At 61.7% G+C, this 56,013-nt stretch carries 55 protein-coding genes; 25 read left to right on the forward strand and 30 right to left on the reverse strand.

Features of this window, described 5'->3' with window-relative positions:
- Positions 1-140: 140 nt before the first annotated feature.
- Positions 141-2,975: an excinuclease ABC subunit UvrA gene (uvrA, locus tag CKW07_RS13455; RefSeq protein WP_095145342.1), complete on the reverse strand. Its 2,835-nt coding sequence runs from the start codon at positions 2,973-2,975 to the stop codon at positions 141-143.
- A gap of 191 nt (positions 2,976-3,166) precedes the next feature.
- Between uvrA and CKW07_RS13460 the strand changes: the two genes are divergently transcribed.
- Positions 3,167-4,564: an MFS transporter gene (locus tag CKW07_RS13460; RefSeq protein WP_095145343.1), complete on the forward strand. Its 1,398-nt coding sequence runs from the start codon at positions 3,167-3,169 to the stop codon at positions 4,562-4,564.
- 9 nt (positions 4,565-4,573) lie between these two features.
- The gene (locus CKW07_RS13465; RefSeq protein ID WP_095080439.1) at positions 4,574-5,101 is read left to right on the forward strand and encodes a single-stranded DNA-binding protein; all 528 of its coding nucleotides are present in this window, start codon (positions 4,574-4,576) and stop codon (positions 5,099-5,101) included.
- A gap of 104 nt (positions 5,102-5,205) precedes the next feature.
- Here the strand turns inward: CKW07_RS13465 and CKW07_RS13470 are convergent, their stop codons facing one another.
- Both CKW07_RS13470 and CKW07_RS13475 read right to left on the reverse strand, forming a co-directional pair.
- Positions 5,206-6,030 carry an alpha/beta fold hydrolase gene (locus CKW07_RS13470; protein WP_095145344.1) on the reverse strand — a complete coding sequence of 275 codons (825 nt, stop codon included), beginning with the start codon at positions 6,028-6,030 and terminating at the stop codon, positions 5,206-5,208.
- A gap of 37 nt (positions 6,031-6,067) precedes the next feature.
- Positions 6,068-6,622, reverse strand: coding sequence for a cysteine hydrolase family protein (locus CKW07_RS13475; protein WP_095145345.1), 555 nt, complete (start codon positions 6,620-6,622; stop codon positions 6,068-6,070).
- 98 nt (positions 6,623-6,720) lie between these two features.
- Between CKW07_RS13475 and CKW07_RS13480 the strand changes: the two genes are divergently transcribed.
- From CKW07_RS13480 to CKW07_RS13490, 3 genes are all read left to right on the forward strand, one after another.
- Entirely contained in the window at positions 6,721-7,716 is a 996-nt protein-coding gene (locus CKW07_RS13480; RefSeq protein ID WP_095145346.1) for a GlxA family transcriptional regulator, read from the forward strand.
- Between the two features lie 184 nt (positions 7,717-7,900).
- On the forward strand, positions 7,901-9,016 hold the full coding sequence (locus CKW07_RS13485; protein ID WP_095145347.1) for a DUF3182 family protein: 1,116 nt from the start codon (positions 7,901-7,903) through the stop codon (positions 9,014-9,016).
- Positions 9,000-9,758, forward strand: coding sequence for a S9 family peptidase (locus CKW07_RS13490; protein ID WP_095145348.1), 759 nt, complete (start codon positions 9,000-9,002; stop codon positions 9,756-9,758). The genes CKW07_RS13485 and CKW07_RS13490 overlap by 17 nt, the downstream gene beginning before the upstream one ends.
- Before the next feature lie 36 nt (positions 9,759-9,794).
- Here CKW07_RS13490 and CKW07_RS13495 read toward each other — a convergent pair whose 3' ends face one another.
- The 3 genes from CKW07_RS13495 to CKW07_RS13505 are packed head-to-tail and all read right to left on the reverse strand — an operon-like array spanning position 9,795 to position 12,869.
- Positions 9,795-10,766, reverse strand: a complete 972-nt coding sequence (locus CKW07_RS13495) for a lysylphosphatidylglycerol synthase domain-containing protein (protein ID WP_095145349.1) — start codon at positions 10,764-10,766, stop codon at positions 9,795-9,797.
- On the reverse strand, positions 10,753-12,060 hold the full coding sequence (gene clsB / locus CKW07_RS13500; protein ID WP_095145350.1) for a cardiolipin synthase ClsB: 1,308 nt from the start codon (positions 12,058-12,060) through the stop codon (positions 10,753-10,755). The genes CKW07_RS13495 and clsB overlap by 14 nt, the downstream gene beginning before the upstream one ends.
- Positions 12,057-12,869, reverse strand: coding sequence for an endonuclease/exonuclease/phosphatase family protein (locus CKW07_RS13505; RefSeq protein ID WP_095145351.1), 813 nt, complete (start codon positions 12,867-12,869; stop codon positions 12,057-12,059). Before CKW07_RS13505 ends, clsB begins: the two co-directional genes overlap by 4 nt.
- A gap of 204 nt (positions 12,870-13,073) precedes the next feature.
- Here CKW07_RS13505 and CKW07_RS13510 point away from each other — a divergent pair, with 204 nt between their 5' ends.
- The 3 genes from CKW07_RS13510 (at position 13,074) to CKW07_RS13520 (ending at position 17,202) form a co-directional block, all read left to right on the forward strand.
- Complete coding sequence (locus CKW07_RS13510) at positions 13,074-15,212, forward strand: mechanosensitive ion channel family protein (protein WP_095145352.1); 2,139 nt, start codon at positions 13,074-13,076, stop codon at positions 15,210-15,212.
- Positions 15,213-15,395: 183 nt separating this feature from the next.
- On the forward strand, positions 15,396-16,280 hold the full coding sequence (locus CKW07_RS13515) for a sugar nucleotide-binding protein (protein WP_095145353.1): 885 nt from the start codon (positions 15,396-15,398) through the stop codon (positions 16,278-16,280).
- A complete protein-coding gene (locus CKW07_RS13520) occupies positions 16,273-17,202 on the forward strand; it encodes an NAD-dependent epimerase/dehydratase family protein (protein WP_095145354.1) in 930 nt (309 codons plus the stop codon). Before CKW07_RS13515 ends, CKW07_RS13520 begins: the two co-directional genes overlap by 8 nt.
- 85 nt (positions 17,203-17,287) lie before the next feature.
- Here the strand turns inward: CKW07_RS13520 and CKW07_RS13525 are convergent, their stop codons facing one another.
- From CKW07_RS13525 to CKW07_RS13545, 5 genes are all read right to left on the reverse strand, one after another.
- Positions 17,288-17,986, reverse strand: a complete 699-nt coding sequence (locus CKW07_RS13525) for an OmpW family protein (RefSeq protein WP_095145355.1) — start codon at positions 17,984-17,986, stop codon at positions 17,288-17,290.
- A 178-nt stretch (positions 17,987-18,164) separates the two neighbouring features.
- Entirely contained in the window at positions 18,165-18,683 is a 519-nt protein-coding gene (locus tag CKW07_RS13530; RefSeq protein ID WP_095145530.1) for a DUF3299 domain-containing protein, read from the reverse strand.
- An 11-nt stretch (positions 18,684-18,694) separates the two neighbouring features.
- Positions 18,695-19,960 carry an ABC transporter permease gene (locus tag CKW07_RS13535; protein ID WP_095145356.1) on the reverse strand — a complete coding sequence of 422 codons (1,266 nt, stop codon included), beginning with the start codon at positions 19,958-19,960 and terminating at the stop codon, positions 18,695-18,697.
- Position 19,961: 1 nt separating this feature from the next.
- Positions 19,962-20,672, reverse strand: coding sequence for an ABC transporter ATP-binding protein (locus tag CKW07_RS13540; RefSeq protein WP_095145357.1), 711 nt, complete (start codon positions 20,670-20,672; stop codon positions 19,962-19,964).
- Positions 20,673-20,719: 47 nt separating this feature from the next.
- Entirely contained in the window at positions 20,720-21,328 is a 609-nt protein-coding gene (locus CKW07_RS13545; protein ID WP_095145358.1) for a DUF2796 domain-containing protein, read from the reverse strand.
- Between the two features lie 128 nt (positions 21,329-21,456).
- Here CKW07_RS13545 and CKW07_RS13550 point away from each other — a divergent pair, with 128 nt between their 5' ends.
- Positions 21,457-21,816 carry a hypothetical protein gene (locus tag CKW07_RS13550; RefSeq protein ID WP_095145359.1) on the forward strand — a complete coding sequence of 120 codons (360 nt, stop codon included), beginning with the start codon at positions 21,457-21,459 and terminating at the stop codon, positions 21,814-21,816.
- Here CKW07_RS13550 and trxA read toward each other — a convergent pair.
- The 3 genes from trxA to CKW07_RS13565 all read right to left on the reverse strand — a co-directional run bounded on the left by trxA (position 21,813) and on the right by CKW07_RS13565 (position 23,927).
- Positions 21,813-22,685 (reverse strand): thioredoxin, encoded by an 873-nt coding sequence (gene trxA / locus CKW07_RS13555; RefSeq protein WP_095145360.1) that lies wholly within the window; start codon positions 22,683-22,685, stop codon positions 21,813-21,815. The genes CKW07_RS13550 and trxA overlap by 4 nt on opposite strands.
- 124 nt (positions 22,686-22,809) lie before the next feature.
- Positions 22,810-23,466, reverse strand: a complete 657-nt coding sequence (locus CKW07_RS13560; RefSeq protein WP_095145361.1) for a methyltransferase — start codon at positions 23,464-23,466, stop codon at positions 22,810-22,812.
- Positions 23,463-23,927 carry a YbaY family lipoprotein gene (locus CKW07_RS13565; protein ID WP_095145362.1) on the reverse strand — a complete coding sequence of 155 codons (465 nt, stop codon included), beginning with the start codon at positions 23,925-23,927 and terminating at the stop codon, positions 23,463-23,465. Before CKW07_RS13565 ends, CKW07_RS13560 begins: the two co-directional genes overlap by 4 nt.
- Before the next feature lie 128 nt (positions 23,928-24,055).
- On the opposite strand from CKW07_RS13565, the gene nrdR reads away from it, so the two are divergent.
- From nrdR to CKW07_RS13625, 12 genes are all read left to right on the forward strand, one after another.
- A complete protein-coding gene (gene nrdR, locus CKW07_RS13570; RefSeq protein WP_166590477.1) occupies positions 24,056-24,520 on the forward strand; it encodes a transcriptional regulator NrdR in 465 nt (154 codons plus the stop codon).
- On the forward strand, positions 24,517-25,650 hold the full coding sequence (ribD, locus tag CKW07_RS13575) for a bifunctional diaminohydroxyphosphoribosylaminopyrimidine deaminase/5-amino-6-(5-phosphoribosylamino)uracil reductase RibD (protein WP_095145363.1): 1,134 nt from the start codon (positions 24,517-24,519) through the stop codon (positions 25,648-25,650). Before nrdR ends, ribD begins: the two co-directional genes overlap by 4 nt.
- 44 nt (positions 25,651-25,694) lie before the next feature.
- On the forward strand, positions 25,695-26,360 hold the full coding sequence (locus tag CKW07_RS13580; RefSeq protein ID WP_095145364.1) for a riboflavin synthase: 666 nt from the start codon (positions 25,695-25,697) through the stop codon (positions 26,358-26,360).
- Positions 26,361-26,391: 31 nt separating this feature from the next.
- Complete coding sequence (gene ribBA / locus CKW07_RS13585; protein WP_095080500.1) at positions 26,392-27,483, forward strand: bifunctional 3,4-dihydroxy-2-butanone-4-phosphate synthase/GTP cyclohydrolase II; 1,092 nt, start codon at positions 26,392-26,394, stop codon at positions 27,481-27,483.
- A gap of 91 nt (positions 27,484-27,574) precedes the next feature.
- Entirely contained in the window at positions 27,575-28,051 is a 477-nt protein-coding gene (gene ribE / locus CKW07_RS13590) for a 6,7-dimethyl-8-ribityllumazine synthase (RefSeq protein ID WP_003228649.1), read from the forward strand.
- On the forward strand, positions 28,048-28,548 hold the full coding sequence (nusB, locus tag CKW07_RS13595) for a transcription antitermination factor NusB (protein WP_095145365.1): 501 nt from the start codon (positions 28,048-28,050) through the stop codon (positions 28,546-28,548). The genes ribE and nusB overlap by 4 nt, the downstream gene beginning before the upstream one ends.
- A 17-nt stretch (positions 28,549-28,565) precedes the next feature.
- Positions 28,566-29,531, forward strand: coding sequence for a thiamine-phosphate kinase (gene thiL / locus CKW07_RS13600; protein WP_095145366.1), 966 nt, complete (start codon positions 28,566-28,568; stop codon positions 29,529-29,531).
- Positions 29,528-30,031 carry a phosphatidylglycerophosphatase A gene (locus tag CKW07_RS13605; RefSeq protein ID WP_095145367.1) on the forward strand — a complete coding sequence of 168 codons (504 nt, stop codon included), beginning with the start codon at positions 29,528-29,530 and terminating at the stop codon, positions 30,029-30,031. The genes thiL and CKW07_RS13605 overlap by 4 nt, the downstream gene beginning before the upstream one ends.
- A gap of 18 nt (positions 30,032-30,049) precedes the next feature.
- Complete coding sequence (locus CKW07_RS13610; RefSeq protein WP_095145368.1) at positions 30,050-30,778, forward strand: ABC transporter substrate-binding protein; 729 nt, start codon at positions 30,050-30,052, stop codon at positions 30,776-30,778.
- A gap of 155 nt (positions 30,779-30,933) precedes the next feature.
- The gene (gene ribA, locus CKW07_RS13615) at positions 30,934-31,551 is read left to right on the forward strand and encodes a GTP cyclohydrolase II (protein WP_095145369.1); all 618 of its coding nucleotides are present in this window, start codon (positions 30,934-30,936) and stop codon (positions 31,549-31,551) included.
- Positions 31,548-31,967 (forward strand): MFS transporter, encoded by a 420-nt coding sequence (locus tag CKW07_RS13620; RefSeq protein WP_095145370.1) that lies wholly within the window; start codon positions 31,548-31,550, stop codon positions 31,965-31,967. Before ribA ends, CKW07_RS13620 begins: the two co-directional genes overlap by 4 nt.
- Positions 31,967-32,764, forward strand: a complete 798-nt coding sequence (locus tag CKW07_RS13625) for a cobalamin-binding protein (protein WP_095145371.1) — start codon at positions 31,967-31,969, stop codon at positions 32,762-32,764. The genes CKW07_RS13620 and CKW07_RS13625 overlap by 1 nt, the downstream gene beginning before the upstream one ends.
- Positions 32,765-32,800: 36 nt before the next feature.
- Here the strand turns inward: CKW07_RS13625 and CKW07_RS13630 are convergent, their stop codons facing one another.
- From CKW07_RS13630 to CKW07_RS13695, 14 genes are all read right to left on the reverse strand, one after another.
- The gene (locus CKW07_RS13630) at positions 32,801-34,684 is read right to left on the reverse strand and encodes a TonB-dependent receptor domain-containing protein (protein WP_095145372.1); all 1,884 of its coding nucleotides are present in this window, start codon (positions 34,682-34,684) and stop codon (positions 32,801-32,803) included.
- Between the two features lie 211 nt (positions 34,685-34,895).
- Positions 34,896-36,794 (reverse strand): 1-deoxy-D-xylulose-5-phosphate synthase, encoded by a 1,899-nt coding sequence (gene dxs, locus CKW07_RS13635; RefSeq protein ID WP_095145373.1) that lies wholly within the window; start codon positions 36,792-36,794, stop codon positions 34,896-34,898.
- 110 nt (positions 36,795-36,904) lie between these two features.
- Positions 36,905-37,792 (reverse strand): (2E,6E)-farnesyl diphosphate synthase, encoded by an 888-nt coding sequence (gene ispA / locus CKW07_RS13640; protein WP_095145374.1) that lies wholly within the window; start codon positions 37,790-37,792, stop codon positions 36,905-36,907.
- Positions 37,789-38,031 carry an exodeoxyribonuclease VII small subunit gene (locus CKW07_RS13645; RefSeq protein WP_095145375.1) on the reverse strand — a complete coding sequence of 81 codons (243 nt, stop codon included), beginning with the start codon at positions 38,029-38,031 and terminating at the stop codon, positions 37,789-37,791. Before CKW07_RS13645 ends, ispA begins: the two co-directional genes overlap by 4 nt.
- Positions 38,032-38,146: 115 nt before the next feature.
- Entirely contained in the window at positions 38,147-39,373 is a 1,227-nt protein-coding gene (locus CKW07_RS13650) for a diguanylate cyclase (RefSeq protein WP_095145531.1), read from the reverse strand.
- Positions 39,374-40,085: 712 nt separating this feature from the next.
- Positions 40,086-40,832: a helix-turn-helix transcriptional regulator gene (locus CKW07_RS13655; RefSeq protein ID WP_095145376.1), complete on the reverse strand. Its 747-nt coding sequence runs from the start codon at positions 40,830-40,832 to the stop codon at positions 40,086-40,088.
- Between the two features lie 228 nt (positions 40,833-41,060).
- A complete protein-coding gene (gene ppa, locus CKW07_RS13660; RefSeq protein WP_095145377.1) occupies positions 41,061-41,588 on the reverse strand; it encodes an inorganic diphosphatase in 528 nt (175 codons plus the stop codon).
- Between the two features lie 149 nt (positions 41,589-41,737).
- Positions 41,738-42,550 carry a zinc-dependent peptidase gene (locus CKW07_RS13665; RefSeq protein WP_095145378.1) on the reverse strand — a complete coding sequence of 271 codons (813 nt, stop codon included), beginning with the start codon at positions 42,548-42,550 and terminating at the stop codon, positions 41,738-41,740.
- Positions 42,551-42,556: 6 nt separating this feature from the next.
- Positions 42,557-43,213 carry a DedA family protein gene (locus tag CKW07_RS13670; RefSeq protein ID WP_095145379.1) on the reverse strand — a complete coding sequence of 219 codons (657 nt, stop codon included), beginning with the start codon at positions 43,211-43,213 and terminating at the stop codon, positions 42,557-42,559.
- Between the two features lie 250 nt (positions 43,214-43,463).
- Complete coding sequence (locus CKW07_RS13675) at positions 43,464-43,925, reverse strand: N-acetyltransferase (protein WP_095080534.1); 462 nt, start codon at positions 43,923-43,925, stop codon at positions 43,464-43,466.
- 129 nt (positions 43,926-44,054) lie between these two features.
- Complete coding sequence (gene eutC, locus CKW07_RS13680) at positions 44,055-44,879, reverse strand: ethanolamine ammonia-lyase subunit EutC (protein ID WP_095145380.1); 825 nt, start codon at positions 44,877-44,879, stop codon at positions 44,055-44,057.
- 11 nt (positions 44,880-44,890) lie between these two features.
- Entirely contained in the window at positions 44,891-46,285 is a 1,395-nt protein-coding gene (locus CKW07_RS13685; RefSeq protein ID WP_095145381.1) for an ethanolamine ammonia-lyase subunit EutB, read from the reverse strand.
- A gap of 99 nt (positions 46,286-46,384) precedes the next feature.
- Complete coding sequence (eutH, locus tag CKW07_RS13690; protein WP_095145382.1) at positions 46,385-47,665, reverse strand: ethanolamine utilization protein EutH; 1,281 nt, start codon at positions 47,663-47,665, stop codon at positions 46,385-46,387.
- A gap of 189 nt (positions 47,666-47,854) precedes the next feature.
- Complete coding sequence (locus tag CKW07_RS13695; RefSeq protein ID WP_095145383.1) at positions 47,855-49,375, reverse strand: aldehyde dehydrogenase family protein; 1,521 nt, start codon at positions 49,373-49,375, stop codon at positions 47,855-47,857.
- Between the two features lie 302 nt (positions 49,376-49,677).
- On the opposite strand from CKW07_RS13695, the gene CKW07_RS13700 reads away from it, so the two are divergent.
- A complete protein-coding gene (locus tag CKW07_RS13700; RefSeq protein ID WP_095145384.1) occupies positions 49,678-51,591 on the forward strand; it encodes a sigma-54-dependent Fis family transcriptional regulator in 1,914 nt (637 codons plus the stop codon).
- Positions 51,592-51,627: 36 nt separating this feature from the next.
- Here the strand turns inward: CKW07_RS13700 and CKW07_RS13705 are convergent, their stop codons facing one another.
- Positions 51,628-52,755: a molecular chaperone DnaJ gene (locus tag CKW07_RS13705; RefSeq protein ID WP_095145385.1), complete on the reverse strand. Its 1,128-nt coding sequence runs from the start codon at positions 52,753-52,755 to the stop codon at positions 51,628-51,630.
- 200 nt (positions 52,756-52,955) lie between these two features.
- On the opposite strand from CKW07_RS13705, the gene mpl reads away from it, so the two are divergent.
- Genes mpl through CKW07_RS13720 form a run of 3 tightly spaced genes read left to right on the forward strand, consistent with a single transcriptional unit; the run spans position 52,956 to position 55,211 of the window.
- Positions 52,956-54,305, forward strand: a complete 1,350-nt coding sequence (gene mpl, locus CKW07_RS13710) for a UDP-N-acetylmuramate:L-alanyl-gamma-D-glutamyl-meso-diaminopimelate ligase (protein ID WP_095145386.1) — start codon at positions 52,956-52,958, stop codon at positions 54,303-54,305.
- Positions 54,302-54,934, forward strand: coding sequence for a flavin prenyltransferase UbiX (ubiX, locus tag CKW07_RS13715; protein ID WP_095145387.1), 633 nt, complete (start codon positions 54,302-54,304; stop codon positions 54,932-54,934). Before mpl ends, ubiX begins: the two co-directional genes overlap by 4 nt.
- The gene (locus tag CKW07_RS13720) at positions 54,927-55,211 is read left to right on the forward strand and encodes a YceK/YidQ family lipoprotein (RefSeq protein WP_095145388.1); all 285 of its coding nucleotides are present in this window, start codon (positions 54,927-54,929) and stop codon (positions 55,209-55,211) included. Before ubiX ends, CKW07_RS13720 begins: the two co-directional genes overlap by 8 nt.
- A 137-nt stretch (positions 55,212-55,348) precedes the next feature.
- Here the strand turns inward: CKW07_RS13720 and CKW07_RS13725 are convergent, their stop codons facing one another.
- Positions 55,349-55,990 (reverse strand): oxidoreductase, encoded by a 642-nt coding sequence (locus CKW07_RS13725; RefSeq protein ID WP_095080567.1) that lies wholly within the window; start codon positions 55,988-55,990, stop codon positions 55,349-55,351.
- Positions 55,991-56,013 lie beyond the last annotated feature (23 nt).

The raw sequence follows: 56,013 nt of genomic DNA on the forward strand, positions 1-56,013 counted from the left end.
GCGGCTACTCATCGAGGGCCGAGCGCTGTTGCCACAGCGCTCACCATGAGCCCGGATACATTAGCGCAAGCCAGCTTTACCGAAAACAGCCAAAGAGGTTGCAGGAGATGGGCTGACCATACATTTTTCATGAGGCAGTGTTAAGCCCGATCACGTTCCAGCAGCGGCTTGAGGTAGTACCCGGTATGGGACTGCTTCATCTCCGCCACTTCTTCAGGCGTGCCCACGGCAATGATCTGGCCGCCCTTGGAACCGCCTTCCGGACCCAGGTCCACCAGCCAGTCGGCAGTCTTGATCACATCCAGGTTGTGTTCGATCACCACCACGGTATTACCGTGGTCGCGCAGGCGATGCAGGACGTCGAGCAGTTGCTGGATGTCCGCGAAGTGCAGGCCGGTGGTCGGCTCATCAAGGATGTACAGGGTCTTGCCGGTGTCGCGTTTGGACAGCTCGCGGGACAGCTTCACCCGTTGTGCCTCACCCCCCGACAGCGTTGTCGCCGATTGCCCCAGCTTGATGTATGACAGGCCGACATCCATCAACGTCTGGAGCTTGCGCGCCAGGGCTGGAACCGCATCGAAGAACACCCGCGCCTCTTCAATGGTCATCTCCAGGGTTTCGTGGATGCTCTTGCCCTTGTACTTGATCTCCAGGGTTTCACGGTTATAGCGCTTGCTCTTGCAGACGTCGCACGGGACATAGATGTCCGGCAGGAAGTGCATCTCGACCTTGATCAGGCCATCGCCTTGGCACGCTTCGCAGCGTCCCCCCTTCACGTTGAACGAGAAGCGCCCCGGGCCATAACCCCGGGAACGGGATTCCGGAACGCCGGCAAACAGTTCGCGAATCGGCGTGAACAACCCGGTGTAGGTGGCGGGGTTGGAGCGTGGCGTACGGCCGATCGGGCTTTGGTCGATGTCGACCACCTTGTCCAGGTGTTCCAGGCCCTTGATGCCGTCGTGAGCGGCGGCTTCCAGAGTGGTCGCGCCATTCAGTGCCGTGGCGCTAAGAGGGAACAGGGTGTTGTTGATCAGCGTCGACTTGCCGGAACCGGATACGCCGGTCACGCAGGTCAGCAGGCCAATCGGGATATCCAGGTCGACATTGCGCAGGTTGTTGCCCCGGGCACCCTTGAGCGACAGCGAGAGCTTCTTGTTGCGTGGCGTACGCTTGGCCGGCACTTCGATCTTGACCCGGCCGGACAGGTACTTGCCGGTCAGCGAGTCCGGGTGGGCCATGACTTCGGCGGGTGTGCCTTCGGCGACGATATGCCCGCCATGCACGCCCGCGCCCGGGCCGATATCCACCACGTAGTCGGCCAGGCGAATGGCGTCTTCGTCGTGCTCGACCACGATCACGGTGTTGCCGATGTCGCGCAGATGCTTGAGGGTCCCCAGCAAGCGGTCGTTGTCCCGCTGGTGCAGGCCAATCGACGGTTCGTCGAGGATGTACAGCACGCCCACCAGCCCGGCGCCGATCTGGCTGGCCAGGCGAATGCGTTGTGCTTCGCCGCCTGACAGGGTGTCGGCGCTGCGGTCCAGCGACAGGTAGTCGAGGCCGACGTTGACCAGGAACTGCAAGCGCTCGCGGATTTCCTTGAGGATCTTGTCGGCGATTTCGCCGCGGCGACCGGGCAGGCTCAGCGTGCCGAAGTAGTCGCACGCATCACCGATCGGCAGATTGGTCACGGCCGGCAACGTTTTTTCGCCCACCCATACGTGCCGCGCTTCGCGACGCAGGCGGGTGCCACGGCAGTCCGGGCACGGCTGGGTGCTGAGGAACTTGGCCAGCTCTTCGCGTACCGAAGCGGATTCAGTTTCGCGGTAGCGACGGTCCAGGTTCGGCACGATGCCTTCGAACGGGTGTGAGCGTTTGACGATGTCGCCACGGTCGTTCAGGTATTTGAAGTCGACGTTCTGCGTACCGCTGCCATGCAGGATGACTTTTTGCTGGTCCGCCGGCAGTTGGCCGAACGGCACTTCCAGGCTGAAGCCGTAATGCGAGGCCAGTGAGCCGAGCATCTGGAAGTAATAGACGTTACGCCTGTCCCAGCCGCGTATCGCGCCTTCGGCCAGGGTCAGTTCGCTGTTGACCAGGCGCTTGATGTCGAAGAACTGCTTGACCCCCAGGCCGTCACAGGTCGGGCAGGCGCCGGCCGGGTTGTTGAAGGAGAACAGCTTGGGCTCCAGCTCGCTGATGGCGTGGCCGCAGATCGGGCAGGCGAAGCGCGCGGAGAAGATCATCTCCTCGCCTGGCTCGTCGTCCATCGGAGCGACCAGGGCAATGCCATCGGCCAGCTTCAACGCCGTTTCGAAGGATTCGGCCAAGCGCTGTTGCAGGTCGTCGCGCACCTTGAAGCGGTCGACCACGACGTCGATCGAGTGCTTCTTCTGTTTATCCAGCTTGGGCAGTTCGTCCAGCTCGCAGAGCCTGCCGTTGACCCGGGCCCGGACAAAGCCCTGGGCGCGCAGTTCTTCGAAGACCGACAGGTGTTCGCCTTTTCGCTCGCGGATCACCGGGGCCAGCAGCATCAGCTTGCTGCCTTCGGGTTGGGCCAGGACCAGGTCGACCATCTGACTGACGGTCTGGGCTTCCAGTGGAATATCGTGATCCGGGCAGCGCGGAATACCGGCGCGGGCGTAAAGCAGGCGCAGATAGTCGTAGATTTCGGTGATGGTGCCGACGGTGGAGCGCGGGTTGTGCGAGGTTGATTTCTGTTCGATGGAAATCGCGGGCGACAGGCCTTCGATGGTGTCGACGTCAGGCTTTTCCATCATCGACAGGAACTGTCGGGCGTAGGCCGACAGCGATTCGACATAGCGTCGCTGGCCTTCGGCGTACAGCGTGTCGAATGCCAGGGAAGACTTGCCGGACCCGGACAAGCCGGTGATGACGATCAGCTTGTCCCGTGGCAGGGTCAGGTCGATGTTCTTCAGGTTGTGGGTTCGAGCCCCACGAATCAGGATCTTGTCCAAGATGGCCTCGCTTGGCGGGCGTCGAAAACCCAAGAGTATACGGCCAAATACTGGATGGATGCACACTGTCAAATGAGCTCGGCGCAGCCTTACATGAAGAGTCTGTCATCCGTGCGCGTCAAAGCGTCACCCTATACCCCGTCAACCGATGGGACTGGTAGAATCGCCGCCGGTTCACATGAGGTAATTCCATGCACGATCCCCACAGCGAACGCATGAGTGGTAGCGAGACCCGCGCGGCAAGCGGTCTGGCCCTGGTGTTCGCGTTCCGTATGCTTGGCATGTTCATGGTGTTGCCGGTACTGGCGACCTACGGCATGGACCTGGCAGGCGCGACCCCGGCCCTGATCGGCCTGGCGATTGGTGCCTATGGCCTGACACAGGCACTGTTCCAGATTCCGTTCGGGGTGATTTCCGACCGTATCGGTCGGCGCCCGGTGATTTACCTGGGGCTGATCGTCTTCGCCCTGGGCAGTGTGCTGGCTGCCAATGCCGATTCGATCTGGGGCGTGATCGCCGGACGCATCCTGCAAGGCGCCGGGGCGATCTCCGCCGCGGTCATGGCCTTGCTGTCCGACCTGACTCGCGAACAACACCGCACCAAGGCCATGGCCATGATCGGCATGACCATCGGCCTGTCGTTTGCCGTGGCCATGGTGGTCGGGCCGTTGCTGACCCGCGCATTTGGGCTGTCCGGGCTGTTCCTGGCGACGGGTGGCATGGCGCTGATCGGCATCCTGATCGTGATGTTCATGGTGCCGCGCTCCACCGGCCCCCTGCAGCACCGCGAATCCGGCGTGGCCCGCCAGGCCCTGATGCCGACGCTCAAGCACCCGGACCTGCTGCGCCTGGACCTGGGTATTTTTGTGTTGCACGCGATGTTGATGTCGAGCTTCGTCGCCTTGCCGCTGGCGCTGGTCGAGAAGGCCGGGCTGCCCAAGGAGCAGCACTGGTGGGTGTACCTGACCGCGCTGCTGATTTCCTTCTTCGCCATGATCCCGTTCATTATCTACGGCGAGAAGAAACGCAAAATGAAACGAGTTTTACTCGGTGCCGTCGTGACGCTGATGCTCACTGAGCTATTCTTCTGGCAGTTCGGCGACAGCTTGCGGGCTCTGGTGATCGGGACGGTGGTGTTCTTTACCGCCTTCAATCTGCTGGAAGCTTCGTTGCCGTCGCTGATCAGCAAGGTTTCACCGGCAGGCGGCAAGGGCACGGCGATGGGGGTTTACTCCACCAGCCAGTTCCTCGGTTCGGCACTCGGCGGGATCATGGGTGGCTGGATGTTCCAGCATGGCGGTCTGTCGGTTGTGTTCCTCGGATGCGCAGGTCTGGCTGCCCTCTGGCTGGCCTTTGCTGTTACCATGCGTGAACCTCCCTATGTGACGAGCCTGCGCTTGCCGTTATCGCCTGAAGCGGTCCGCGAAGCCGGTCTGGTCGAGCGCCTTTTGGCCGTTGTAGGGGTAACAGATGCCGTTGTAGTCGCCGATGAAGCGGCGATCTACATCAAATTGGACACCGAACTATTGGATCGCACCACCCTCGAGCGCCTGGTCAACAACCCGGCGCCGACAGCGTGCGAAGCCTAGGAGAACGTTATGGCCCGTGGGGTTAACAAAGTCATATTGGTCGGCACTTGCGGCCAGGATCCCGAAGTTCGCTACTTGCCTAACGGTAATGCCGTGACCAACCTGAGTCTGGCGACCAGCGAACAGTGGACCGACAAGCAAACCGGTCAGAAAGTCGAAAAGACCGAATGGCACCGTGTGTCGATGTTCGGCAAGGTTGCAGAGATCGCCGGCGAATACCTGCGTAAAGGTTCGCAGGTCTACATCGAAGGGAAGCTGCAGACCCGCGAGTGGGAAAAAGACGGTATCAAGCGTTACACCACCGAAATCGTGGTCGACATGCAAGGCACCATGCAGTTGCTGGGCGGCCGTCCACAGGGCGATCAACAAGGCCAGGGCGGCGGTAACAACTACCAGCAATCCGCTCCGCGCCAGCAGGCTCCGCGTCCTGCACCGCAACAACAGCCGCAGCGTGAGTCGCGTCCAGCGCCACAGCAACAGGCCGCACCGCAGCCGGCTGCGGATTTCGACAGCTTTGATGACGATATTCCGTTCTAAGGCAGCAACACGCTTCAAGCCACAAGCTGCAAGCTAAAAAAAACCGCGCTTCGGTCCACGAAGCGCGGTTTTTTTGCTTTTGCTTGTCGCTAAAAGCTTGCCGCTTAACGCTGCGCGAAGCGCAACATATCCGCATTCACCTGCTCTTTATGGGTATCCGTCAGCCCATGGGGTGCCCCCGGATAGACGATCAGTTCGGCGTGCTCGATCAATCGCTTGCTCTCCAGCCCTGCCGCCTGGATCGGCACGATCTGGTCATCGTCGCCATGGATGATCAGCGTCGGCACATCAAACTTCTGCAAATCCTCGCGAAAGTCGGTTTCCGAAAACGCCTTGATGCTGTCGAGGGTGTTTTTGTGACCGCCCATCATGCCTTGCATCCAGAACGAATCGATCAGCCCTTGGGATGATGTCGCGCCTGGGCGGTTGAAGCCGAAGAACGGGCCGCCGGCAATGTCCTTGTACAGCTGCGAGCGGTCGGCGATGGAGCCGGCGCGGATGCCGTCGAAGACTTCGATCGGCAGACCCTTGGGGTTCGTTTCGGTTTTGAGCATCAAGGGCGGTACAGCGGAAATCAGCCCGGCCTTGGCCAGGCGCCGGGTGCCGTGGCGGCCAATGTAACGCGCGACTTCACCGCCGCCGGTGGAGAAGCCGAAGAGGATCACGTTGTTCAGGTCCAGGTGTTCGATCAGCTCGGCGAGGTCGTCGGCGTAGTGATCCATGTCGTTGCCATCCCACGGCTGGCTCGAGCGCCCGTGACCGCGGCGATCATGGGCGATGGCGCGAAAGCCGTTGTTGGCAAAGTGCAGCATCTGCGATTCCCAACTGTCGGCGCTCAGTGGCCAACCGTGGCTGAACACCACTGGTTGCCCGTGGCCCCAGTCCTTGTAATACAGGGTGTTGCCTTCGCGAGTCGTGAGAGTAGCCATGTCTTTCGTCTCCAATGAATGCTCAGGTGGGTGAGGCTCAGTGGTGGGCAGCCAGAAACGTTTCGGTGGACACCACATTGGCGTAGGCAAAGCCCAGGGCCGACATGAACGCGGCATGGACCTGGGCGGCCGGCACAACAAGACCGTTGAACTCCAGGTCACGGGTCGCACAGGCGTCGTGGATGACCGTCACGGTGTAGCCAAGGTCGGCCGCGGCTCGAGTGATGCCATCGACGCACATGTGACTCATGCTGCCGACGATCACCAGGCTCTCGATGCCTTGCTGGTCGAGGATTGACTGTAGTTCGGTTTCACGGAACGAGTTGACGAAGTGCTTGAGCACCACCGATTCGTCAGGGCGGTTGAGGACTTTGGGGTGCAGCTTCGCGCCTTCGGAGCCCGGGGTGAAAAACGGTGCCGCGTCGGCATTGAATTCGTGGCGAACGTGCACCACCTGATCACCGGCCTCGCGAAAGGCCTGGATCAGTTTCGCCGCGTTATCGGCGGCGGCGTCTGCACCGACCAGCGGCCATTTGCCTTGGGGGAAGTAGTCATTCTGGATATCGACTACGATGAGTGCTTGCTTGGCCATGGGTGTTTCCTCGAACGGTTGGATGTGGCACGAAGTATCGGGTTTGGCAGGCGTTTCGAGGATTGGCCGCACCGACAATAGCAGGGGGAAAACTGACAATGGGCATGGCTCGCGCAGTCGCCGAATTGGGCGTGCTGATCTATCCCGGCGCACAGCTGGCCGCGGTACACGGCTTGACCGATCTGTTTGGCGTTGCCAACCGCATTGCCACCGAGCATCGGAGCGCGCAACTGCCGCTGTTGCGGATCAGCCACTGGCAAGTGGATGCCGACCAAGCACCCAGACGTACCTACGACAGTCATCCCGGTCCCGAAGGGGCGCTGGTGGCACTGTTGATCCCGCCGTCGATTGGCGGTTTTTCCGAAGGCCAGGCATCACCCGCGCTGATCGAATGGATACGTCAGCAACACGCTGCTGGCGCGACCTTGGGGGGCGTGTGTGTAGGCTCGATCCTGCTGGCCGAAAGCGGTCTGCTCGACGGTCGCAGCGCCACCACCCACTGGACCTCGGCCAAGCCGTTCGCCGCGCGTTACCCGAAGATCAAACTCCATGCCCATAAGCCCATCGTCGACGATGGCGACCTGATCACCACTGCCGGCCTGATGGCTTGGTCCGAGCTGGGGTTGCGGCTGGTCGACCGCTTGCTGGGGCCGAGCATCGCCACTGGCACCGCGCGTTTCCTGGTGGTCGAGCACAGTGACAGCGCCAGTCAGTGCGGCAGCAACTTTGCGCCGATCCTGAGCCATGGCGACGCGGCGATTCTCAAGGTTCAGCACTGGTTGCAAGGCAATGGCGCGGTGGAGGTTTCACTGAGCGTGATGGCGCAGCAGGCCGGGCTTGAGGAACGGACGTTCCTGCGGCGTTTTCGGGCGACGACGGGTTTGAAACCCACTGAGTACTGCCAGCACCTGAGAGTCGGCAAGGCCCGGGAGATGCTTGAATTCAGCAACGGCACCATTGATCACATTGCCTGGAGCGTGGGTTATGCGGATCCCGGAGCGTTTCGCGCCACGTTCAAGAAAATCACCGGGTTGACGCCCAGCGATTACCGCGCCCGGTTCGGTGTGAGCCCTTCGCCAGTCGTGTCGCGATAGGGGGGGCGAGTTGATCGTGCAGCATGCCGGAGTGCCGGTCGTCGTCGTGCAGAATAAAACGCAGCCGCAGCCACTACTGTTGTAACAGCGGGTGGAGGTTGCCCGTGTCGGGCTGTCGGTGGGGTTGGCCTGATCCCTGCTCCCCTTCAGCGACATTCATCGAGCGCATATGGCAGGGGGACGCATGACCCCGACAAATCGCAAAAAGCTGGTGGTTGCCCACTCGACCCGAGCCGAGGCGCCGCTTCACGAAGTCGAGACCAACCGTGCGCTGGCCCAATGGCTGGCGCAGATTCTCGGCTGGCCGTACGGCGGCAGCTTTGACCCGGACCTGCATGGCGGGCGCGACCTCTACCTGCTGCCCAGCCAGACCCTGGTCGGCGCTGCCGAGGCCCGGCAACTGGGGGTCAAGGGGCCGGAGGATCTGTGGGGCGGCTACGTTGACCATGCTTTCATCTGCACCAAGGCGATTGTTCACGGTTTATTGAACCGGGATGCGCTGGCGCCTGAAGGCTGGGTCGCGCTGTTCCCCGAGCGGGTGCGCAAGGTGGTGCTCGAGGGCATCAGCGTGTTTTCGCTGGCGGACGCGCGGCTGGCGGCCGAGCAGTTGCTCGAGCACGGTCCGATCCGCCTGAAGCCGATTCATGCCTGCGCCGGACGTGGCCAAGAGGTGATCCGCAACCTCGACTTCTTCAGAAAGATCCTCACCCGTCCCGATACCGACGCGTTGTTCGCCGCCGGGGTGGTGCTGGAACAGGAGCTGAAAAACGTCGTGACCCACAGCGTGGGCCAGAGCTTCATCGGCGACAGGGTCCTGAGCTATTGCGGCCAGCAACACCTGACCGAGGACGGGCAGGGCGAGAAGGTCTATGGCGGTTCGGACTTGCTGGTGGTGCAGGGCTACTACGACGACCTGCTCAAATTACCGCTGGCCGATGACGTACGTCTGGCGATCGAGCAGGCGCAGGTGTTCGACAGCGCGGCGGACGAGTCCTACCCCGGGTTCTATGCCTCGCGCCGCAACTACGATATTGCCCAGGGGCTGGACGCCCATGGCCAGAAGCGTAGCGGCGTACTCGAGCAGTCCTGGCGCGTGGGCGGTGCCAGCAGTGCGGAGGTGGCGGCCTTGCAGAGCTTCGTCAATCACCCGGCGGTGGACGCGGTCTGCGTGTCGGCGGTGGAAACCTACAGTGACCGCCCCTTGCCCGCAGGCGCCATCGAGGTCTATCGCGGCCCGGCAGCAAACAGTGAATGCCTGCTCAAGTACGTAACGGTCAAACCCTATGACGGCCAAAAGTGAAACCATTGACATCGAGATCGACGGCGAATGCATGAGCGCGACCTTCCTCACCCCCAAATCCAGGGTGCCTGGCGTGTTGTTCGTGCATGGCTGGGGCGGTAGCCAGGAGCGGGACCTGGAGCGGGCCAAGGGCATCGCCGGCCTTGGCTGCGTGTGCCTGACCTTCGACCTGCGCGGGCACACCGGTGGCACGGGCATTCCCCTGTCCCGTGTCACCCGTGAAGACAACCTCAGGGATTTGCTGGCGGCCTATGACCGCTTGCTCGCACACCCGGCCATCGATACCTCGGCGGTGGCGGTGGTGGGGACCAGTTATGGCGGCTACCTGGCGGCCATCCTCAGCACGTTGCGTCCGGTGCGTTGGCTGGCGTTGCGAGTCCCGGCGCTGTACCGCGACGAGCGGTGGGACGCCCCCAAGCGTGACCTCGACAAACAGGATCTGCTGGATTACCGCAGTCGACTGGTGCCCGCCGATAGCAATCGAGCGTTGCATGCCTGCTCGCAATTTACCGGCGATGTGCTGCTGGTGGAGTCGCAAAGTGATGAGCATGTGCCTCACGCGACGTTGATGAGTTATCGCACGGCGTTTCAGCATACCCATTCCATGACTCACCGGATCATCGATGGCGCCGATCACGCCCTGAGCGAGCCGGTGGGGCAGCAGGCCTATACGTCGATCCTGGTCGGCTGGATCACTGAAATGGTGGTGGGTGAGCGTCTGAGCATTATTCAGTCGAGCTGAAGGCTGAACTGTTTGCAGCGAGGAGAGTGATCGGGTTCAGTCAGGTTTTTTCGCGATGCGCAGCGCCCTGGCCCGGGCTTCGATCAGCAGGTACATGCCCACGGCGATTAGCAGTGGCAGGATAAAATAGATCGCCCGATAGGCAATCAGCCCGGCAATCAGGCTGCTGCGCGAGGCCTGGTGTTGCAGCAGTGCGACGAACACCGCCTCAAGCACGCCGAGCCCGGCGGGAATGTGGGTGATGACCCCGGCGATGGCGCTGATCAGCAAGACCCCGAGTACCAACGGGTAGTCGAGCTTGCCGGGCAACAGGGTGAAGATCACTGCCGCCATCAACGACCAGTTCAGCGCACCCAATGCCAGTTGCAGTAATGCCATGCGCGCAGAGGGCAGGTTGATTTCCACACCGCGAACCACCCACCCGCGACGCCCGGAAAACCGGCAAGCTGTCAGATACCCCGTACTCACCAACAGCAACAGGACTCCTACGCCTTGCAGCACGGCGCTGCTGAGTGTCCAGCCCGGCGGTATGCGCACCAGGCCGCTGCTGAAGATCGCACCGGCCACGGCCATGTAGCCAAGCCAGTTTGTGGTCAGGCTCAATCCCAGGATTCTGGCGATATTGCCTTTGCTCACGCCCAGCCGCGAATACAAGCGATAGCGCATGGCGACGCCCCCGACCCAGGCGCTGAGGTTGAGGTTGAAGGCGTAGCTGATGACGCCCACGGGCAGGACTTGCCGCCAGCTCAGGCGTTGGCGGATGTAGGTGCGGCCGATCAGGTCGAAGCAGGCGTAGGTCAGGAAGCTCAGCACAGTGAACATCGAGGCGATGATCAGCGTGCGCACTTTGAACGCGGCCAGGGTGTCGAACACTTCGTTCCAGTCGATGCGTTGGGCGAGCAGTGTGAACAGCACGATCAGCAGTAAAAAGAACAGCGCGGTGAGGGGTTTCTTCACGCGATGCCAGCGCGAGTGCCACTGTCCGGCATGGGACTCAGGGCGGTTCATGGGGTTCACCGGCGGGCTGGGTGGGCGCTGTGAATGGCTGCAGGCGGGCTTTGTGCGCCGGTAGCCAGCCGGCCCAGGCAGGAAAATGGCGCAGGCAGTGAAAGACCAGGAAGCCGATGGTCATGCGCCACAGCAACCCGCGGGGTGACGGGTTGACGGGCATGACGGTGCAATGCTCGTGGCTCAGTTGATCCAGGCGCTCGAACAGTTCGCGATTAAACGCCCGGTCGCGAATCAGCACATTGGCTTCAAGGTTCAGCGACAGGCTCAAGGGGTCGAGGTTGCTGGAGCCGACGGTGCTCCAGTCTTCGTCCACCAGGGCCACTTTGCCGTGCAGCGGGCGGTCGCAGTATTCGTAGATCGCCACCCCGGATTTTTGCAGGTAGTCATAGGTCAGGCGCGCCGCGAGTTTGGCCACCCGCATGTCTGGCTGGCCTTGCAGAATCAGGCGCACCTCGACACCACGGCGGGCGGCGTTGCGAATCTCGCGCAGCAGGTGATAGCCCGGAAAGAAGTAGGCGTTGGCGATCAGCACACGGCGCTGGGCACTGCGTAGCGCCTGCAAGTACGCGTCTTCGATGTCCCGCGGGTGATCGCGGTTATCGCGGTAAACCAATCGCACCTGGCCACCGTGATCGTTGAGCGCCAATTCCGTACGCTGGCGCTTGCGGCGCCGCCAGCCATAGCGGGCCCTGGCACGGCGCCCGTTTTGCACCAGCACAAAGTGATGGATATCCACCACCGCCGGTCCTTCGATCAGGACGGCGTAATCCTGTTTGGCTTCGGGGCCGAAGTCGGCCAGGTGATCAGCGCTGAAGTTGATCCCGCCGATAAACGCGATGGCGCCATCCACCACCACGATCTTGCGGTGCAGGCGACGGAACCAGTTGGTGCGAATGCCCAGGCGTCGCGGTGCCGGGTCGAACAGTTGCAACTGAACCCCGGCATCGCACATCGCCAGCAGGAATTCACTGGCCACTTCACCGCAGCCAAAGCCGTCCAGGCTGACGGTGACCCGCACACCCCGCTGCGCGGCCTCGATCAGAATCTGCTGCAATTCGTTGCCGACTTTGTCCTCGAACAGGATGAAGGTCTCCAGCAGGATTTCGTGCTTGGCCTGACGCAATGCCTCGAACACCTTGGGGAAGTAGGCCTCGCCGTTTTCCAGCAATTCGACGCGGTTACTGCCGTGCCAGCCATAATCGAGGTCACACAGAGCAGGGTCGCTGAGGGCCGGGCCCGGTGTCCCGGTGGTGGGCCTGAGCCCTGTTTTTTCCAGGGGGGCGCTGCTCATGGCTCGATCTCCACCGACAGCGGGACGTGATCGGAAAGGTGTGACCAGGGGCGCGCGGCCAGTACCTGCGGGCGATGAGCCTTGAGATTGCGCACGTAGATGCGGTCCAGGCGCAGCATTGGCAGCCGTGCCGGGAAACTGCGCGCCGGTTTGCCGTGGTGTTCGGCAAACACTTCGCGCAGTCCCCAGGGTTTGAGCAGGGTGTCGGCGCGCTGGCGCCAATCGTTGAAGTCGCCGGCGACAATCACTTTCGCCTCCGCCGGCAAGCCGTCCAGACGCTGGATCAGCAGTGCGAGCTGTTGAGTCCGATGGCTTTCACGCAGGCCCAGGTGCACACAGATGGCATGCACGTACTGGCTGTCACCCGGCAGGCACAGCACGCAATGCAGCAGGCCTCGGCCCTCGTGGCCACTGATGGATATGTCGAGGTTGTCATGGCCAATGATCTGGAATTTCGACAGCAGGGCGTTGCCGTGGTCACCTTCCGGATACACCGCGTTACGCCCGTAGGCAAACTGCGGCCACAGGCTGTCGGCCAGGAACTCGTACTGGGGCATGCTCGGCCAGCGGCTGTAGCGCCGGGAATGGAGCTCGTGGGTGCCATGGACCTCCTGCAAAAACACCACGTCGGCGGACACACTGTGCACCGCGTCGCGCAATTCAGGCAGGATGAAGCGCCGGTTCAGTGCGGCGAAGCCCTTGTGGGTATTGACCGTCAGCACAGTGAAACGGCGCACGCTGGCGGGGCGTTCGATCAGTCCGTCCGGTTGACACGCGTACTCACCGTTTCCACAGTCAAACGCCGCCATGTGTCCTCCCGCCGAATAGTCTTCGAGCTGCCCCTGTTTGTTGATGACCGCCGGGTCATCAAGAAAGTTTCGATGGGGCTACGGACGGTATAGGGAGGGAAATGCGCGGGTGTCAGAGCGCCGATGGGCATCTACGCTTGTAGCAACCGCTCAAGGCTGCGATCTTCTGTGTTCACCACTCATCGTCAATAGGAGCGCCGCGTTTTGGCTCATCTCAAGACTGCGATCTGGCTCGCGTTACTGCTGTGCATCGCCAGCCCCCAATGGTCGGAGGCGGCACTGCCCGGGCTGGCGGCCGTGAAGGGGACCGCGACAACCGCGGCACCCGAACCGATCGTGCAGGGCGGTCTGCTCGGGGCAATCAGTAACAGCATCGATGACGCACAGGAAAAACTCGATCTCAATGAGCACCTGGTCGAAGCCTGGCGCGAGCGGGCGGACCGGGCAGTCGATGAGGTGGACCAGTTGGTCAACGAGCCGTCGCCTCGTTCGAGCTGGCGCGTGACTGGCGACTTCGTGTTGTTGACCTGTGTGTGGATCGGTCTTTTTGCGCTGCTGCGACTGCTGGGGGGCATGCTGGCCAAGCGCCTTGCAACGTCACGCATATTGCGTGCCCGCGAACGCGGCCGGGCGTTGCTCGACTACTTGCTGGGCTACACCTTGCCGGCCGCGGTCAGCCTGCCCGTGACGCTCTATATCAGCCTGCTTCTGCAAGCCTCGGCCGGTCGGGCGCTGGCACTGTGCCTGGCCTACGCCACCAGTGCCGGCCTGTTCGCGGCTTCGCTGCTGTTGTCGCTGGTGGTGCTGTTCAACGTCGGGCACAAACGGAGTGCGGTGCGGATCGTTCGCCAGCACTGCCCAAGACCGTTGTTCCTGATGGGGTTTCTGGTTGCCCTCAGCGACGCCTTGACCAGCCCGCAGATCGCCCACCGCCTGGGCGACAACCTCACCAGCAGTATCGCGGTGTTTACCGGGGTGTCGGCGTCGATCATTTTCGGCCTGCTGGTGATTCGCTTGCGCCGGCCAGTCGGCCAGATGATCCGGATTCTGCCACTGGCCCAGCGGACCAGTCAGCCGGCATTGCGCGAGACATTGCGGGTCTTTTCCGGCGTCTGGTACTGGCCGATTCTGTTGATGGTGCTGGTCTCGGTGATCAACCTGATCGGCATTGGCGACGACAACCAGAAGGTGCTGCGCTGCGCGTTGTTCACCACCATCCTGCTGATTGCCACCGTGTTCATCAGCACCATGCTGCAACACATGTTCAAGTCCTCCGGTGCGCTGGCGGCGCAGCGCAGCAGTGCCTATAAAGAGCGTTTTCTCACTCTGTCCCACGCCTTGCTGCGGATCCTCATGGCGATTGCCTTCATCGACATCCTGGGGCGGATCTGGGGTGTGTCGTTGTTCGAGTTCGCGGTCAGCAATGCCGTTGGCCGGGCGATCAGCGACTCCCTGAGCCGCATCGGCTTGATCTTCCTGATCACCTGGCTGGTGTGGGTAGTGCTGGACACGGCCATCCATGAGGCGCTCAAGCCCCCGGTCAACAAGCGCAATGCCCGCCAGCCCAGCACCCGGATCAAAACCATCCTGCCGCTGCTGCGCAACGCGATCAAAATCATCCTGGTGGTGATCTGCGCGATCACCACCATGGCCAACCTGGGGATCAACGTCGCTCCCTTCCTGGCGGGTGCCGGGGTGGTGGGGCTGGCAATTGGTTTCGGCTCGCAGCAGTTGGTGCAGGACGTGATCACCGGGTTGTTCATCATCGTCGAAGACACCCTGTCGATTGGCGATTGGGTGGTGCTCGACTCGGGCCATGCCGGCACGGTGGAAGGGTTGACCATCCGCACTCTGCGTCTGCGTGACGGCAAGGGGTTCGTGCACTCGGTGCCATTCGGGCAGATCAAGGCCGTCACCAACCAGTCGCGGCAGTTCGCCTTTGCGTATTTCTCGGTGCAATTCACCTATGACACCGACGTCGACAAGGCCATCTTGTTGATCCGCGAGGCGGGCCGCTCGATCAGCGAAGACCCGTTCCTCAAGTACAACCTGCAGGGGCCGCTGGAGGTCTTCGGTGTCGACAAGATGGACCTCAACGGCATTGTCCTGACGGCGCAGTTCCGTACCGTATCGGGCGGGCAGTATGCGGTGAACAGGGCGTTCAACCTGCGCTTGAAAAAGCTTGTGGATAACAGTCCGTGGGTGCATTTCGCGCAAACTTATCCACAGCAGGTGTTGTTGCATGAGCGACACTTGGACAAACCCGAGGACAAGCATGACGAAGACGCTGGCGCCAAGGACAGTCCGGGGGTGGTGCTGCCTCAGCCGACACGCAACCTGTAACCCCCTTGCCTCAACACATTCATTGGCCAGAGGGTGGGCGTGTAACGGGGCGATCTACACTTTACGGGTGACGGTTGCGCTTTAAACCCGCAAAATGCAAGGATTCTGGCAATTCTCAACGACAACGCCCGTGGGTGCTGTCGACACAACCATCGTTCCAAACAGACTGGGCCTGCTGACTCTATGCGAATGCGCCTTATGTTACTGGGTGGCGGAAATGCCCTTGGGCAGGCGCTGATTCGCCTCGGTGCGGAGGAAGACATCGGTTTCCTCGCGCCCCGTCCACCCCAAGACGGCTGGGACGCCGCGAGCCTGACACAACTGCTCGACGACACGCGCCCTGACGCGCTGATCAACCTCGCCTACTACTTCGACTGGTTCCAGGCCGAAACCGTGGCCGAGGCGCGCCTGGCGGCACAGGAAAGAGCGGTCGAACGGCTGGCCGAACTGTGCCAGCACCACAACATCGTGTTGCTACAGCCCTCCAGCTATCGCGTATTCGATGGCTCGAGGGCAACGGCCTACAGCGAAAAAGACGAGCCCGTCCCTCTGGGGCTGCGTGGCCAGGCCTTGTGGCGTATCGAGCAAAGCGTGCGCGCCACTTGCCCGCAACACGTGATGTTACGCTTTGGCTGGTTGCTCGATGACAGTATCGAGGGCTCCCTTGGGCGTTTCCTGGCGCGTGCCGAACTGACCGAAGAGTTGCTGTTGGCTGATGACCGGCGTGGCAACCCGACACCGGTGGATGACGCCGCGCGGGTGATCATTTCGGTGCTCAAGCAACTCGATTGCGCGGCGCCACTGTGGGGCACTTACCACTACGCCGGGCACGAGGCGACCACGCCGTTGGCGCTGGGCCAGGCGATCCTCGCCGAAGCCCGCAACCTGCACCCGCTGGCCATCGAAGCACCGACCGCCCAGGCTCACGCCGCGCGCCCGGATGCCGCCGAAGAACCGCAGCACGCGGTTCTGGCCTGCAAGAAAATTCTGCACACCTTCGGGATCAAGCCTCGCGCCTGGCGCGCAGCCCTCCCGGCCTTACTGGATAGGTTTTATCGTCATGGTTGATAGTCCTGTTTTGATCACCGGCGGCGCCGGTTTCATTGGTTCGCACCTCACCGATGCCTTGCTCGCCAAGGGCTATTCGGTGCGTATCCTCGATGACCTGTCCACCGGCAAGCGCAGCAACCTGGCGCTGGATAACCCACGGGTCGAGCTCATCGAAGGCGATGTGGCTGACGCCGCGCTGGTGGCCAGGGCGATGGTCGGTTGCCGTGCGGTGGTGCACCTGGCCGCCGTGGCCTCGGTGCAGGCGTCGGTGGACGATCCGGTGCGTACGCACCAGAGCAACTTCATCGGCACCTTGAACGTCTGTGAAGCCATGCGTCAGGCGGGCGTCAAGCGCGTGCTGTTCGCCTCGAGCGCGGCGGTCTATGGCAACAACGGTGAAGGTGAGTCGATCGACGAAGACACTGCCAAGGCACCGCTCACGCCCTACGCTTCGGATAAGCTGGCGAGTGAGTATTACCTCGACTTCTACCGTCGTCAGCACGGGCTGGAACCGGCCATTTTCCGTTTCTTCAACATCTTTGGCCCGCGCCAGGACCCCTCGTCGCCGTACTCCGGGGTCATCAGCATTTTCAGCGAGCGTGCGCAGAAAGGCCTGCCGATCACCGTGTTCGGTGATGGTGAGCAGACGCGCGATTTCGTCTATGTCGAAGACTTGGTGGACGTGCTGGTGCAGGCCATCGAGGCGCCGGCACTGGAAGTGGGTGCGGTCAATGTCGGCTGGAACCAGGCGACGACCCTCAAGCAAATGCTCCAGGCCTTGAAAGAGGTGGTCGGTGAGTTGCCACCGATCACCTATGCACCGGCCCGCGCCGGTGACATCCGTCATTCCCGTGCCAATAACCAGCGGCTGTTGCAGCGTTTCAGCTCCCCCGAGCAGACGCCGATGAGTGTCGGGCTGGCCCGTTTGTTGGGGCGCTGAGTGCGGTTCGACGAACAAAAAAAGGCGCCCCTCGGGGCGCCTTCTTTGTGTGTCGCAGATCGCTTTTTGTGGTGAGGTGTCCGGCTTAGAACTTGTAGCCAAGGCCCACCATGTAGACCCATGGGTCCACATCGATATCCACCTTGGCACGGGTGCCCGCGGCGAGAGCGTCGTTGTTCACGTAGCCGGTGGTATCGATGTCGATGTAGCGCACCTGGCCGTTGATCATGATGTGGTCGGTCAGCATGTAGTCGGCACCGACCTGCCATGCCAGGCCCCAGGAGCTGTCCGCACGGAAGTTGTCGAAACCTTTGGCGCTGGCCTCGCTGCCCACGTGTTCGTCGTAGACCCAGGTGTAGTTGATGCCGGCACCCACATAAGGTTGGAAGTCCGACTTGTGGTCCAGCGGGTAGTACACCAGGCTCAGGGTTGGCGGCAGTTGCTTGATGGTGCCGAGTTTGCCGTTGACCACTCCAAGCGCGGTGTTCTTGAGCTTGACGTCATGCTCGAACGGGGTGGCTGCCAGCAGTTCGATCGCCAGGTTATTGGTGATCATGTACGCGAAGTTCAGACCCAGCTGAGTGTCGCTGCTCAAGGTCGCCTTGCCGCCCAAGTCTGCACCCGCCAGCGGGCCTTGATCGACCTTGACGCTGGAACTGTCAGCGTCTGGGTTCACGGTGATGGCACCGGCGCGCAGGATGATGTCGCCGGCTTCAAAGGCCTGGGCGAACGGGGCTGCAAGCGCGAATGCAAGGAGGGAAGCGCTAAGCAATGACTTGTGCATGGGGGCTCCAAGGGACAATTTAAATTCTATGTCCCATTTTATGGAGCGCTCCGACAGGGACGTTGACACAGCTCAATGAAAACGTGATGGCTCATTAAGATCGTTGCAACAGCACGCGGTCATTGTAGACGCTGGTTTGAGCGAGGGTGTCAGGTCAGGCCATAAGCACCTACCGGACTCACTCCGGCAATTCGTACAGGTAAATCTTGTCCGCTTCCATCTGATACCCGGCATCCGCCAACTCGCTGGTGGATGCCTTGACCTGCATCGCGCCTTCAATCCAGTACGGCTGGTACAACTCATCGAGCTTCACGCCGACTTCGCTTCTGACATGAACGATCTGGTTCGACGGCGGCGGTGGAACATGGATGCAGGCGCCGAAGTAGGGAACCAACAGAAACTCGGTGGTGCGGCCTGCCTCGCTGACCTCCAGAGGCACGATGTACCCCGGCAGCCGGATGTGCTGACCGTCCAGGCTTTGCACCACCGGCGCATTGGGCATGTCCTGCCTGGCGGCTGGCGCGGACTCGGCCGACAGCGCATCGCTGATCTGCGACAGGTCGTGCAGCGGTTTCATGTTCGGCACTTCGACGGGCGCGTCCGGCGGGATCATTTGCGACCAGGTCAGGTCCTTGGGCTCGGCCGCCCACAGCGGCAGCGCGACCAGCATCAACAGCGCAAGCAAGGCGCGGGGCATCTTCAACATCCTCATAAACGGATCGACAGGCCATCGGCCAGGGATTGGCGATAGGCGCGCCAGGCCGGCACGCTGCCCATCAGCAGGGCGGCGAGCAGGATGCCACCGAGCAACGTCCATTCATACTCGCTTGGCCAGGCCAGCGGCAGGTACAAGCCGTAGTTGGACTGGACATACCCCTGGGCCACGGCGATCCCCAGGTACAGCAGGCCCAGCCCCGCGACCACCCCGGACACGGCCAGGGCAAAGGCTTCCAGCACCAGTAATGTCGCGATATGCCAGGGCCGGGCACCGACCGAACGCAGGATCGCCATTTCCCGGCGGCGCTCGTTGAGGCTGGTGAGAATTGCCGTGAGCATGCCGATCAATCCGGTCAGCACCACGAACAGCGATACCACGAACAGGGCTTTCTCGGCGGTGCCCATCAGGCTCCAGAGTTCCTGTAAGGCCACGCCCGGGAGGATCGCCTGCATCGGCTCACCACGGAATTCGTTGATCTCGCGTTGCAGGGCGAACGTCGCGATCTTGTTGTTCAGGCCGAGCATGAACGCGGTGATGGCTTGCGGCGTGAGGTCCATGTTGCGCGCCTGGTCGGCGCTGACACGACCATCGCCCCGGGCCGGTACGCCGTTGTGCCAGTCGACATGGATTGCTTCCATGCCTCCTAGGCTGATGTGCAGGGTGCGATCGACCGGCGTACCGGTGCGTTTCAGGATACCGACCACGGTGAAGGGCTTGTCGTCGTGCTTGACCAGGCTGATCGCCGCCACACCGTGAGCCAGTACCAGTTTTTCACCGAGTGTGTAGTGCAGCGCCTCAGCCACTTCGGCACCCAGCACCACTTCGAACGGGTCCGTGGCAAAGGCCCGGCCGCTGGCCAGTTGCAGGTTTTGCTGGCGCCCGTATTGATAGTGCTGGAAGTAGGCGTCGGTAGTGCCCATCACCCGGTAGCCGCGATGGGAGTCTCCCAGGGACATCGGGATCGCCCATTTCACTTTCGGGTTATTGGCAAAGTGCTCGAAGCTGTCCCAGCGGATGTTGTTGGTGGCGTTGCCGATGCGAAACACCGAGTACAGCAGCAGGTTCACCGAGCCGGAGCGTGCGCCGACAATCAGGTCGGTGCCGCTGATGGTACTGGCAAAACTGGCGCGGGCTTCGGTGCGCACACGCTCCACGGCCAACAGCAGGCACACGGACAGGGCGATGGCGAGTGCCGTGAGGATTGCGGTGAAGCGGCGGTTAGCCAGGCTGGCCATGGCCAGACGAAACAAATACATCTCAGACCTCTGCGGGCGTGGTGGCGCGGTTGAGTTCGGCCAGCGACAGGTGGCGATCGAACAGCGGTGCCAGGCTCTGGTCGTGGCTGACAAACAACAGGCTGGAGCCGGCCTCGCGACACTCGGCAAACAGCAGGCGGATGAAGGCTTCGCGAGCGTCGTAGTCGAGGGCCGAGGTCGGTTCGTCGGCGATCACCAGTTCCGGTTGACCGATCAGCGCGCGGGCCGCGGCGACCCGTTGTTGCTGGCCGATGGACAGTGAGTCGGCGCGACGGCTGAGGATGTTTTCGTCCTTGAGGCCCAGGTGCGCCAGCAAGGTCGCGGCGGCGCTGTCGACACTGCCATGGCGCTGGATCGCGCGGCGGGCGCGCAGTGTGGAAAAGTGGCACGGCAGCTCGACGTTCTCGCGTACCGACAGAAACGGCAGCAGGTTGAACTGCTGGAAGATGTAGCCGGTATGGTCGACCCGAAAGCGATCGCGGGCACCGGCCGAAAGTTCGGTCAGCTCCTGGCCAAGCAGGCGCAGGCTGCCGCGATCGGGTTTCTGCACGCCGCCGAGCAAGCCCAGCAGGGTGGTTTTGCCACTGCCGCTGGGGCCCTTGAGGAACAGCGTTTCGCCGGGTTCCAGGCGAAACGCCGGGATGTCCAGCAAGGGCGGGTGACCGGGCCAACTGAAACCCAGGTCCGACAGTTCGATGAGTGCTTGGGTCATGTGGAGCCGGTCCGGTTGGAGGTGAGCCCTGTGGGAGTGGGCGGCACTCAGAATTTCAGCGCAGCAGCGTTGGCGGTGACTTCAGCCCCTTGCTGGGCGCTCGGGCTGATGAGTTGTACCTGAATTTTCCGGGTGGCGGGGAAGGTCTTGAATACATTCGCCAGATCCAGTGTCTTCAGTGCGCCCGGGGCGGCGCAGGTGAACTGGTAATGCACGTGGATTTCGCTGTGATCAGGGTGATGTTCTTTAGACGCAGCCCCTTTGCCATCGGTGGCGTGGTCATCGTCGTCGTGCTCATCGGCGTGGGGCGTGTCACCGAACAGCGGGCTTTCCAGTGCCTGCTGGCTGACCACGCAACGGGCGGCCTCGGGCAGGCTGAACAGGGCCAGCGGTTGCTCAAGCCGGGCGCGGACCGCCGCGACCTTGGCCTTGTCTTCTGCGCTGCTGGCCGCATGCTCGAAGCCCACCAGGTTCATCGCCGGGCTTTCCAGTTCCAGCTCCAGGGTCTGGCCATCGAGGACCGCGTTCAAGCGCCCGACGCCATGTTCGTGAGCGCCGAGGCTGGCATGTTCATGGTCGTGATCGTGAACCTCGGCCGCCTGAGCGACAGCCAGCGGCAGCAGAGCAAACGGCAAAGCGAGGAGCAGGCGGCGCATGGGGAGTCTCCGGAAGATGAATATTTTGTTATGTGATCTTATAACAATATTGGCGAGAGTTTGACGGCATGCTTGGCGTTGCGCAAGACGCGTGGGAGCATGTTTCTCATAAACAGGAGGAAAGCCCAATGTTGCGCATACGGGGAAGCATCGGCGACTGGCCGGTGGATTTGACGCTGGAACTCGATGACAGCGATTGGGCGAAACTGGGCGCACAGCTGCAGGTCAGCCGAACCGATGGCGTCGGGCCGGTGGCCGGTACGCCGGTCAAGCCGGTGAATCAGGACGATTCGTTGTGGCAGCTTGCCAGGGAGTTGCTGCGCACGTCAGGGCAACTGACGGGGCCGGATCTGCTTGAGCAACTGGAGGGTTTGACCGGCAGCGCGGTGGCCGGCAAACGCTTGCTGGTGCGTTTGCGCCACAGTGCCGAGGTCAAGGTGCTGAGCGGCGGGGATACGCCGCTCTATCGTTGGATCGGTCAGGCTTAATACAGTGCGGCGAACAACTTGCGGCGGTAGGTGGTCACCAGCGGGTGATCGTTGCCCAGCAGTTCGAACACTTGCAACAAGGTCTTGTGCGGCAAACCTTCGCTGTAGCTGCGATTGCGGATAAACAGCTTGAGCAGGGAGTCCAGTGCCGGGTCGTATTGCTGGCGGGCCAGTTGCTGGATCGCCAGTTGGTAGATCGCCTCATCGTCCTGCGGATTTTGCGCCAGGCGCGATTTCAGGTCGGCGACATCCGGCAGGTCCGCGGTCTGGCCGAGGAACTGGATTTGCGCCTTGGCGCCTGCCAGCGCGGCTTTATGCTCATCGGTCTTGACGGCATCCAGCACGATCCGGGCTTCGCCAAGCTCACCGCGCTCTGTCAGGCAGCGGGCATAGAGAATCAGGGCGAGAGCGTTACTGTTGTCTTCCGTCAGCAGCCCTTTGAGCGTGGCTTCAGCCTCGGCGAAACGACCTTCATCGAACAGCGCCTGAGCCTGTTCGAGCGGGGCGGCGGCGGGCGGTGGTGGCATCTGCACATGGGGCTCGAGCAGGGCGCGCACCGCGGATTCAGGTTGCGCACCGGCAAAACCATCCACCGGCTGACCATCCTTGAACAACACCACGGTCGGCAGGCTGCGAATGCCGAAGCGGGCAACGATATCTTGCTCGACGTCGCAATTGACCTTGGCCAGCAGCAACTCGCCCTGATAGCTCTCGGCGATGGTTTGCAGCATCGGCATCAGCGCTTTGCAGGGCGCACACCATTCGGCCCAGAAATCCACCAGCACCGGCTTGTGGAACGAGTTCTCGATCACCGACTGGTCGAAATCGGCGGTAGTGGCGTCGAAGATGTACGGCGTTTCCTGACTCATGGGGTCTCTCGAAAAACGTGGATGAGACAACTATACGGCTTGGCGGGGGCTGGCTGATAGCGGGAGCGCTGATCATTCCCACGTCCCCGCGTGGGAACACCGCGCGGAGCGGTCCGCGTCCCTTTCAACGGCGAGTGGCGTGGTACAGGCTCACATGCCGAAACTCTTCGGGCTCGGCCAGATCCGGCAAGGTCATGGCTTCAAGCATCTCAAGCCGTTGATACAGGGGATGACGAAAGTCCCGAACCCGCGAATCCGCCACCAGGGCTTCACGGCCACGGCTGAGAAACTCATCGAGCAGCGGCAGGTTGGCGCGGTCATACAAGACGTCGGCCACCAGGATCAGATCAAAGCGATCAGCCTCGGCGAAGAAGTCCGTCGAGTAGCCGAGTTCGACCTCATTGAGTTCGGCATTCGCCCGGCAAGCGGCAATCGCCAGCGGATCCAGGTCGCAGGCCACCACTTCCAGGGCTCCGGCCTTGACGGCAGCAATCCCGGCAATCCCGGAGCCGGCTCCAAAATCCAGTACGCGCTTGCCGGCGACCCACTGCGGACGCTCGGCCAGGTAACGGGCCATCGCCAGGCCGCTGGCCCAGCAGAAGCTCCAGTACGGCGGCTCATGCAGGATGCGCCGGGTTTCTTCCGGGCTGAAGGCGCGATCCATGTTGTCGCCATCGATCAGCCAGAGCTTCAGTTCGGTGGCGGGCAGCGGGCAGGGCACCAGCCGCGCGTCGCCGAGCAGTTCACTTAATGCCCGTTGCAGGTCGAGCGGTGCATTCATGGCGCTTTGACGAGCTGCAACTGGCCCAGTGCCTGGGTGGTCGGTTGAAAGATGCGTTGCGCTGGCAGATGCAGGATCAACTGCCCGGACTGGCTGGCGCGACCACGCAATTCGACACGCGCACCGGCGGGAAAGACGTCCGGGTTGAAGCGCAGATGAAACGGCAGCGCCTGGCTGGTACCGATCAGGTTGGCACTGGCGAGCAATTGCTGGGGGCGTGAGCGCTCGTCGATCACCAACAGCGCCAGTTCAACCTCGGCACCGGCCGGAACGCCCAGCAAGGCGCCGCTCAGTTCGCGTTGATACGCGGGCAGGGGACCCTGGTCGGCCGAAGCCCTGGCCTTCTTCTCGGCCATCTGTGGCGCGGGGCCGGGAGCAGGCTCGGAAGGTTTTGGCGCATCACTGCTACAGGCCGCCAGCAGGCTGACGAAACTGAGTAAAACAAGCGGACGTAGCGGCATTTGCGGCTCCAGCAAGGTCAAATCCGTGGTTCAGGTAATATAGTCCGTCTGTATACCGTAAACCCTATGGCTTGTCTTGCCACCGGGATGCGCTACCATGGCCCTCCCTTTTTTTGTTGCCTGCCACCATGCACTGTCCCTTCTGCGGTGCCAACGACACCAAGGTCATCGACTCGCGACTAGTCGCCGAGGGCGAACAGGTGCGCCGCCGGCGTGAATGCCTGGCCTGCGGCGAGCGTTTCACCACGTTCGAGACGGCTGAACTGGTGTTGCCGCGCCTGATTAAAACCGACGGCAGCCGTCAGCCGTTCGACGAAGAAAAACTGCGCGCCGGCATGCAGCGCGCCCTGGAAAAACGTCCGGTGAGCGTCGAACGCCTGGAGTCCTCGCTGGCGCACATCAAGCACAAGCTGCGGGCAACCGGTGAGCGTGAGGTCAAGTCGCTGGTAGTCGGTGAGCTGGTGATGGCCGAGCTGCAAAAGCTCGACGAAGTCGCCTACATTCGTTTCGCCTCGGTGTATCGCCGCTTCCAGGACCTCAACGAGTTCCGCGAAGAGATCGATCGCCTGGCCCGTGAGCCGGTCAAGCCATGATGATTTCTACCGAACAGGCGGTCCTTGACGCCCATTACATGGCGCGTGCCCTGGAACTGGCGCGCAACGGCCACTACACCACCCATCCCAACCCGCGGGTGGGCTGTGTGATCGTGCGTGACGGGCAGATTGTCGGCGAAGGCTGGCACGTGCGCACCGGCGAACCCCACGCCGAAGTTCATGCCTTGCGCGCTGCCGGCGAGAATGCCCGTGGTGCCACCGCCTACGTGACGTTGGAGCCCTGCAGCCATCACGGCCGCACCCCGCCGTGTGCCGATGCATTGGTCAATGCCGGGCTGGCACGGGTAGTGGCGGCCATGCAGGACCCGAACCCGGCAGTCGCCGGTCGCGGCCTGCAGCGCCTGGAACAGGCCGGTATCACCACACAAAGCGGTGTGCTTGAAGGCGAGGCGCGCAAACTCAATGAAGGTTTCCTCAAGCGCATGGAGCATGGCTTGCCCTTCGTGCGGGTCAAGCTGGCCATGAGCCTGGATGGTCGAACCGCCATGGCCAGTGGCGAAAGCCAATGGATCACCGGTCCCGCTGCCCGTTCCGCGGTGCAGCGCCTGCGAGCGCAGGCCAGTGTGGTGCTGACCGGCGCCGATACGGTGCTGGCCGATGATGCGCGGTTGACCGTGCGTGCCGATGAGCTGGGCCTGGATGCCGAGCACACCGCCCTGGCCATGAGCCGTCCACCGTTGCGTGTGCTGATCGATGGCCGCCTGCGGGTGCCGCTTGACGCACCGTTCTTCAAGGCCGGTCCGGCACTGGTCGCCACCTGTGTCGCGGTGGAAGAACAGTACGCCAATGGCCCGGAGTGCCTGATCGTGCCGGGCGACGATGGTCAGGTCGACCTGCGCAAGCTGCTGGTCGAGCTGGCGGTCCGAGGTGTCAACGAGGTGCTGGTTGAAGCCGGCCCGCGCCTGGCCGGGGCGTTTGCCCAGCAAGGTCTGGTGGACGAGTACCAGATTTTCATCGCCGGAAAGTTCCTGGGCTCTTCGGCGCGGCCTCTGCTTGACTGGCCGCTCGCGCAAATGAAGGATGCGCCGGAGCTCAAAATCACCGAAATTCGCGCGGTTGGCGATGACTGGCGGGTCACTGCCATTCCTGTGCCAGCAGCGAGCGTATAATTCCCGGCTGCGGCCAAGAAGGTTTTGTTCTCGAGGAGGGCTTCATGTTTACCGGCATCATCGAATCCATCGGCAGCATCCGTGCAATGACCCCCAAAGGCGGGGATGTGCGGGTACATGTAGAAACCGGCAAGCTCGACCTGAGCGACGTCAAACTGGGCGACAGCATCGCGGTCAACGGCGTGTGCCTGACGGCGGTTGAACTGCCTGGTAACGGCTTTGCGGCGGACGTCAGTCGCGAAACCCTCGACTGCACCGCCATGAACGACCTCAAGAGCGGCAGCCCGGTCAACCTGGAAAAAGCCCTGACCCCGACCACCCGCCTCGGTGGACACCTGGTCAGCGGTCACGTCGACGGTGTCGGCGAAGTGGTGACCCGTACCGATAACGCCCGCGCTGTGGAATTTCGCATCCGCGCGCCGAAAGAACTGGCCAAGTACATCGCCCATAAAGGCTCGATCACCGTCGACGGCACCAGCCTGACGGTGAACGCGGTCGATGGCGCCGAGTTCCTGCTGACGATCATTCCGCACACCCTGAGCGAAACCATCATGGCGTCTTACCAGCCAGGCCGCCGGGTGAATCTGGAAGTGGACTTGCTGGCCCGTTACCTGGAGCGCCTGCTGTTGGGCGACAAGGCTGCAGAGCCAACGGCTGGCAGCACCATTACCGAAAGCTTTCTGGCCCAAAACGGCTACCTCAAATCCTGAAGCTCAAATTTCGAAAGAAGGGGGGTGCCTTGTGGCGCTCAATAGCATCGAAGAACTGGTTGAAGACATCCGCCAAGGCAAGATGGTCATCCTCATGGATGACGAAGACCGCGAGAACGAAGGCGACCTGATCATGGCCGCCGAGTGCTGCCAGCCAGAACACATCAACTTCATGGCCAAGCACGCCCGTGGCCTGATCTGCATGCCGATGAGCCGCGAGCGCTGCGAGCTGCTCAAGCTGCCATTGATGGCACCGCGTAATGGTTCCGGCTTTGGCACCAAGTTCACCGTGTCCATCGAAGCGGCCACCGGCGTCACCACCGGGATCTCCGCGGCCGACCGTGCGCGTACCGTGCAAGCTGCTGCTGCCCGTGATGCCAAGGCCGAAGACATTGTCAGCCCTGGCCACATCTTCCCGCTGATGGCCCAGGCCGGCGGTACCCTGGCCCGCGCCGGCCACACCGAAGCCGCGTGCGATCTGGCGCGCATGGCCGGTTTCGAGCCGAGCGGGGTGATCTGCGAGGTGATGAACGACGACGGCACCATGTCCCGCCGCGCCGAACTGGAAGCCTTTGCGGCGGAACACAACATCAAGATCGGCACCATTGCCGACCTGATTCACTACCGGATGATCCACGAACGTACCGTTCAGCGGATTGCCGAGCAGCCACTGGACAGCGAACTGGGCCAATTCAACCTGGTGACCTATCGTGATTCGGTGGAAGGCGACGTGCACATGGCACTGACCCTGGGCACCGTTTGCGCCGAGGAACCGACCCTGGTCCGGGTGCATAACATGGACCCGCTGCGCGACTTGCTGATGGTCAAGCAACCGGGGCGCTGGAGCCTGCGCGCCGCCATGGCCGCGGTGGCCGAGGCTGGCAGCGGCGTGGTGCTGTTGCTGGGGCACCCGCTCGATGGCGATGTATTGCTGGCGCATATTCGCGAAACGGCCGACCACGCCGCCGTGAAAAAACCGACCACCTACAGCATCGTCGGGGCCGGTTCGCAGATCCTGCGTGACCTGGGCGTGCGCAAAATGCGCCTGATGAGTGCGCCAATGAAATTTAATGCGATATCCGGTTTCGACCTGGAAGTTGTAGAATACGTGCCCTCCGAATAAAGGCCGGTGTTTTTTCACCCCTTGTTCGCGGTTCAAATATCACTGAGGGGCGCGTACTGAACGCGTCCCGGCTCTTTAAGAGATTTGTCGAATGACCCTGAAGACCATCGAAGGTACCTTCATCGCCCCCAAAGGCCGCTACGCTTTGGTTGTTGGCCGCTTCAACAGCTTTGTGGTTGAAAGCCTGGTAAGCGGTGCTGTTGATGCCCTGGTTCGCCATGGCGTGAGCGAAAGCGACATCACCATCATCCGTGCCCCTGGCGCCTTCGAAATCCCGCTGGTTGCGCAGAAAGTCGCTCAGAAGGGCGAGTTCGCGGCAATCATCGCCCTGGGCGCGGTCATTCGTGGCGGTACTCCGCACTTCGAATACGTGGCGGGCGAGTGCACCAAGGGCCTGGCCCAGGTGTCCATGGAGTTCGGCGTACCGGTTGCCTTTGGCGTCCTGACCGTTGATTCCATCGAGCAAGCCATCGAACGTTCCGGCACCAAGGCGGGCAACAAAGGCGCTGAAGCTGCCTTGTCCGCCCTGGAAATGGTCAGCCTGCTGGCGCAGTTGGAGGCCAAGTGATTAGCGACGAAAGCGATCGTTTCAACCCGCGCGATCCAAAGCCTGCGGATGCTGGTAAACCATCGAAAAGCGCCAAGCGCCGCGAAGCCCGTCAGCTCGCGACTCAGGCGCTGTATCAGTGGCACATGGCCAAGCAGTCGCTGAACGAGATCGAAGCGCAGTTCCGGGTCGATAACGATTTCAGCGATGTCGATGGCGCGTACTTCCGCGAAATCCTGCACGGGGTTCCGCAGTTCAAGACCGAAATCGACACCGCGCTCAAACCTTGCCTGGACTTGACCATCGAAGAGCTGGACCCGGTCGAGCTGGCGGTTCTGCGCCTGTCCACCTGGGAGCTGCTCAAGCGCGTCGACGTGCCTTACCGCGTAGTGATCAACGAAGGCATCGAGCTGGCTAAAGTCTTTGGTTCCACCGACGGCCACAAGTTCGTCAACGGTGTCCTCGACAAACTGGCCCCGCGCCTGCGTGAAGCTGAAGTGAAGGCGTTCAAGCGCTGATTCGCGCTGCAGCTGCCATGGGCGAGTTTGAGTTGATCCGCAACTACTTCGCCGCCGCGCCTTGTGCGCAGGGCGGCGAGGGCGTTGCACTGGGGATTGGCGACGACTGCGCCTTGCTCGCTGTTCCCGCAGGGGAGCAGCTGGCCATTTCCACCGACACCCTCGTGGCCGGTGTGCATTTCGCAGATCCCTGCGACCCGTTTCTGCTCGGCCAGCGTTCGCTGGCTGTGGCGGTCAGCGACCTGGCTGCCATGGGCGCCACGCCCATTGCCTTTACCCTTGCCCTGACCTTGCCGACGGTGACCGCCGACTGGCTGGACGCCTATGCCCGTGGCTTGAACGCCATGGCGCAGAACTGCGGTGTGCGGCTGGTAGGCGGTGATACCACGCGTGGCCCGCTGAGTTTGACCATGACCGTATTCGGTCGTGTACCGGCGGGCCAGGCCCTGACCCGCAGCGGTGCCCGGGTGGGTGACTTGCTGTGCGTGGGCGGGGCGCTGGGTAATGCGGCCGGTGCTCTGCCGCTGGTGCTGGGGGAGCGCGTCGCGCCCGCCGAAGTGGCCGAGCCGTTGTTGGCGCATTATTGGTCGCCCCAGCCGCAGCTGGCGTTGGGGCAGGCGTTGCGTGGCAAGGCCACCTCGGCGCTGGATATCTCCGACGGTCTGCTCGCCGATTGCGGGCATATCGCCAAGGCGTCCGCTGTCAGTTTGCTGATCGAAAATGAAAAGCTGCCGGTGTCCGGCGCATTGCTGAGCTTTCTCGGGGAGAATGCGGCCCGCGTGGCGGCCGTCAGTGGCGGCGACGACTACGTGTTGGCGTTCACAATGCCCGCCGTCCATCTGCCGGGGCTGCTGGCCGCTGGCTGGCCCATTTATGTGGTTGGCCAGGTGGTGGCCGGGCAGGGCGTGACGCTGCTGGATGCCAATGGACAGGACATCACTCCGCAAACCCGGGGTTATCAACATTTTCAGGAGACACCGTGACAGATCATCCCAAACAGGTCCCGGCAGAGTTCGTGCCGCCTTCGGTCTGGCGTAATCCTTGGCATTTCCTGGCGTTCGGTTTCGGCTCGGGCACGTTGCCCAAAGCGCCAGGCACCTGGGGCTCGTTGGTTGCGCTGCCTTTTATCCCGCTCTGGCAGATGTTGCCCGACTGGGGCTATTGGCTGATGCTGGGCATCACCATGCTGTTCGGTTTCTGGCTGTGCGGCAAAGTCGCTGACGATTTGCGGGTACACGACCACGAAGGCATCGTCTGGGATGAGATGGTCGGGATGTGGATTACCCTGTGGCTGGTGCCGGAAGGCTGGTACTGGTTGTTGGCGGGGTTTCTGATGTTCCGCTTTTTCGACATTCTCAAGCCGTGGCCGATTCGCTGGATCGACCGCCATGTACACGGCGGTGTCGGGATCATGCTTGACGACGTGTTGGCGGGGGTGTTTGCCTGGTTGGGCATGCAGGGCCTGGTCTGGTATTTCGCCTAGCAGGTTGAGGAGCTCAGGATGGTCGTTCGTTGGCTGTGGGGTGGGGTGCTTGCACTGTTCTGTGCGCTTGCCGGTGCGGTAGACGCGCCGGCGGTGATTCATCTGGCCAGTGAAGACTGGGAAGACTATTCCGCGGCCGATGGCCGTGGCCTGGCCTGGGACGTGCTGCGCCAGGTCTTCGAACCGGCTGGCGTGAAGCTGGACATTCGCACCGAACCCTACACCCGCTCCGTGGGCCTGGCCCGACGGGGCGAGGTGGATGCTTGTGTCGGTTCCTATCGTGATGAGGCCCGGGACCTGCATTATCCCCGCTGGAACTTCGATAACGATCACATCTACGCCCTGGGCCTGGCCAGCAGCCCGGTACCGACCCCGCAAACGCTGGGTAACTATCGGCTGGCATGGGTTCGCGGCTATGGCTATGAGTCCTACCTGCCCAATGTACACAGCTATAACGAAGTCATTCGTCGTACCGGGATTTTGTCGATGCTGATCCAGCACCGTGCCGACTATTACATCGACGGGCTGACCGAAATCGATTACGTCGTCAGCCAGGCCGAGGATCCCTCGCAGTTTCGTCGCACGCACATCGCGGAACTACCGCTGTACCTGTGCTTTGCCAGGACGCCCAGGGCTGAACAGTTGATGGCGCTGTTCGACCAGCGCATGGAGCTGCTGGTGAAGAATGGCGAGTTGAAACCGATTTTCGAGCGCTGGAAACAGCCTTATCCATTTGAGTTGGACTGACCACGGTTTTTTAGTGGGCGATAAGCCCATTGTGGGAGGTAATGATCAAACTATTTGATCCTTATAGACAATAATTCAGCATAAGCGTGGTATGGAGCCTTACTGTTACAATGCCGCCTCTGCGAATCTCCAGTACACAGATCAGGAGCACACCGGTGCCTGTCGTTTTTGTCGCCGCTTCCAAGCTGCCCACACCTTTTGCGCAATTCACCATGCATGGCTTTCTCGATGAGGCCACTGGCCGCGAGCACGTTGTGCTGAGCCTGGGTGAGGTTGCCGACGGTGCTCCGGTGCTCGGCCGGTTGCACTCCGAATGCCTGACGGGCGATGCCCTGTTCAGCCAGCGTTGCGACTGCGGCTCGCAACTTGAAGCTGCGTTGCGGGCCATCGCTCACGAAGGCCGTGGCGTGCTGCTCTACCTGCGTCAGGAAGGGCGGGGCATTGGCCTGCTGAACAAGATACGTGCCTATGAGCTGCAGGACGGTGGCGCCGATACGGTTGAAGCCAACGAGCGCCTGGGCTTTGCCGCGGATCAGCGCGATTACGCCATATGCCTGCCGATGCTGGAGCACCTGGGGGTGAAGTCCCTGCGCCTGATGACCAACAACCCACGCAAGGTCAAGGCATTGACCGACATGGGCATCGTGGTTGCCGAGCGCGTACCGCTGCACACCGGGCACAACCCGCACAACAAACTCTACCTGGCGACCAAGGCCAGCAAGCTCGACCACATGATGGGCAACGAGCATCAGGGCGAGGTAGACCGGGCGTGACGCGTGGCCAGGTTCGTCGACGTCTGTCCGTCAATTGGTGGCAATACCTGGCGCTCGCCCTGTTGCCGTTATTGGTGATCAACGCGGTGTTCGGTGACGGCGAGGCGATTGCGCCGGTACTGGCCATGCCGTTCTTCATCGCAGGCATGGCCTCGATGTTTGTCAGCCTGAAATTTTTTGGCGGCTACAAACACGGCTTGATCACGACCCAGAAAGCCCTCGATACCCCGCAGGAACCGGCTGCCTGGACGGGCCTGGCGGCTGAGCGTCGCAAAGCCTTCCTTGCCGCCTCCTTGCCGGCCTGGATCGGTGCCCTGGCGGTCTTTGTCGGTCTTGAGGCGGTGCCGCTGGTGCTGCTGGCGCTGTCGACCGCCGTGCTGTTCTACCTCTACCGTATTCCGCGTCAACTCGCCTGATGCGCCACTGGCTGGCGGTTGTGCTGCTGGCCATCAGCGGCTCGGCGGCCGCAGTGGAGCGGGTGGTCAGCCTGGCGCCGTCCCTCTCGGAAATCGTCGTTGAGCTGGGCTCGGCCGACCTGCTGGTGGGCGTGCTCGATGCCGGTGAGCGTCCCCCTGAGTTGAACGACCTGCCTTCGGTGGGCCGTTATGGCCAACTGGACATGGAGCGCCTGCTCAGCCTCAAGCCGGATCTGTTGCTGCTCTGGCCCGGCAGCGTCGGCCCGGCACAGCGCGAGCAACTGAGCCGCCTGGGCATTCCCACCTACGTCGCCGAACCCCACAGCCTCGAACAACTCGCCTCGCAGATCGAAGCTATCGCCGGGCAACTGGGCCGGCCTGAGCGCGGGCGCACCTTGGCGGCGGACGTGCGCCAGCGGCTCGAGGCATTACGCCAACGCTATCAACGCGCCGAACCGCTGCGGGTGTTTTATCAGGTCTGGGACCAGCCCCTCTACACCGTGGGTGGAGGGCAGATCATCAGCGATGCGCTTGCGGTCTGCGGCGCGCGGAATGTCTTTGCCGACATGAGCTTGCCGGCGCCACAGGTCAGCATCGAAGCGGTGCTTGCGCGTAATCCCGAGGCGATTCTTGCCGGTAGTCAGGATCAACTGGAGGCCTGGAGCGCTTGGCCACAGGTGGCCGCGGTGACCCAAGGGCGTTTGTTGCTGGTGACGGACAAGGGCCTGGAGCGACCGAGCGGGCAGATGATTGAGGCGACGGCCAAGCTGTGCCGGTTGATCGCGCCGAACCAGTGATCAGGAGCCCGGGAGCAAGCTCCCTCGCCACACAGGTTAGAGCTGCGGCATCCACGTCACCCCGAACATCAGCGCTCGACCTTCTTCGCGATACCCATACGGGTTGCCGTCATGCTCGTAGAGCGCACGGGTGTAGGCCTTGTCCAGCAGGTTGTCGACCTTCATCTGCAGCGTGACTTCATGGTTGACCGCCCAACTGCTGCGCAGGCCGAGCAGGCCATAACCGCCCAGCGGCTGACGGTTTTCATTGTCGTCATAGCTGCTGCTGACAGCTTGCCAGGTGGCGCCCAGGCCGAGCTGGTCGAATTGCCGGTCCAGGTCCAGGTTCAACGTCCGTCGGGCGCGGCGGGCCAGGGTGTGGCCGGTGTCACGGTCTCGCGGATCAATGAGCGAAATCCCGAGGTTGCTCTGCCAACCGAACAGTTCCTGCTTGAGGGCGGCTTCGAAACCGTTGATCCGTGCTGAGGCGACGTTTTCCGGGCGTGAGTGGCTGCCGAAGATGATCGCGTCTTCAAGGTCGGTTCGGTACAGCGAGGCTTCCAGGCGGCTGTAGTCACTCAGTTGGCTGCGCCACTGCAGCTCGTAGCTTTTCGAGGTTTCGGGTTTCAGGTCCGGGTTGCTGAAGTCCGGGTAGTACAGGTCGTTGAAGGTGGGGGCACGAAAGCCTTCGCTGTAGGTCAGCAATACATCGTTGTCCGGATTGAGCGGCAGGGTGAAGGTGCCGCTCCAGCTGTTCTGGTTGCCGAACTGCTGGTTCTGATCGCGGCGCAGGCCCAGTTCGGTGGAAAACTGCTCGGCCTGGAAGTGATGTTGAATGAAGCCCGCGCGGTTCCAGCGGCTGTCTTCTTCGAACGGGGTGCTGCTGTTGACCCGGTCTTCGTACCAGTCGCCGCCGAGAATCAGGCTGTTCTGGTCGTCGAGGGTTACATCGTTCTGCCAGTTCAGCGAGTCGCGGTAGGTGTTGAACACGCTGTGCTCGTCGCTGAGCTTGTCGAAGGTTTCTTCGCGGTTTTCGCTGTGGCCCAGTTCCACCCGGGATTTCCACCCGTCGTTGAGGCGAGTGTCGAGGTAGCTGCTGACGCTGCTCACGGTGAAGTCGTTGTAGGGCTTTTGTTCGACACTTTCAAAGGTGTTCATGTCGAAGCGGCCGAACGGGTTGTCGAACTCGCTTTTGCCACGGTTATCGAGAATGTTCATCCCGGTTTCAAGGTCGTCGTTGAAGGCGTGGCTCAGGCTCAGGCTCAAGGACTGGTTGCGATAGGCATCGTGATCGCCGTCGCTGGGGTACGACTCATGGGTGCGGTTGATGCCGGCGGTGTCGTCGAGGCTGGCACCGAGGTTGAAGCGGGTTTGCGCATCGCCACCGGACAGGCCGAGGCTGCGCTCCCACGTCTGGTTGCTGCCAAAGCCCATGTGCAGGCGCGGTTGCAGGCCCGGTTCGGCGCTGCGCCGGGTAAAGATCTGGATCACCCCGCCAATGGCGTCGCTGCCATAGATCACCGAGCGCGAGCCGCGCAGCACTTCCACACGCTCGATCTGCTCAATGTTCAGGTGTTGCAGGTTGCTGTCGCCCGATGTCGAGTTGCCGATGCGCTGACCGTCCACCAGCACCAGGCTTTGCGCCGATTTGGTGCCGCGAATGTAAACCCCGGTCGAGCTGCCGCGACCACCGGCCTGGGTGATTTGCACCCCGGGCACTCGGCTCAGCAGGTCGGTCACGCTACCCGGTTGCAGGCGGTCGATGTCGTCGCGGGTGAACACGGTGTTGGCGGCGCTGCTGTCGTTGCGGGCCTCGACCTGGCGAGTGGCGCTGATCAGCACGTCGGGCAGTTTCAAGGCCTGTTCGCGCTCGAAAGTGTCGGCCAGCAGCTGGCCGGCCGGCAGCAAGGTCAGTGTCAGGGCTAGGCGGGAGAGGTTCATTGGCAATCCGGTGGCACAGTGCTGTGGTTTTGCAGAGGTTTTTGTGACGAGGGGGCTTGTCGGAACGCCGCACCGCCCCGTTCGGCTGCGCAGCGGTCGTAAAAAGGCCGGCGCGCTCTTGCTGGAGAGCCGCGTCGGCTGGTTTTTGGGCTACTTCGTAGCTCCGCGGGGGCAAGCCCCCTCGCCACAGGGGGGTGTACAACCTGGAAGATTAGAGATTCAGCAGCTGCAGGCGCTCACGCACGGCGGCTTCGATACCGGCTTCATCCAAGCCACACTCGGCCAGCATTTGCGCGGGCTTGGCATGCTCGACGTAAACGTCCGGCAAGCCCAGGTGCAGCACCGATTTGAGGATGTTTTCGCGGGCCAGGAACTCGCTGACCGCGCCACCTGCGCCACCCATGATGGCGTTCTCTTCGATGGTCACCAGCAACTCATGAGAGCCGGCAACTTCGCGAACCAACGCTTCGTCCAACGGTTTGACGAAGCGCATGTCGACCACGGTCGCATCCAGCTTCTCGGCCACTTTCAAGGCCTCGGCCATTTGCACGCCGAATACCAGCAGGGCGACAGTGTTGCCCTGGCGACGCATCACACCCTTGCCGATTTCAATCGGTTCCAGGTCTTTGTCGATGGTGGCATTCGGGCCGGTGCCGCGTGGATAACGCACTGCCGCCGGGCCGTTGTACAGGTGGCCGGTGGTGAGCATCTTGCGCAGTTCGTTCTCGTCGCTCGGGGTCATCACCAACATGCCAGGGATGCAACGCAGGAACGACAGGTCGAAGCTGCCGGCGTGGGTCGGGCCGTCTTCGCCCACCAGGCCTGCGCGGTCGATGGCAAACAGCACGTCGAGGTTCTGCACCGCAACGTCATGCACCAACTGGTCGTAGCCGCGCTGCAGAAAGGTCGAATAGATCGCTACCACCGGTTTCGCGCCTTCGCAGGCCATGCCGGCAGCGAGGGTCACCGCGTGCTGTTCGGCAATCGCCACGTCGAAATAACGCAGCGGGAAGCGCTCACTGAAGGCCACCAGGTCGGAGCCTTCCTTCATCGCCGGGGTGATGCCCACCAGGCGCGAGTCGGCAGCGGCCATGTCGCACAACCACTCGCCGAACACACCGGAGTACTTCGGCCCGCCGGCTTTTTTCGGCGCGGCGGCCGGAGCGTCCAGCGGTTCGAGTTTGGTGATGGCGTGATAGCCGATCGGATCGACTTCCGCCGGTGCGAAACCTTTGCCTTTCTTGGTGACCACGTGCAGGAACTGCGGCCCCTTGAGGTCACGCATGTTGCGCAGGGTGGCGATCAGGGTCGGCAGGTCGTGACCGTCGATCGGGCCGATGTAGTTCCAGCCCAGCTCTTCGAACAGGGTGCCGGGGACCAGCATGCCCTTGGCATACTCTTCGGTGCGTCGGGCGATCTCCCAGGCACCGGGCAGGCGCGACAGGACCTTCTTGCTGCCTTCTCGCATGCTCGCGTAGGTGCGGCTGGAAAGGATCTTCGCCAGGTAGTTCGACAGGCCACCGACATTGCGCGAGATCGACATGTCGTTGTCGTTGAGGATTACCAGCATGTTGGCGTCCACTTCGGGCGCGTGGTTCAGCGCTTCGAACGCCATGCCGGCGGTCAGTGCACCGTCGCCGATCACGGCGATGGCCTTGCGATCACTGTTTTGCAGGCGGGCGGCGATGGCCATGCCCAGCGCGGCGCTGATAGAGGTGCTGGAGTGGCCGACGCCAAAGGTGTCGTACTCGCTCTCGGAGCGGCGCGGGAAAGCGGCGATGCCGTCCTTCTGGCGCAGGGTGCTCATGCGCTCGCGACGCCCGGTGAGGATCTTGTGCGGATAAGCCTGATGACCCACGTCCCACACCAGCCGGTCGTCCGGGGTGTCGAACACGTAATGCAGCGCGATGGTCAGCTCGATGACGCCCAGGCCGGCACCGAAATGCCCGCCGGTCTGACCGACCGTGTAGAGCAATTCCAGGCGCAACTCATCAGCCAGGGTTTCCAGCTCGGCTTCGCCTAACCGGCGCAGGCCGTCCGGCGTGTTGGCACGGTCGAGCAGGGGCGTGGTCGGGCGCTTGCGGGGAATCTCATGAAACGTCGTGGGCATCAGGCGAATCGTTATAGGTATAAAAGAGGCGGCAGTTTACCTGATGCATCGCACGCTGCCCACGCAGAGCTCGGAACTTGGCCGATATGCGATGGGTAGCGTGCGATGCATTAGCTGCGGCGTTCGACGATATAGCGCGCCAGCTCACGCAGCGGCTCGGCCGACGCGTCAAACGGTCGCAGGGCGTGCAGGGCCTGATCGCGCAGCTCCAGGGCATAGGCCTTGGCCGCTTCCAGGCCGAGCAGGGCCGGGTAGGTCGGCTTGTCCCGGGCGATATCGGCGCCCTGGCGCTTGCCCAGGGTCTGGGTATCGCTCTCGACGTCGAGAATGTCGTCTTGCACCTGAAACGCCAGGCCGATGGCCTGCGCATAGGTCTGCAACGCTTTGAGTTCGGGTTTTTCGGCACGACCGCTGGCCAGGGCGCCCAGCTTGACGCTGGCTTCGATCAGCGCGCCCGTCTTGTGCCGATGCATGAACTCAAGGGCTTTTTGATCGAGCTTCAAACCGACCGAACCGAGGTCGATGGCCTGGCCACCGACCATCCCGGCCGGGCCCGCCGCCAACGCCAGGGTACTGACCATCTGCAGGCGAATCTCGGCATCGGCGTTGTTCAGGCGTGGGTCAAGCAGGGCGCTGAAGGCCAGGCTTTGCAGGCCGTCACCGGCGAGAATCGCGCAGGCTTCGTCGAACTTCTTGTGGGTGGTCGGCTGGCCGCGACGCAGGTCGTCATCGTCCATCGCCGGCAAATCGTCATGCACCAGCGAGTACGCGTGGATCAACTCCACCGCACAGGCCGCGCCATTGGCGTGTTCGGCCTCACCGCCCAGCGCTTCGCAGGCCGCGTAGGCCAGCAACGGACGCACGCGCTTGCCGCCGTTCATCACGCTGTAGCGCATGGCTTCATACAGGCGTGCGAGCTCAGGGCTCGGCGCACTGAACAAGGTTTCCAGCGCCGCATTGACCCGGGCCTGGCTGTTGGCCGAATACACCGCGATCATTCTGGCTGTTCCGCGTCAAAGGGGGCCTCGGCCAGCTCGCCATCGCGCTCAAGCAACACCTGAACCTTCTGCTCGGCCTGCGCCAGCGCGGCCTGGCAGTCGCGGGTCAGGCCGATGCCTTGCTCGAAGGCAGCCAACGAGTCTTCCAGCGACAGCTCGCCGTTCTCCAGACGCTCAACCAGCGTTTGCAGGTCGGCGAGGGATTGTTCGAAATCCAGTGCAGCTTTTTTGCGGGCCATGGCGGCTATCCAGGTGACGTTTAAACCGGCGCGACACTAGCAGATAGGGGGGGGTGGGGCAAATGAGCAGAGCCTGCAGCTCTTGGTAGCGAGCCGAATACGGGGGCTATTCGGCTCATGATATGAGCCGATTGTGTGAGTTATTCGGCTCATCGTCCTGCTCTACAGAGGCGTCGCCACCCCCCGTCTCCCTCAACGTTACCGCTTGCACCCGATTACGCCCCATTCCCTTGGCCACATACAGCACTTCATCCGCCTGGGACAGCAACCGCACCAGGTCGTACCCCGACTCGCGGGTAGTCACCACGCCAATACTGACGCTGAGCAACCCCGGCTCCAGTAACGTCAGCTGCGAAAACGTCTGGCGAATCCGTTCGGCGACCAACACCGCCTGCTGCATGTCGGAGTCCATCAGCAGGCAGGCGAATTCCTCGCCGCCGATACGGGCGAACAGGTCCTGATGACGCAGGCTGTCTGCCGTGACCCGGCCGAACGCAATCAGGGCTTGATCGCCAAGATGATGGCCAAAGGTGTCGTTCAGGCGCTTGAAATGATCCAGGTCGCAGAGCAGCAGGGCGGCAGGCTGACTGCGGCGCTGGCAGTCCTTGAGGCGTTGTTTGCCATGCAACATGAAGGCTCGGCGGTTGCCGACACCGGTTAGCGAGTCGCAGAAGGCGGCGGCCTTGAATCGGAGCTCGGCACGTTCCTTGACCATGGCCAGTGTCACGTAGGCGATGCCGATGACGTACAGCATCGACTCGAACAGCATGAAGGAAAAAAACGGCACTCCCGTGCCCGCGCCGGTCAGCGCTTGATCCAGAGACAGGCCCAGATCGGTAACGCTGCGTACGCAGTAAAAGAGCGTGTGCAGCACTGTCAGGATCAGCGCCGGCAGATAGGCGACCTCGAGGCTCTTGCGGCTGCGCAGAAACTCCAGAATCGTCAGCAGTCCATAGCCGGCGGCCAGCATCGAATAGGTGGACACGCGAGCCGGCATCGCCTCATAGAAGGCTGGTACCAGGCACAACCCCAGCCAGATACCGGCTCCAGCGAGTATTCCCGGTACGTTCGGCGAACGCCCGGCGAACACGCGCATGGCCGTCCAGTTCATGGCCGCGCTCAACAACAGGACCACGTTGCCCAGCATGATCGGCACGACGTCGAAGCCTTTGCCCCGCAGGCTGATCAGCACCACGCCCAGCGCTGCCAGCAGCATCGTGCAACCCAGGTATGCCAGCGGCCGTTCGCGGGTTTCTCGAAACCAGGCGTGCACCGTCAACAGCCCCATCAGGGCAAAGACGAAGACCGAGACCACCAGCAGGGTCGGGATGTGCAGCACCATGTCCTTGGTTCCCATTGAACGTCGTTCCGAGGCCTCCCCCTATGGAAAGCAACTCGAGCACAAGAGGCTGTGTTGTAAGTGGGGGTTAAGCGATTGGGCGAGAGTTTAGCGGCAACCTTTGCTCGATGCGTGGGTTGTTTACTGAGATGGATCGATGGCTTGACGCTGAAATGCGGGGTGGATCCGGCCGCTCAGGGTGTTCTTAGGGGCACGGAAACCATCAAAAAGTTCGTCCGGTCTCAGGTCGGGTGACCCATTGATCCTGGCGGATTTAGCCGATTCGGCCCGATTTTGTGGGCTTAGTATCAGCAGGCGGTTCGAGCGTCGATGGAAGAGTCGGAAAGCTTGTAGGTGGTTGAACCCATATCAAATCACGGGCATTAAAAAGCCGGCTTGTGGCCGGCTTCTCGGGGACTGGCTTGGTCTATTTTTGGTAAACCGTACCAGCCTTCAAAACGTACATCCGGATCTTGCGTCCGGCTGTGGGACTTGGCGAGAAAGTCATCTGCCTTGTCGGGGCGATCGGACCGGCGCTGGGTGGGTCGATGCCAATGTGGGGCGCAGCATACTGATTTTTGTGGGGAATTCCCAGTGGGATCTGCGGTGTAGAGCCATCAAACGGGTTCGACCGTAAATCTTCTACGACGGGGCTGGCGTTTTAGCGGGCAGCCCGTTCCGGCAAGAAATGCGCGAAACCGTTGGCCGGGCTGCTTCAGCCGAACGGCACGGGCGGTCGTTGTTTGTTGAGGGTGGACCACCAGAACACCCAGCCGAGGATCTCGATGTTTTGTATTTCAATTTGTTCTGCGCTGAAGATTTCGTCGGGATAGCCACTGCTGTTGTGGCTGCGCAGACGCAGGGCGCCGCCTGGGAGGCGGTGCAGGTATTTGATGCGCAACATGCCGTCATGTTTCAGGGCGTAGATCTGGCCGTCGACGATTTGGGTCAGGCTGCGGTCGATGGCCAGGGTTGAGCCGTCTTCGATTTTCTCCGACATGCTGTCGCCGATCATGGGTACGCAAATGGCCTGGTGCGGTTCGACTTCGAGGCTTTCCAGGTAGTGGCGTGGCAGACGGACAAACGTGCCGGGTATTTCGGCCACTTCGGTGTCCCTGGCGCCGGGCGTCTTGGGAACCTCCTTGTACAGCGGGAGTTCGATGTCGAGGGGTGCAACATGTACCTGATAGACCTCGCGAGTGTCCTGGGCGTCGCAAGCTGCACCGGTTTGGATGGCAGGTTCACAGGTGGGGTGTTTTGGGCCTTCGCCGTTCAGCAGCCACTGACTGTTCACGCTCAACAGGCGGGCGATTTCTTCCAGGCGCGGGTAGGGCACGCCGCGCAAGTACCAGTTGTTTACGTGCTGGGGCTCGACCTTGCAGAAGATCGCAAACTGGGAAGGGGTAATGCCCACTTCTTTCAGCAATGCCTTGAAGCGCGGGCCGCAATGATGTTTTTTCATAAACACGGAGTTTACCGACCGATGTGGCGCGGTTGAATAAACATGGCGTTCAAATTGCGCGGGAATATTCTGTTGTTTTGAACGATAGAGTTAACTTTAACTAAACGGCACTAAACTTTATTCCAAACTGTATTATTTTTAGTGTGAGTTGATGTTTTAAGGCGCATAAAAAAACCCCGGCTAGCCGGGGTTTTCGAGTGTTTGAAGCTTGCGGATGACCGCTGTTGCTTAGCCTTTGTAGGCGGCAACCGACTTCATGATTTCGGCGCGAGCGGCTTCAGCGTCGCCCCAGCCTTCGATCTTCACCCATTTGCCTTTTTCGAGGTCTTTGTAGTTCTCGAAGAAGTGCTTGATCTGTTCCAGCAGCAGGCCTGGCAGGTCGGTGTATTCCTTCACGTCAACGTACAGCTGGGACAGCTTGTCGTGTGGGACTGCGATGACTTTGGCATCGCCGCCGCCGTCGTCGGTCATGTTCAGGATGCCGACTGGACGCGCGCGGATCACCGAGCCTGGAGCAACCGGGTAAGGGGTGACAACCAGTACGTCGAGGGGATCGCCGTCGTCCGCCAGGGTGTTCGGGATGAAACCGTAGTTGGCCGGGTAGAACATTGGGGTGGCCATGAAACGGTCAACGAACAGGCAATCGCTGTCTTTGTCGATTTCGTATTTGATCGGCGCGTGGTTGGCCGGAATCTCGATCGCGACGTAGATGTCGTTCGGCAGGTCTTTGCCAGCCGGAATCTTGCTGTAGCTCATTGGGCGGTGCCCCCGTAAGTGGCCAGATGACTGGCCGGATTGACCAAAAAGTGGCGGCGATTATAGGCATATTCCGCCGCCAGTGCCACGTACCGGAGGTCGTATGGCCCTAGGTCGTAGACCAAGGTCGTGGACCAAGGTCGCGGACCTTAGCCGTGTGCCTGATAGTCCGGATGCTCGGCTTGCAGGCGCGCGAGCCTGGTCAGTGGGTCCTGGCGATAAAACAGCTGTAGCTGCTGATAGACCTGTGGATAAGTGACGTGCAGCAAATCCGGGGCGCTGAAGAAGTATTCGCTGGTGACCGCGAAGAACTCCGCCGGGTTTTCTGCGGCGTAGGGGTCGATCGGCGTGTCGGCATCAGGGTGGTGGTCGAGTTGGCGGTTGAGATCGTCGTAGGCGTGTTGCATCGCCCTGGCCCAGTCACTGACCCGCATGTCACTGTGCAGCGGCGGCAAGCCGTTGGCGTCGCCATTGAGCATGTCGAGCTTGTGCGCCAGCTCATGGATGACCAGGTTGTAGCCTTCCCAGCCTCCGCTGGTCATGACCCCCGGCCAGGCCAGGATGATCGGGCCCTGCTGCCAGGCTTCACCGCTGTGCTCGCCATCCCACTCGTGCTCGACACCGCTGGCATCGCGATGACGCTGGGGGCTTATAAAGTCATCGGGATAGAGCACGATTTCATGAAAGCCCTGGTACCAGTTCAAGTCCCCCAGGTGCAGTAACGGTAATTGGGCCTGGGCGGCGAGCAGCAGGCGCTGTTCCTGATGCAGCTCGACGCCGGGCAGGCAGGTCAGGTGCTTGTCTTGCAGGAAGAGCACGGAGGATTCGCGCAGCCACTGATCTTCGGCCTCGCTCAGGCCGTCGAGAAAACGCAGGTGCTGGCGTACTCGCTGCCAGGTGTCATCGGTCACGGGGTGCTTGGCCAGTGTGCGCTGGCGACGCCAGGTGCTGAGGAGTCCCATGGGTGGTTAGCGCGACTGGGCTTTGGAACTCGAAGCGCCAAGGCGGCTGCGAATGACACCAATGATCATCGGCACCAGGGACAGCAGGATGATGCCCACCACCAGCAACGACAGGTTTTGCTTGATGAACGGTACGTTGCCGAAGAAGTAGCCTAGGGTGACAAGACCGCCAACCCACAGCAGGGTGCCGAACACGCTGAACGCAAAGAAGCGTGGGTAAGGCATTTTTGCGACGCCGGCGACGAAGGGTGCGAAGGTCCGGATGATCGGCATAAAACGGGCCAGGGTCACGGTCTTGCCACCGTGCCGGTCATAGAAGTCGTGGGTTTGTTGCAGGTAATCCCGGCGGAAGATTTTCGAGTCCGGATTACTGAACAGTTTTTCGCCCACCGTTCGACCGATGACATAGTTGGTACTGTCCCCGAGTATCGCCGCGAGCATCAGCAGGCCGGCCAGCAGAACCGGGTCCATGCCACCACCGGCCGCGACGGCGCCGGCGATGAACAACAGCGAATCGCCCGGCAGGAACGGCATGACCACCAGGCCGGTTTCGCAAAAGATCACCAGAAACAGAATGGCGTAGATCCATGGCCCGTAATTGGTCACCAGCAAATCGAGGTAAACGTCGAGATGCAGGATAAGGTCGATCGGGTTGAAATCCATGGAGGGCACCTGGGTAGCGGCCAGGCTCGGCAAGCCTGTGCGGAAAGTCTGGAAAGTAAGGATACAGGGCTGTGGATTATTTCTTACGGCCCATAGATGCCCAAATTATACGGACAGAAGAGTGAAAAGCGTGTGGAGTTTGTAGCGAGGGATTACGAGGTGAAGGGTGAAGGCGCGTGATGTGTTGCATGGCCCCATGTGGCAAGGGGGCAAGCCCCTACGCCACAGTAACCCGTTTCACCGTGGAGTATCAGAGTTCGTCGCTGATCGGCAATACGTAGTTCTTGAACTCGGTATCTTCGCGAAAGCCGATGGACTCGTAGGTTTTGCGCGCCACTTCATTGTTGCTGCTGGTGGACACCCGCATACGGACGGCCTGGGTTTCCTTGGCCATTTTCTTCGCGGTGCGCATCAGGTTGTCGGCGACCAGTTGGCGGCGCGCGTCTTCGGCGACATAGATGTCATTGAGGATCCATACGCGCTTGAGAGACAGGGAGGAAAAACTCGGGTACAGCTGGCAAAAGCCCAGCAGTCGGTTGTCCTCATCATCGGGCAGGGCCAGGTAGATGACCGATTCCTTGCGTCGTAGTCGCTTTTCCAGAAAGGCCCTGGAGGAGTCTGGATAAGGGAGCGAGCCATAAAACTCGCGGTATTTGACGAACAGGGGCGTCAATAGATCCAGGTGCTCGAGGGTGGCTTGAATAATCCGCATGCTAGGCCTCAACTTGAATGTAGATATGACGGCAGTTTCCAGTGGATTTGGCGGCAATCGGCTCAAGACTCGGGCAGCCGTTCGTCGACTCTGCCTCAAAGCGGAACTAAAACGCAATGCGGATTCGGCTCACGCATTCAGCGGACTTAGTAGGAAGTTTCCTTTGATAGTGGCGTCATTTTTCGACTCGAGAGTCTGCACCTGGGCCTCGTCTTTCAGATGGACGCCCGATAGCTGTCGCCGACATGCCTCGCGCATCAGGTACAGCAAGCGGTGTGCGGCCATGCCATAGCTCAAGCCCTCCAGCCGCACGTTGGAAATGCAGTTGCGATAGGCATCGGTCAGGCCGACTTTTGGATTATAGGTGAAATATAAACCAAGGCTGTCGGGCGAGCTGAGGCCCGGGCGCTCTCCGATCAGGATCACCACCATCTTGGCGCCCAGCCGTTCGCCGATTTCATCGGCCACGGCAACGCGGCCCTGTTCCACCAGAATTACCGGTGACAACGACCAGCCTTCGGCCTGCGTTTGCTCCTCCATGCGCGCCAGAAACGGCAGGGTGTGTCGATGCACGGCCAATGCCGACAGGCCGTCCGCCACCACCACCGCCAAATCAACGCCCCCAGGCGTGTTCAAGGCATGTTCGCGCAGTTTTTGCGCGGATTCATCGCTGAGTTTGCGGCCCAGGTCCGGGCGTTGCAGGTAGCTGTGGCGATCGGTGGCGGCGCTGTGCAGCAGCAAGCTGTCGCGTCCGCGTTCGGCCAATTGGGCGCGCAATCCTGCAGAGTCGAAGGGCAGGTGTACGGCATCGCGGGCTTGCGCGTGGGCGTACTGAAAGTCCAACTGAGCGCCGGTCGGCAGACTGGTGCCGGTGCGTCCCAGGGCGATGCGCGCCGGTGTCAGGCGACGCAGTTCCTGTAACGGGTTTTGCGGATCCAGGGGTCGTTTGTCCATTAGCACGTCACTCATCCCAATTGCCCCATGGCCTGGCGGAAGGCCGGTGGCAGGCCGTTGCCGAAGTGAACCTTGCCGTCGCCCTGGGTGAAAATACCCATTTTTGCCAGCCACGCCTCGAACTCCGGTGCCGGCTTCAGGCCTAGGGTCTGGCGCGCGTAGAGGGCATCGTGAAACGAGGTGGTCTGGTAGTTGAGCATGATGTCATCGGAGCCGGGAATGCCCATGATGAAGTTGATGCCGGCCACGCCCAGCAGGGTCAACAGGGTGTCCATGTCATCCTGGTCCGCTTCGGCGTGGTTGGTGTAGCAGATGTCACAGCCCATCGGCACGCCCAGCAACTTGCCGCAGAAGTGATCTTCCAGGCCGGCGCGAATGATCTGTTTGCCGTTGTACAGGTATTCGGGGCCTATAAAGCCGACCACGGTGTTGACCAGGAATGGCTTGAAGTGCCGGGCCACGGCATAGGCACGGGTCTCGCAGGTTTGCTGGTCGATGCCATGGTGGGCGTTGGCCGACAGCGCGCTGCCCTGACCGGTTTCGAAGTACATCAGATTCTGTCCCAGAGTACCGCGATTGAGGCTCAACCCCGCGTCATAGCCTTCCTGCAACAGGCTCAGGCTGATGCCGAAACTGGCGTTGGCCGCCTCGGTGCCGGCGATCGACTGGAACACCAGGTCCAGCGGCACCCCCCGGTTGATCGCCTCGATGGAGGTGGTGACGTGGGTCAGTACGCAGGCCTGGGTCGGAATCTCGTAGCGCTGGATGACCGCATCGAGCATTTCCAGCATCGCGCAGATCGACGCGATGCTGTCGGTGGCTGGGTTGATGCCGATCATCGCGTCGCCATTGCCGTACAGCAGGCCGTCGAGAATGCTCGCGGCGATGCCGGCCGGCTCGTCGGTGGGGTGGTTGGGTTGCAGGCGGGTCGACAGGCGTCCGCGCAGGCCCAGGGTGCCGCGAAATTGCGTGACGACCCGGATCTTCTGCGCCACCAGCACCAGATCCTGCACGCGCATGATCTTGGAGACCGCCGCGGCCATTTCCGGCGTCAAGCCGGGAGCCAGTGCCCGCAGGCTGTGCTCGTCGGCAGCGTCGCTGAGCAGCCAGTCGCGAAAGCCGCCGACGGTGAGGTGGCTGACGGTGGCAAACGCGGCGGCGTCGTGGGTGTCGATGATCAGTCGGGTGACTTCATCGGCTTCATAAGGGATCAGCGCTTCTTGCAGGAAATGCTTGAGCGGGATGTCGGCCAACGTCATTTGCGCCGCCACCCGCTCGCCATCGTTCTGTGCGGCAACGCCGGCCAGGAAGTCCCCGGAGCGCGCCGGACTGGCCTTGGCCATCACGTCCTTGAGGTCGTCGAAGCGGTGGGTCTGGGCGCCGACGCTATGGGAAAAACGTGCCATCTCTGTCTCCGTTTCAAATAGGAAAGTGCGCTGCCCAGTGCTGGCGATTCCTCAGAATGCCACGCCCTGCGTCGTCAACGCACCTCAATGCAGCAGGACTCAGGCCGTTGCCTTGATGCCGTTCGGGGCGATGGTCTCGGGTACAGGCAGGCCGAGGTACTCGCCTTCGGCGATGATCCCGGCTGCGCGGTCTTGTGCTTCCAGTTGCAAGGCCTTGGGTACCGACAGCCAGTACGCCAGACCCACGGCAATGAAACCTGCACTTATCTTGCCAATCAGCACCGGCAGGATGATGGTGGGCTGGAAGTTGGCGGTGAAGGACAGGTGGTCGCCCAGCAGGAAGGCCGCGCACACGCCAAAGGCAATGTTGATCACCTTGTCTTTTGGCGGCATGAAACGCACCAGGCGGAACATGGCCAGGATGTTGGCGATAGTCGCCAGCATGCCGGCACTGCCGACGGCGCTCAGGCCGATCTTGCTGCCCAGGCTTTCCAGCGGTTTGCCCAGGTATTTGCGCAGCAGGTAGACCATCGGGAAGGCACCGGCCAGCATGATGCCGATGTAACCGGCGGTCTCCAGGGCGCGGGTCTGGTCTTCGGCGTCGGCGATGATCGGGTGGAACCCCCAGCTGCCGAACACCAGGGTGAACACCCCGGTGAAGTACTCGACGATGGAGAACACCAGCACCAGTTTGATCGCCGCGTCCAGGGTGCGGCCGAAGATGATGAAGCCCTTGATCATCATGTCCGGCAAAAAGCGTAGGCCCAGGGCCAAGGCCACCACGAAAATCAGGATCGGCAGCAGGTTGGCGAAGATGCTACCCAGGCCCAGTGCCAGTTGATAGGTGGCTTCGCCGTTGGTGGACACCAGGTCCCGTACCAGCGGGTTACTGAACGCGAGGATGACGCTGGCGATCAACACGCCCAGCGGAATAGTCAAAATACCCGACATGATGCCCAGGGCCATGTATTTGTGGTCACGTTTGTCGAGCATCGCCAGGCCCATGGGGATCGAGAACACGATGGTCGCGCCGCCCATGAAACCGGTGATCAGCGCCATCACCAGCGCTTCTTTGCTGGCGGCCAGGGCCGAGGCCAGGTGATAGCCGCCCATGTCCGAGGCGATGATCATGGTCGCCGCCAACGCCGGGTCGGCGCCCAGGGAGCTGAAAAACGGGCCGAATGCTTTTTCGATGATCACGGTCAGGTAGGGGATGGAGGCCATGATGCCCGCCGCCGGCACGAAGATGTGGCCCGTGGCGTGGATGCCTTCCATGAATTCTTTACCAAGCCCTTCATCGCTGTTGTAAATCGCCGCGAAGGCACCGAGTACGGCGCAGAGCATGATGAGATAGAGCACGTAATTGCCGATCTGATCCATTGCGTTGTCCTTTCTTATTGTTGTTTTTTAAAGCGCGGATGTTGTGTGCACGATTGACGCAGTACGGTTTGGGAGTTTCTTGTTGCAACATTGCATTCGGCCGCTGATGGGCGCCGAATCCGATGCGAGAGTGAGTAGGGGGCTGATGGCAAAGCGCCTCCCGGCGACCGAAGCCGCCGGGAGGATCGATCAGAAGAAGCCCAGCGGGTTGATGTCGTAGCTCACCAGCAGGTTTTTGGTCTGCTGATAGTGATCGAGCATCATTTTGTGGGTCTCACGGCCGACGCCGGACTTCTTGTAACCGCCGAACGCGGCGTGCGCCGGGTACAGGTGGTAGCAGTTGGTCCACACACGGCCGGCCTTGATGGCGCGGCCCATGCGGTAGGCGCGGTTGATGTCGCGGGTCCAGAGGCCGGCGCCCAGGCCGAACTCGGTGTCGTTGGCGATGGCCAGGGCTTCGGCTTCGTCCTTGAAGGTGGTGATGCTCACCACCGGGCCGAAGATTTCTTCCTGGAACACACGCATTTTGTTGGTGCCCTTGAGCAGGGTCGGCTGGATGTAATACCCGCTCGCCAGGTTGCCCTCGAGTTTTTCCACCTTGCCGCCGGTCAGCAGTTCAGCGCCTTCGCCCTTGGCGATTTCCAGGTACGAGAGGATTTTGTCGAACTGCTGCTCGGACGCCTGGGCGCCGACCATGGTGTCGGTGTCCAGCGGATCGCCACGTTTGATTTGCAGGACCTTGTTCATGACCACTTTCATGAACTCGTCGTAGATCGACTCTTGCACCAGGGCACGGGACGGGCAGGTGCAGACTTCGCCCTGGTTGAAGAACGCCAGCACCAGGCCTTCGGCGGCTTTTTCAATGAAGGCCGGCTCGGCCTGCATGATGTCGGCGAAGAAGATGTTCGGCGATTTGCCGCCCAGTTCCACGGTGGATGGAATGATGTTTTCGGCAGCGCATTTCATGATGTGCGAGCCGACCGGCGTCGAGCCGGTAAAGGCGATTTTGGCGATGCGCTTGCTGGTGGCCAGGGCTTCGCCGGCTTCTTTGCCGAACCCTTGCACCACGTTCAGCACGCCGGGTGGCAGCAGGTCGCCGATCAGCTCCAGCAGCACGGTAATTCCCAGCGGCGTTTGCTCGGCGGGCTTGAGTACAACGCAGTTGCCGGCCGCCAGGGCCGGAGCCAGTTTCCAGGCAGCCATCAGGATCGGGAAGTTCCACGGGATGATCTGCCCGACCACGCCCAGGGGTTCATGGATGTGATAGGCCACGGTGTTGCCGTCGATTTCTGCGGCGCTGCCTTCCTGGGCCCGCAGGCAACCGGCGAAGTAGCGGAAATGGTCCGCGGCCAGCGGGATGTCGGCGTTGAGGGTCTCGCGCACGGCTTTGCCGTTGTCCCAGCTTTCGGTGATTGCCAGGACTTCCAGGTTCTGTTCGATGCGGTCGGCAATTTTCAGCAGCACCAGCGAGCGCGCCTGGGCAGAAGTGCTGCCCCAGGCCTCGGCGGCTGCGTGGGCAGCGTCCAGGGCCTTTTCGATGTCTTCGGCCGTGGAACGGGGGAATTCGGCAATCGGTTGGCCGTTGACCGGCGAGGTGTTGGTGAAGTACTGGCCTTTGACAGGCGCGACGAACTCGCCGCCGATGTAGTTACCGTATTTGCTCTTGAACGAAACGATAGCGCCTGCAGTACCGGGGTGAGCGTAACGCATGATGAGTGTCTCCTTGGCTTTTGTGCTTATAAGGGAGTACGCGCAATAAGCGCTTGTATAAGCGTAGAGCAAAGGTCGGGCCACTGCGCTGCAGGTCAGGTAAATCAAGGGGTTGCGTGATTGTTGAAAGCGCTGTCTTCAGGGCCTGTGACGGATGCGGTACAAGGCCTGTGACACTTTGTACCGCTTGTGGCACAGCCTGTGACTGGCAGGTCAGGCCGGCATTGCAATACGGGTGAGGCTGGAGGATGCTGGGCGTCACCTCACACAAGGCCTTCCAGCCCCGGGGAGAACAATAAGAAATGCACGACAACCATTTGAGTCGCCACGCCCGGCAAGTCCTGACGGTCACCCAAGGCAAGCACCAGTTGCATGGGCCGGGCAGTGATCCGTCCATTGCCCGTTCGTGGCTGCGTTGCCTTGAGGACTATCACCTCGACCCGGCCCTGACCATGGCACCGACGGTGCTTGAACACGGTCGCGTGCTTGAGAGTCGTGAACGCCTACAGCAAGTGCTGCACATCGCCGGCGGCGAAATGACCAGCTTGCATCAGCAATTGTCCGGGGCCGGCCACGCGGTGCTCCTGACCGACGCCCGCGGGGTCATCCTCAACTGCGTCACGGCGCCCGCCGAACGCAAGATCTTCGAGCGCGCCGGTCTCTGGCTGGGCGCCGACTGGAGTGAGGCCTGCGAAGGCACCAATGGCATCGGCACCTGCCTGGTGGAGCGCCAGGCGCTGACCATTCACCAGGATGAACACTTTCGCGGTCGCCATACGGGCCTGACCTGCTCGGCAAGCCCGGTGTTCGATCCCCATGGCGAACTGCTGGCGGTGCTCGACGTGTCGTCGGCGCGCCACGATGTCTCGCGACAGAGCCAGTTCCACACCATGGCGCTGGTCAACCTTTCGGCGAAGATGATCGAGAGCTGCTACTTCCTGCGCTATTTCGACAACCAGTGGTTACTGCGTTTTCACTTGCAAGCCGAGTCCGTGGGATTGTTCAGTGAAGGGCTGCTGGCGTTCGATGGGGAAGGGCGGATCAGCGCGGTCAACCAGAGTGCACTGAACCTGTTGGGGCATATTCGCGGCGGGCTGCTGGGCAAGCCGGTGGAGGCTTTTTTCGACTGCTCACTGGATGATCTGTTGGGCCGGGCGAGCGCCAATGCCAGTGCCAGTTGGCCGTTGCGCACCCGCGACGGGCGGCATCTGTTTGCCGTGGTGCGAGGGCAGGCGCGCCGTGCTCCGGTGCCGGTGATGCCGGCAGCGGTGGCCTCTGAACGTTCGGCGTTGTCGGGTATTTGTCTGGGCGACGAAGGCTTGCAGGCGGACTTTCGCAAAGCCTTGCGGGTGTTTGAGCGCGATGTGCCGCTGCTGATCAATGGCGAAACCGGTTCCGGCAAGGAAGCGTTCGCCAAAGCCGTGCATCAGGCCAGTCAGCGTGCCGAAAAAGCCTTCGTCGCCCTCAACTGCGCAGCCATCCCTGAAAGCCTGATCGAGAGCGAGCTGTTCGGTTATCGCGGCGGCAGCTTTACCGGTGCGCGCAAAGAGGGCATGCGCGGCAAGTTGCAGCAGGCCGATGGCGGTACCTTGTTCCTCGATGAAATCGGCGACATGCCCCTGGCCTTGCAGACCCGGTTGTTACGGGTGCTGGAAGACCGCCAGGTGGTCCCGGTCGGGGGGGAGCCGGAATCGATCAATGTGCGGATCATCAGTGCGACCCACCGAGATCTGCTGGGGCGGGTGCAGGACGGCAGCTTCCGCGAGGACCTGTATTACCGGCTCAATGGACTGGAAGTCGCGCTGCCGGCATTGCGCGAGCGAACGGACAAATCCCTGTTGCTCGATTTCCTGCTGGCCGAAGAAGCAGGGGGTGAAGGGGTCGTGATCGAGGCCACGGCGCGCCAGGCCCTGCTGGGATTTGACTGGCCAGGCAACGTGCGCCAGCTGCGCAACGTGTTAAGGACCTTGGCGGCCTTGTGTGAGGACGGGCGAATCAGGGTGGAGGACTTGCCGGCAATCATCCGTCAGGTCCGGCCCGCGGTGGCGCTGGTCGCCGAGGCACTGTCGGAGCATCCACTGGACGATGCCGAGCGCCAGGCCCTGCTCAATGCCCTGGAGCAACAGCGCTGGCACATGACCCACACCGCTGAACAGTTGGGGGTCAGTCGTAACACGCTCTATAGAAAGCTGCGTAAGCATGGGATTACGCGGTAGAGAGTACGGCCTTGAATAACACTGAGCGACAGTTGCTCAGCGAAAGAATATGTCCGGGAGGTCATCAAATAGGTCATCGTCAAAGTCCATGGCCTTCTGATACTCCCTTTGCGCCTTGAGCCAGGCTTTCAGGGTTTTGGGGTCCTTCAGTTCTTCACACAGGATGCTCAGCTCTTCGGTGTCGATGAGTAGCGTCTTGAGTTGATATTGGTACTTGCCAGACAGATTCCGAGGAGTCACCTCATCGAACGGGTCGAGGTTGAATTGCTGTTTGAACGCCCGCTCCTGGGCAATCACCTCCTGCTGCAACTCGTTGAGCTGCTCGGTGAGTATCTGGTTGTAGTGCTTGAGCCGGTCGGCGGAAAGTGTGCCGAGGGTGTCCGCGTCGATGTGCTCTATTTCCAACTGCAGGTGCAATAGTTCAAGCAGGTTCCGTTCGCTATAGGCGTGGTTGGCACGTTGCATCAGCACGGTCTTGCGTTCGCGCTCGTCGGGATCGGTTTCTCGGTCAGGGTGTAGGGCGCTGGCCAGCTTGCGGTAAACTTCGCGCACAGATTGGCTGGCTTGGGCGGCCTCTGCTTCCTCGCGCAGTTGGCGCGCGGTTTTTTTACCCGGTTTTTGTTGCTGTGCCGTTTGCTCGGTTTGTTGCCGCTCGTAGATTTTTTGCGCAATGTCATCAGCAGACTTCATGTCGATATCGTCGTCCAGCTCAACGCCGAATATCTCTTGCAGTCCCTGTTTCAATAGCTCGTCTTCTTCTCGTTCATCGGCATCGAAGTCACGGCCGCTGTGTTTGTTGTACAGCGTCTTGAGGGTGGCCTCTTCCTCATCGTTGCAACTGTCGCTATCGATCAATGAGAAGGCTTGGGCGCAAATCTCCTGAGTCAATGTCTTGCGGTCGGCTTTCGAGAGCTTGGTCCGTTCGCTGAGGTCATCAAGGACATGCAGGAGCTCAAGAGTCTGTTGATGAAGTTTGTCGAGTTGGGGGGTGAACTCAGAGTGCCAGCGTTCGATATAAAGCGGGGTTGAGGCTTCCCATGCCTGGAGAATCTGACTCTGTTTTTCGATCTTTTTGACAAGCCCGTTGAATTTTCGTTGCCCAGCGGACAGTTTTTTCGTTCCTGAGTCAGGTGCGATGCTGAGCTGAGTAGTGTCGTTATTCATGAGAGGGCTCAAGATGATCATCCCCAAAAAAGTAGAGGCAGTATTATCACGGTTGATCGTGCCAAATTGTGTTGCCGTATAGCGCGGGACGATTCTGAATGTTGAATAGGGTGATGGGAAGCCATCATCGGTCCGTCTAAACACAAGGTGCGATTTTTGGCCCTCTAGGCTAACCTGCCTCGATGTTTACGAGGTTGACTATGCACATTCATATTCTGGGTATCTGCGGCACTTTCATGGGTTCGATGGCGGTTCTGGCCAAAGAGCTGGGCCATCGTGTGACCGGCTCCGACGCCAACGTCTATCCACCGATGAGCACTCAGTTGGAAGCTCAGGGTATTGAGCTGACGCAAGGCTACGATCCGGCCCAACTCGATCCGGCACCGGACCTGGTGGTGATCGGCAACGCCATGTCCCGCGGCAACCCGGCGGTCGAATACGTGTTGAACAAAGGTTTGCCTTACGTCTCCGGCCCGCAATGGCTGGCCGACCACGTGCTGCAAGGCCGCTGGGTACTCGCCGTTGCCGGCACCCACGGCAAGACCACCACCAGCAGCATGCTCGCCTGGGTGCTGGAACACGCCGGCATGAGCCCGGGTTTCCTGATCGGTGGCGTGCCGCAGAATTTCTCGGTGTCGGCCCGCCTGGGCGATACGCCGTTCTTCGTGATCGAAGCCGACGAATACGACAGCGCCTTTTTCGACAAGCGCTCGAAGTTCGTGCACTACCGCCCACGGACCGCGATCCTCAATAACCTTGAGTTCGATCACGCCGACATTTTCCCCGATCTGCCGGCCATCGAGCGGCAGTTCCACCACTTGGTGCGTACCATCCCGAGTGAAGGCCTGGTAATTCACCCAACCACCGAGCCGGCCCTGCAGCGGGTGATCGAGATGGGCTGCTGGACCCCGGTGCAAACCACGGGGGCGGGCGGGCAGTGGCAGGTCAAGCTGTTGAGTGAAGATGGCTCCCGTTTCGAAGTGATGTTCGAAGGCGTCGCGCAAGGCGTGGTCGACTGGGACATGACCGGTCAACACAACGTGGCCAACGCCCTGGCGACGCTGGCGGCCGCTCGTCATGTGGGCGTGGTTCCGGCCATGGGCATCGCTGCATTGAGCGCGTTCAAAAGCGTGAAGCGTCGGATGGAAGTCGTGGCGCAGGTTAACGGCATTACCATTTACGATGACTTTGCCCACCACCCGACCGCCATCGCCACCACCCTTGACGGCCTGCGCAAACGCATTGGCGACGCGCCGTTGATCGCGATCATCGAGCCGCGCTCCAACTCGATGAAGCTCGGCGCACACCGTGACGGTTTGCCGGAAAGCGTGGTCGATGCCGATCAGGTGATCTGGTATGCCCCGGCCAACCTGGGCTGGGACCTGGCCGGTACCGCCACGCAGTGCACGGTGCCCTCGATCGTCAGCGACTCGCTGGAAGGCATCATCGAGCGGGTCAAGAGCCAGGCCCGGCCAGGCACTCATGTGGTGATCATGAGCAACGGCGGCTTCGGCGGCCTGCACGGCAAACTGGCCGAGGCGCTTAAATGAACAACGGTCCGGACCGTGTCACGCTGGCCATGACCGGCGCCTCTGGCGCCCAGTACGGCTTGCGGCTGCTTGACTGCCTGGTGCGTGAAGACCGGGAGGTGCATTTCCTGATCTCCAAGGCCGCGCAACTGGTGATGGCCACCGAGACCGACGTCACGCTGCCAGCCAAGCCGCAAATGATGCAGGCCTTCCTCACCGAGTACACCGGTGCGGTGGCCGGGCAGATTCGGGTCTACGGCAAGGAAGACTGGATGTCGCCGGTGGCCTCGGGCTCTGGCTCGCCTGCGGCGATGGTGGTGGTGCCGTGTTCCACCGGGACGTTGTCGGCAATCGCGACGGGCGCCTGCAACAACCTGATCGAGCGCGCCGCCGACGTGACGTTGAAAGAGCGTCGGCAGCTGATTCTGGTGCCGCGCGAGGCACCGTATTCCAGTATTCACCTGGAAAACATGCTCAAGCTGTCGAACATGGGCGTGACCATTCTTCCCGCGTCACCGGGTTTCTATCACCAGCCGCAGACCATCGATGACTTGGTGGACTTTGTCGTGGCACGGATCCTCAATGTGCTGAACATCCCGCAAGACATGCTGCCGCGCTGGGGCGAGCACCATCTCAGCAGCGATGAATAAGCTGCTGGCAATTCTGCTGGCATTGCAACTGACCGGCTGCGCCACCGTGCGCACCCTGGACGCCGCCAAGCCGGGAGCGCCGCTGGTGTACTCGGGAACCCGACTCGATCTGTATGTGATGCAGGGCGGATGCTGCGCGATGGACCGGTTTGGCGCTGAAGCGCCGAGCTATCCAGGCCTTGATTTGCCGGCTAGCGCACTGCTCGACACGTTGCTGTTGCCGTTGTCGGTCTTGACGGTACTGGGCGTTGGGTTTCAGGCGACGGGCGGATTGTAGCGGCTGGCGCACGCTATGACAGATCGTTCCCACGCTCCGGCGTGGGCATGCGGCAATGGACGCTCTGCGTTCGCTTTGGCGCGCGGAGTGTCAGGGGCTGCATTCCTTTGCTGCGTGTGGGAGCGATCTGCGTGACACTACTTGCCTAACTTGCGCAACTCATCCGATTCGACAATCCGCACGCCATCCTGTTCTTCCAGCGCCAGGCGCCACATGGCGCGGGCCAGTTGACAGGCTTCGATGCCGTGGTACTTGCCGGGAAGCAGCCGCGACAACGGGCCGGCAACTTTCTCGGCCAGGCGTGGCTCCAGCCGTTCGCCCAGCAGCAGGGAAGGTCGGCAGATGGTCAGTTGCGGCCAGTCCTGGGCGCGCAGGGCCTGCTCCATTTCACCTTTGACGCGGTTGTAGAACACCGATGATTTTGGATCGGCACCCAAGGCGCTGATCACGATCAGGTGCCGTGCGCCCATTTCTCGCGCGCGTTTGGCGAAGGCCACCACCATGTCCAGGTCAACGGCGCGGAAGGCCTGTTCGGAACCGGCCTTCTTGATGGTCGTGCCCAGGCAGCAGTAGGCGGTATCGACCCGCCCGCTGAGCTGTGGCAGGAATACCGTCGGCTCGCCGACCGGGTTTTCAAGGTGGGGATGTTCGGCCAGTGGCCGGCGTGAGGGTGCCAGCACGCGGCTGACAGTCGGCTCACTGAGCAGGCGATCAAGCAAATGTTCACCGGTCAGGCCGGTGGCTCCAGCGAGCAGTATGTGCTGAGGCGTCAAGTACATAGTGTTTCTCCCTTGATACTGTT

Source organism: Pseudomonas sp. Irchel s3b6 (genome assembly GCF_900187415.1).
Taxonomy (GTDB): Bacteria; Pseudomonadota; Gammaproteobacteria; order Pseudomonadales; family Pseudomonadaceae; genus Aquipseudomonas.

Coding starts and splice junctions, on each gene's coding strand:
- CKW07_RS13725 (WP_095080567.1), bottom strand. CDS start 55,990: ATGTACTTGACGCCTCAGCACATACTGCTCGCTGGAGCCACCGGCCTG.
- CKW07_RS13465 (WP_095080439.1), top strand. CDS start 4,574: ATGGCCCGTGGGGTTAACAAAGTCATATTGGTCGGCACTTGCGGCCAG.
- CKW07_RS13610 (WP_095145368.1), top strand. CDS start 30,050: ATGGTCGTTCGTTGGCTGTGGGGTGGGGTGCTTGCACTGTTCTGTGCG.
- CKW07_RS13625 (WP_095145371.1), top strand. CDS start 31,967: ATGCGCCACTGGCTGGCGGTTGTGCTGCTGGCCATCAGCGGCTCGGCG.
- nrdR (WP_166590477.1), top strand. CDS start 24,056: ATGCACTGTCCCTTCTGCGGTGCCAACGACACCAAGGTCATCGACTCG.
- CKW07_RS13565 (WP_095145362.1), bottom strand. CDS start 23,927: ATGCCGCTACGTCCGCTTGTTTTACTCAGTTTCGTCAGCCTGCTGGCG.
- CKW07_RS13460 (WP_095145343.1), top strand. CDS start 3,167: ATGCACGATCCCCACAGCGAACGCATGAGTGGTAGCGAGACCCGCGCG.
- CKW07_RS13535 (WP_095145356.1), bottom strand. CDS start 19,960: ATGTATTTGTTTCGTCTGGCCATGGCCAGCCTGGCTAACCGCCGCTTC.
- CKW07_RS13685 (WP_095145381.1), bottom strand. CDS start 46,285: ATGGCACGTTTTTCCCATAGCGTCGGCGCCCAGACCCACCGCTTCGAC.
- CKW07_RS13475 (WP_095145345.1), bottom strand. CDS start 6,622: ATGGCCAAGCAAGCACTCATCGTAGTCGATATCCAGAATGACTACTTC.
- dxs (WP_095145373.1), bottom strand. CDS start 36,794: ATGCCCACGACGTTTCATGAGATTCCCCGCAAGCGCCCGACCACGCCC.
- CKW07_RS13695 (WP_095145383.1), bottom strand. CDS start 49,375: ATGCGTTACGCTCACCCCGGTACTGCAGGCGCTATCGTTTCGTTCAAG.
- eutH (WP_095145382.1), bottom strand. CDS start 47,665: ATGGATCAGATCGGCAATTACGTGCTCTATCTCATCATGCTCTGCGCC.
- CKW07_RS13670 (WP_095145379.1), bottom strand. CDS start 43,213: ATGGATTTCAACCCGATCGACCTTATCCTGCATCTCGACGTTTACCTC.
- CKW07_RS13650 (WP_095145531.1), bottom strand. CDS start 39,373: ATGGTGCTGCACATCCCGACCCTGCTGGTGGTCTCGGTCTTCGTCTTT.
- CKW07_RS13550 (WP_095145359.1), top strand. CDS start 21,457: ATGTTGCGCATACGGGGAAGCATCGGCGACTGGCCGGTGGATTTGACG.
- eutC (WP_095145380.1), bottom strand. CDS start 44,879: ATGGACAAACGACCCCTGGATCCGCAAAACCCGTTACAGGAACTGCGT.
- clsB (WP_095145350.1), bottom strand. CDS start 12,060: ATGAGCAGCGCCCCCCTGGAAAAAACAGGGCTCAGGCCCACCACCGGG.
- CKW07_RS13480 (WP_095145346.1), top strand. CDS start 6,721: ATGGGCATGGCTCGCGCAGTCGCCGAATTGGGCGTGCTGATCTATCCC.
- CKW07_RS13530 (WP_095145530.1), bottom strand. CDS start 18,683: ATGCCCCGCGCCTTGCTTGCGCTGTTGATGCTGGTCGCGCTGCCGCTG.
- CKW07_RS13630 (WP_095145372.1), bottom strand. CDS start 34,684: ATGAACCTCTCCCGCCTAGCCCTGACACTGACCTTGCTGCCGGCCGGC.
- CKW07_RS13705 (WP_095145385.1), bottom strand. CDS start 52,755: ATGAATAACGACACTACTCAGCTCAGCATCGCACCTGACTCAGGAACG.
- CKW07_RS13470 (WP_095145344.1), bottom strand. CDS start 6,030: ATGGCTACTCTCACGACTCGCGAAGGCAACACCCTGTATTACAAGGAC.
- CKW07_RS13540 (WP_095145357.1), bottom strand. CDS start 20,672: ATGACCCAAGCACTCATCGAACTGTCGGACCTGGGTTTCAGTTGGCCC.
- CKW07_RS13525 (WP_095145355.1), bottom strand. CDS start 17,986: ATGCACAAGTCATTGCTTAGCGCTTCCCTCCTTGCATTCGCGCTTGCA.
- trxA (WP_095145360.1), bottom strand. CDS start 22,685: ATGAGTCAGGAAACGCCGTACATCTTCGACGCCACTACCGCCGATTTC.
- CKW07_RS13675 (WP_095080534.1), bottom strand. CDS start 43,925: ATGCGGATTATTCAAGCCACCCTCGAGCACCTGGATCTATTGACGCCC.
- CKW07_RS13580 (WP_095145364.1), top strand. CDS start 25,695: ATGTTTACCGGCATCATCGAATCCATCGGCAGCATCCGTGCAATGACC.
- CKW07_RS13720 (WP_095145388.1), top strand. CDS start 54,927: ATGAATAAGCTGCTGGCAATTCTGCTGGCATTGCAACTGACCGGCTGC.
- CKW07_RS13655 (WP_095145376.1), bottom strand. CDS start 40,832: ATGAAAAAACATCATTGCGGCCCGCGCTTCAAGGCATTGCTGAAAGAA.
- ribE (WP_003228649.1), top strand. CDS start 27,575: ATGACCCTGAAGACCATCGAAGGTACCTTCATCGCCCCCAAAGGCCGC.
- CKW07_RS13665 (WP_095145378.1), bottom strand. CDS start 42,550: ATGGGACTCCTCAGCACCTGGCGTCGCCAGCGCACACTGGCCAAGCAC.
- ispA (WP_095145374.1), bottom strand. CDS start 37,792: ATGATCGCGGTGTATTCGGCCAACAGCCAGGCCCGGGTCAATGCGGCG.
- thiL (WP_095145366.1), top strand. CDS start 28,566: ATGGGCGAGTTTGAGTTGATCCGCAACTACTTCGCCGCCGCGCCTTGT.
- CKW07_RS13645 (WP_095145375.1), bottom strand. CDS start 38,031: ATGGCCCGCAAAAAAGCTGCACTGGATTTCGAACAATCCCTCGCCGAC.
- CKW07_RS13560 (WP_095145361.1), bottom strand. CDS start 23,466: ATGAATGCACCGCTCGACCTGCAACGGGCATTAAGTGAACTGCTCGGC.
- CKW07_RS13515 (WP_095145353.1), top strand. CDS start 15,396: ATGCGAATGCGCCTTATGTTACTGGGTGGCGGAAATGCCCTTGGGCAG.
- mpl (WP_095145386.1), top strand. CDS start 52,956: ATGCACATTCATATTCTGGGTATCTGCGGCACTTTCATGGGTTCGATG.
- CKW07_RS13520 (WP_095145354.1), top strand. CDS start 16,273: ATGGTTGATAGTCCTGTTTTGATCACCGGCGGCGCCGGTTTCATTGGT.
- ribD (WP_095145363.1), top strand. CDS start 24,517: ATGATGATTTCTACCGAACAGGCGGTCCTTGACGCCCATTACATGGCG.
- CKW07_RS13485 (WP_095145347.1), top strand. CDS start 7,901: ATGACCCCGACAAATCGCAAAAAGCTGGTGGTTGCCCACTCGACCCGA.
- CKW07_RS13505 (WP_095145351.1), bottom strand. CDS start 12,869: ATGGCGGCGTTTGACTGTGGAAACGGTGAGTACGCGTGTCAACCGGAC.
- ubiX (WP_095145387.1), top strand. CDS start 54,302: ATGAACAACGGTCCGGACCGTGTCACGCTGGCCATGACCGGCGCCTCT.
- CKW07_RS13490 (WP_095145348.1), top strand. CDS start 9,000: ATGACGGCCAAAAGTGAAACCATTGACATCGAGATCGACGGCGAATGC.
- CKW07_RS13700 (WP_095145384.1), top strand. CDS start 49,678: ATGCACGACAACCATTTGAGTCGCCACGCCCGGCAAGTCCTGACGGTC.
- ppa (WP_095145377.1), bottom strand. CDS start 41,588: ATGAGCTACAGCAAGATTCCGGCTGGCAAAGACCTGCCGAACGACATC.
- CKW07_RS13545 (WP_095145358.1), bottom strand. CDS start 21,328: ATGCGCCGCCTGCTCCTCGCTTTGCCGTTTGCTCTGCTGCCGCTGGCT.
- CKW07_RS13495 (WP_095145349.1), bottom strand. CDS start 10,766: ATGAACCGCCCTGAGTCCCATGCCGGACAGTGGCACTCGCGCTGGCAT.